The sequence below is a fragment of the Deinococcus radiopugnans ATCC 19172 genome, assembly GCF_006335125.1.
Taxonomy (GTDB): Bacteria; Deinococcota; Deinococci; order Deinococcales; family Deinococcaceae; genus Deinococcus; species Deinococcus radiopugnans.
In genome coordinates this window covers 1-55,218 of record NZ_VDMO01000012.1, presented here as the reverse complement: position 1 = coordinate 55,218, position 55,218 = coordinate 1, and the positions used below count along the sequence as shown (strand labels likewise).

The 55,218-nt window shown below is 63.9% G+C and carries 58 protein-coding genes and 2 pseudogenes (1 of these 60 only partly in view); 35 read left to right on the top strand and 25 right to left on the bottom strand.

Annotation, left to right across the window (positions count from 1 at the left end; genetic code table 11):
* The 4 genes from FHR04_RS12205 to FHR04_RS12190 form a co-directional block, all read right to left on the bottom strand.
* Positions 1-1,027 carry the 5' portion of a hypothetical protein gene (locus tag FHR04_RS12205; protein ID WP_139403687.1) on the bottom strand. 269 nt of this gene lie to the left of the window's left edge, so the window shows 1,027 of its 1,296 coding nt (coding positions 1-1,027); its start codon is at positions 1,025-1,027; its stop codon lies off the left edge, out of view.
* A 67-nt stretch (positions 1,028-1,094) separates the two neighbouring features.
* Complete coding sequence (locus FHR04_RS12200) at positions 1,095-3,152, bottom strand: WD40 repeat domain-containing protein (protein ID WP_170213942.1); 2,058 nt, start codon at positions 3,150-3,152, stop codon at positions 1,095-1,097.
* 103 nt (positions 3,153-3,255) lie between these two features.
* On the bottom strand, positions 3,256-4,365 hold the full coding sequence (locus FHR04_RS12195) for a WD40 repeat domain-containing protein (RefSeq protein ID WP_139403685.1): 1,110 nt from the start codon (positions 4,363-4,365) through the stop codon (positions 3,256-3,258).
* Positions 4,362-5,234 (bottom strand): hypothetical protein, encoded by an 873-nt coding sequence (locus tag FHR04_RS12190; RefSeq protein ID WP_139403684.1) that lies wholly within the window; start codon positions 5,232-5,234, stop codon positions 4,362-4,364. Before FHR04_RS12190 ends, FHR04_RS12195 begins: the two co-directional genes overlap by 4 nt.
* Positions 5,235-5,817: 583 nt before the next feature.
* On the opposite strand from FHR04_RS12190, the gene FHR04_RS12185 reads away from it, so the two are divergent.
* From FHR04_RS12185 to FHR04_RS12120, 15 genes are all read left to right on the top strand, one after another.
* On the top strand, positions 5,818-6,063 hold the full coding sequence (locus FHR04_RS12185) for an antitoxin VbhA family protein (RefSeq protein WP_139403683.1): 246 nt from the start codon (positions 5,818-5,820) through the stop codon (positions 6,061-6,063).
* A 46-nt stretch (positions 6,064-6,109) separates the two neighbouring features.
* Entirely contained in the window at positions 6,110-7,015 is a 906-nt protein-coding gene (locus tag FHR04_RS12180) for a Fic/DOC family protein (protein ID WP_139403682.1), read from the top strand.
* Between the two features lie 720 nt (positions 7,016-7,735).
* A complete protein-coding gene (locus tag FHR04_RS12175; RefSeq protein ID WP_139403681.1) occupies positions 7,736-8,227 on the top strand; it encodes a J domain-containing protein in 492 nt (163 codons plus the stop codon).
* Positions 8,228-8,424: 197 nt separating this feature from the next.
* A complete protein-coding gene (locus FHR04_RS12170) occupies positions 8,425-8,634 on the top strand; it encodes a hypothetical protein (protein ID WP_139403680.1) in 210 nt (69 codons plus the stop codon).
* 129 nt (positions 8,635-8,763) lie between these two features.
* Positions 8,764-9,276 (top strand): hypothetical protein, encoded by a 513-nt coding sequence (locus FHR04_RS12165; RefSeq protein WP_139403679.1) that lies wholly within the window; start codon positions 8,764-8,766, stop codon positions 9,274-9,276.
* Positions 9,277-9,328: 52 nt separating this feature from the next.
* A complete protein-coding gene (locus FHR04_RS12160) occupies positions 9,329-10,129 on the top strand; it encodes a DUF3846 domain-containing protein (protein WP_139403678.1) in 801 nt (266 codons plus the stop codon).
* A 202-nt stretch (positions 10,130-10,331) separates the two neighbouring features.
* Positions 10,332-10,943: a ParA family protein gene (locus FHR04_RS12155; RefSeq protein WP_139403676.1), complete on the top strand. Its 612-nt coding sequence runs from the start codon at positions 10,332-10,334 to the stop codon at positions 10,941-10,943.
* Entirely contained in the window at positions 10,936-11,196 is a 261-nt protein-coding gene (locus FHR04_RS12150; protein WP_139403674.1) for a hypothetical protein, read from the top strand. Before FHR04_RS12155 ends, FHR04_RS12150 begins: the two co-directional genes overlap by 8 nt.
* 107 nt (positions 11,197-11,303) lie before the next feature.
* The gene (locus FHR04_RS12145) at positions 11,304-12,260 is read left to right on the top strand and encodes a bifunctional DNA primase/polymerase (protein ID WP_139403672.1); all 957 of its coding nucleotides are present in this window, start codon (positions 11,304-11,306) and stop codon (positions 12,258-12,260) included.
* A 132-nt stretch (positions 12,261-12,392) separates the two neighbouring features.
* Positions 12,393-14,048, top strand: coding sequence for an IS1182 family transposase (locus FHR04_RS12140; RefSeq protein WP_139403670.1), 1,656 nt, complete (start codon positions 12,393-12,395; stop codon positions 14,046-14,048).
* Between the two features lie 188 nt (positions 14,049-14,236).
* Complete coding sequence (locus tag FHR04_RS21000) at positions 14,237-14,395, top strand: hypothetical protein (protein ID WP_170213941.1); 159 nt, start codon at positions 14,237-14,239, stop codon at positions 14,393-14,395.
* Positions 14,396-14,404: 9 nt separating this feature from the next.
* Positions 14,405-14,725 (top strand): thioredoxin family protein, encoded by a 321-nt coding sequence (locus FHR04_RS12135; RefSeq protein WP_139403668.1) that lies wholly within the window; start codon positions 14,405-14,407, stop codon positions 14,723-14,725.
* A 25-nt stretch (positions 14,726-14,750) separates the two neighbouring features.
* Positions 14,751-16,457, top strand: a complete 1,707-nt coding sequence (locus FHR04_RS12130; protein WP_139403666.1) for a tetratricopeptide repeat protein — start codon at positions 14,751-14,753, stop codon at positions 16,455-16,457.
* Positions 16,454-17,011, top strand: a complete 558-nt coding sequence (locus FHR04_RS12125; RefSeq protein ID WP_139403664.1) for a hypothetical protein — start codon at positions 16,454-16,456, stop codon at positions 17,009-17,011. The genes FHR04_RS12130 and FHR04_RS12125 overlap by 4 nt, the downstream gene beginning before the upstream one ends.
* 384 nt (positions 17,012-17,395) lie before the next feature.
* Positions 17,396-17,605: a hypothetical protein gene (locus tag FHR04_RS12120; RefSeq protein ID WP_139403663.1), complete on the top strand. Its 210-nt coding sequence runs from the start codon at positions 17,396-17,398 to the stop codon at positions 17,603-17,605.
* On the opposite strand, the gene FHR04_RS12115 is transcribed toward FHR04_RS12120, so the two are convergent.
* Positions 17,602-18,216, bottom strand: coding sequence for a hypothetical protein (locus FHR04_RS12115; RefSeq protein WP_139403660.1), 615 nt, complete (start codon positions 18,214-18,216; stop codon positions 17,602-17,604). The two genes, FHR04_RS12120 and FHR04_RS12115, sit on opposite strands and share 4 nt — an antisense overlap.
* 645 nt (positions 18,217-18,861) lie before the next feature.
* Here FHR04_RS12115 and FHR04_RS12110 point away from each other — a divergent pair.
* Entirely contained in the window at positions 18,862-20,115 is a 1,254-nt protein-coding gene (locus tag FHR04_RS12110) for a hypothetical protein (RefSeq protein ID WP_139403658.1), read from the top strand.
* A gap of 51 nt (positions 20,116-20,166) precedes the next feature.
* On the opposite strand, the gene FHR04_RS12105 is transcribed toward FHR04_RS12110, so the two are convergent.
* Entirely contained in the window at positions 20,167-21,474 is a 1,308-nt protein-coding gene (locus FHR04_RS12105) for a replication initiator protein A (protein ID WP_139403656.1), read from the bottom strand.
* Between the two features lie 1,041 nt (positions 21,475-22,515).
* Here FHR04_RS12105 and FHR04_RS12100 point away from each other — a divergent pair.
* Positions 22,516-22,992, top strand: a complete 477-nt coding sequence (locus tag FHR04_RS12100) for a hypothetical protein (protein ID WP_139403654.1) — start codon at positions 22,516-22,518, stop codon at positions 22,990-22,992.
* A gap of 183 nt (positions 22,993-23,175) precedes the next feature.
* Here the strand turns inward: FHR04_RS12100 and FHR04_RS20995 are convergent, their stop codons facing one another.
* Positions 23,176-23,352 (bottom strand): hypothetical protein, encoded by a 177-nt coding sequence (locus FHR04_RS20995; RefSeq protein ID WP_170213940.1) that lies wholly within the window; start codon positions 23,350-23,352, stop codon positions 23,176-23,178.
* A 252-nt stretch (positions 23,353-23,604) separates the two neighbouring features.
* Here FHR04_RS20995 and FHR04_RS12095 point away from each other — a divergent pair, with 252 nt between their 5' ends.
* Together FHR04_RS12095 and FHR04_RS12090 are read left to right on the top strand one after the other, a co-directional pair.
* Entirely contained in the window at positions 23,605-24,105 is a 501-nt protein-coding gene (locus tag FHR04_RS12095) for a hypothetical protein (protein WP_139403652.1), read from the top strand.
* Positions 24,106-24,138: 33 nt separating this feature from the next.
* A complete protein-coding gene (locus tag FHR04_RS12090) occupies positions 24,139-25,788 on the top strand; it encodes an MBL fold metallo-hydrolase (protein WP_139403650.1) in 1,650 nt (549 codons plus the stop codon).
* A gap of 58 nt (positions 25,789-25,846) precedes the next feature.
* Here the strand turns inward: FHR04_RS12090 and FHR04_RS12085 are convergent, their stop codons facing one another.
* Complete coding sequence (locus tag FHR04_RS12085) at positions 25,847-26,512, bottom strand: hypothetical protein (protein WP_139403649.1); 666 nt, start codon at positions 26,510-26,512, stop codon at positions 25,847-25,849.
* Positions 26,513-26,553: 41 nt separating this feature from the next.
* Here FHR04_RS12085 and FHR04_RS12080 point away from each other — a divergent pair, with 41 nt between their 5' ends.
* The 8 genes from FHR04_RS12080 (at position 26,554) to FHR04_RS12050 (ending at position 32,327) form a co-directional block, all read left to right on the top strand.
* Positions 26,554-27,441, top strand: a complete 888-nt coding sequence (locus FHR04_RS12080; RefSeq protein ID WP_139403647.1) for a hypothetical protein — start codon at positions 26,554-26,556, stop codon at positions 27,439-27,441.
* A gap of 362 nt (positions 27,442-27,803) precedes the next feature.
* Entirely contained in the window at positions 27,804-28,091 is a 288-nt protein-coding gene (locus FHR04_RS12075) for a transposase (RefSeq protein ID WP_139403645.1), read from the top strand.
* A complete protein-coding gene (locus FHR04_RS21425; RefSeq protein WP_249039101.1) occupies positions 28,088-28,519 on the top strand; it encodes an IS3 family transposase in 432 nt (143 codons plus the stop codon). Before FHR04_RS12075 ends, FHR04_RS21425 begins: the two co-directional genes overlap by 4 nt.
* Positions 28,520-28,963 carry an integrase core domain-containing protein gene (locus FHR04_RS21420; RefSeq protein WP_249039100.1) on the top strand — a complete coding sequence of 148 codons (444 nt, stop codon included), beginning with the start codon at positions 28,520-28,522 and terminating at the stop codon, positions 28,961-28,963. It abuts the gene before it with no gap.
* Between the two features lie 551 nt (positions 28,964-29,514).
* The gene (locus FHR04_RS12065) at positions 29,515-30,336 is read left to right on the top strand and encodes a PRC and DUF2382 domain-containing protein (RefSeq protein ID WP_139403643.1); all 822 of its coding nucleotides are present in this window, start codon (positions 29,515-29,517) and stop codon (positions 30,334-30,336) included.
* A gap of 61 nt (positions 30,337-30,397) precedes the next feature.
* On the top strand, positions 30,398-30,931 hold the full coding sequence (locus FHR04_RS12060; protein WP_139403641.1) for a YtxH domain-containing protein: 534 nt from the start codon (positions 30,398-30,400) through the stop codon (positions 30,929-30,931).
* An 8-nt stretch (positions 30,932-30,939) separates the two neighbouring features.
* Complete coding sequence (locus FHR04_RS12055) at positions 30,940-31,368, top strand: YsnF/AvaK domain-containing protein (protein ID WP_139403639.1); 429 nt, start codon at positions 30,940-30,942, stop codon at positions 31,366-31,368.
* Positions 31,369-31,397: 29 nt separating this feature from the next.
* On the top strand, positions 31,398-32,327 hold the full coding sequence (locus FHR04_RS12050; protein WP_139403637.1) for a hypothetical protein: 930 nt from the start codon (positions 31,398-31,400) through the stop codon (positions 32,325-32,327).
* A gap of 112 nt (positions 32,328-32,439) precedes the next feature.
* On the opposite strand, the gene FHR04_RS12045 is transcribed toward FHR04_RS12050, so the two are convergent.
* Positions 32,440-33,075 (bottom strand): YqhA family protein, encoded by a 636-nt coding sequence (locus tag FHR04_RS12045; protein WP_139403635.1) that lies wholly within the window; start codon positions 33,073-33,075, stop codon positions 32,440-32,442.
* Positions 33,076-33,356: 281 nt separating this feature from the next.
* On the bottom strand, positions 33,357-33,599 hold the full coding sequence (locus tag FHR04_RS12040) for a hypothetical protein (RefSeq protein ID WP_139403633.1): 243 nt from the start codon (positions 33,597-33,599) through the stop codon (positions 33,357-33,359).
* Between the two features lie 322 nt (positions 33,600-33,921).
* On the opposite strand from FHR04_RS12040, the gene FHR04_RS20990 reads away from it, so the two are divergent.
* Together FHR04_RS20990 and FHR04_RS12035 are read left to right on the top strand one after the other, a co-directional pair.
* Positions 33,922-34,059 carry a hypothetical protein gene (locus tag FHR04_RS20990; RefSeq protein WP_170213939.1) on the top strand — a complete coding sequence of 46 codons (138 nt, stop codon included), beginning with the start codon at positions 33,922-33,924 and terminating at the stop codon, positions 34,057-34,059.
* Positions 34,060-34,113: 54 nt separating this feature from the next.
* Entirely contained in the window at positions 34,114-35,970 is a 1,857-nt protein-coding gene (locus FHR04_RS12035) for a PRC-barrel domain-containing protein (RefSeq protein WP_139403632.1), read from the top strand.
* Positions 35,971-36,173: 203 nt separating this feature from the next.
* Here FHR04_RS12035 and FHR04_RS12030 read toward each other — a convergent pair whose 3' ends face one another.
* Complete coding sequence (locus FHR04_RS12030) at positions 36,174-36,428, bottom strand: hypothetical protein (RefSeq protein ID WP_139403630.1); 255 nt, start codon at positions 36,426-36,428, stop codon at positions 36,174-36,176.
* On the opposite strand from FHR04_RS12030, the pseudogene FHR04_RS21415 reads away from it, so the two are divergent.
* Positions 36,421-36,910, top strand: a pseudogene (locus FHR04_RS21415) (transposase family protein); the annotation flags it as partial. The gene FHR04_RS12030 and the pseudogene FHR04_RS21415 sit on opposite strands and share 8 nt — an antisense overlap.
* A gap of 71 nt (positions 36,911-36,981) precedes the next feature.
* Here FHR04_RS21415 and FHR04_RS12020 read toward each other — a convergent pair.
* Both FHR04_RS12020 and FHR04_RS12015 read right to left on the bottom strand, forming a co-directional pair.
* Entirely contained in the window at positions 36,982-37,674 is a 693-nt protein-coding gene (locus tag FHR04_RS12020) for a response regulator (RefSeq protein WP_139403628.1), read from the bottom strand.
* The gene (locus FHR04_RS12015) at positions 37,647-38,918 is read right to left on the bottom strand and encodes a sensor histidine kinase (protein ID WP_139403626.1); all 1,272 of its coding nucleotides are present in this window, start codon (positions 38,916-38,918) and stop codon (positions 37,647-37,649) included. The genes FHR04_RS12020 and FHR04_RS12015 overlap by 28 nt, the downstream gene beginning before the upstream one ends.
* A gap of 136 nt (positions 38,919-39,054) precedes the next feature.
* Here FHR04_RS12015 and FHR04_RS12010 point away from each other — a divergent pair, with 136 nt between their 5' ends.
* Complete coding sequence (locus FHR04_RS12010) at positions 39,055-39,519, top strand: hypothetical protein (RefSeq protein WP_139403624.1); 465 nt, start codon at positions 39,055-39,057, stop codon at positions 39,517-39,519.
* Positions 39,520-39,718: 199 nt separating this feature from the next.
* On the opposite strand, the gene FHR04_RS12005 is transcribed toward FHR04_RS12010, so the two are convergent.
* The 10 genes from FHR04_RS12005 to FHR04_RS11960 form a co-directional block, all read right to left on the bottom strand.
* Positions 39,719-41,935, bottom strand: coding sequence for a Tn3 family transposase (locus FHR04_RS12005; protein ID WP_170213938.1), 2,217 nt, complete (start codon positions 41,933-41,935; stop codon positions 39,719-39,721).
* Between the two features lie 23 nt (positions 41,936-41,958).
* A complete protein-coding gene (locus tag FHR04_RS12000) occupies positions 41,959-43,587 on the bottom strand; it encodes an ISL3 family transposase (protein ID WP_139403620.1) in 1,629 nt (542 codons plus the stop codon).
* A gap of 257 nt (positions 43,588-43,844) precedes the next feature.
* On the bottom strand, positions 43,845-44,453 hold the full coding sequence (locus FHR04_RS11995) for a DUF4158 domain-containing protein (RefSeq protein WP_139403618.1): 609 nt from the start codon (positions 44,451-44,453) through the stop codon (positions 43,845-43,847).
* Positions 44,454-44,574: 121 nt separating this feature from the next.
* Positions 44,575-45,813, bottom strand: a complete 1,239-nt coding sequence (locus FHR04_RS11990; RefSeq protein ID WP_139403616.1) for a S41 family peptidase — start codon at positions 45,811-45,813, stop codon at positions 44,575-44,577.
* A complete protein-coding gene (locus tag FHR04_RS11985) occupies positions 45,810-46,628 on the bottom strand; it encodes a hypothetical protein (RefSeq protein ID WP_139403614.1) in 819 nt (272 codons plus the stop codon). Before FHR04_RS11985 ends, FHR04_RS11990 begins: the two co-directional genes overlap by 4 nt.
* Before the next feature lie 75 nt (positions 46,629-46,703).
* Complete coding sequence (locus tag FHR04_RS11980; protein ID WP_139403612.1) at positions 46,704-47,327, bottom strand: helix-turn-helix domain-containing protein; 624 nt, start codon at positions 47,325-47,327, stop codon at positions 46,704-46,706.
* Positions 47,324-47,950 carry a hypothetical protein gene (locus FHR04_RS11975; protein WP_139403610.1) on the bottom strand — a complete coding sequence of 209 codons (627 nt, stop codon included), beginning with the start codon at positions 47,948-47,950 and terminating at the stop codon, positions 47,324-47,326. Before FHR04_RS11975 ends, FHR04_RS11980 begins: the two co-directional genes overlap by 4 nt.
* Positions 47,947-48,699, bottom strand: a complete 753-nt coding sequence (locus FHR04_RS11970) for a hypothetical protein (RefSeq protein WP_139403608.1) — start codon at positions 48,697-48,699, stop codon at positions 47,947-47,949. Before FHR04_RS11970 ends, FHR04_RS11975 begins: the two co-directional genes overlap by 4 nt.
* A 3-nt stretch (positions 48,700-48,702) precedes the next feature.
* Positions 48,703-49,245: a C39 family peptidase gene (locus FHR04_RS11965; protein WP_170213937.1), complete on the bottom strand. Its 543-nt coding sequence runs from the start codon at positions 49,243-49,245 to the stop codon at positions 48,703-48,705.
* Positions 49,246-49,613: 368 nt separating this feature from the next.
* Positions 49,614-50,093, bottom strand: a complete 480-nt coding sequence (locus FHR04_RS11960; protein WP_139403604.1) for a hypothetical protein — start codon at positions 50,091-50,093, stop codon at positions 49,614-49,616.
* Positions 50,094-50,247: 154 nt separating this feature from the next.
* Between FHR04_RS11960 and FHR04_RS11955 the strand changes: the two genes are divergently transcribed.
* From FHR04_RS11955 to FHR04_RS11945, 3 genes are all read left to right on the top strand, one after another.
* Positions 50,248-51,483 carry a sensor histidine kinase gene (locus FHR04_RS11955; RefSeq protein ID WP_139403602.1) on the top strand — a complete coding sequence of 412 codons (1,236 nt, stop codon included), beginning with the start codon at positions 50,248-50,250 and terminating at the stop codon, positions 51,481-51,483.
* Positions 51,450-52,130 carry a response regulator gene (locus FHR04_RS11950; RefSeq protein WP_139403601.1) on the top strand — a complete coding sequence of 227 codons (681 nt, stop codon included), beginning with the start codon at positions 51,450-51,452 and terminating at the stop codon, positions 52,128-52,130. The genes FHR04_RS11955 and FHR04_RS11950 overlap by 34 nt, the downstream gene beginning before the upstream one ends.
* Before the next feature lie 209 nt (positions 52,131-52,339).
* Positions 52,340-53,011, top strand: a complete 672-nt coding sequence (locus FHR04_RS11945; RefSeq protein ID WP_249039099.1) for a recombinase family protein — start codon at positions 52,340-52,342, stop codon at positions 53,009-53,011.
* 681 nt (positions 53,012-53,692) lie between these two features.
* On the opposite strand, the gene FHR04_RS11940 is transcribed toward FHR04_RS11945, so the two are convergent.
* Together FHR04_RS11940 and FHR04_RS11935 are read right to left on the bottom strand one after the other, a co-directional pair.
* Positions 53,693-54,805 carry a transposase gene (locus FHR04_RS11940; RefSeq protein ID WP_139403599.1) on the bottom strand — a complete coding sequence of 371 codons (1,113 nt, stop codon included), beginning with the start codon at positions 54,803-54,805 and terminating at the stop codon, positions 53,693-53,695.
* 57 nt (positions 54,806-54,862) lie between these two features.
* Positions 54,863-55,009 carry an META domain-containing protein gene (locus FHR04_RS11935; RefSeq protein ID WP_170213936.1) on the bottom strand — a complete coding sequence of 49 codons (147 nt, stop codon included), beginning with the start codon at positions 55,007-55,009 and terminating at the stop codon, positions 54,863-54,865.
* A 65-nt stretch (positions 55,010-55,074) separates the two neighbouring features.
* Here FHR04_RS11935 and FHR04_RS11930 point away from each other — a divergent pair.
* A pseudogene (locus tag FHR04_RS11930) lies at positions 55,075-55,218 on the top strand (IS5/IS1182 family transposase); the annotation flags it as partial.

Below are 55,218 nucleotides of genomic sequence, written 5' to 3'. Positions count from 1 at the left end.
CGGCATCGGCGCCGAGGTCGAGGTCAACCGGTTTGCCCGCCTGAATCGCCGGAAGCTGGACGCTGCCCACCAGCAGGCCGCTTTCCCGCACATCGACCAAACCGGTGGGCAGGGACTGTGACGACGTGAACTTGTAATGGCGGTTCGTCTGACCGGAGCGGTTCTGAGCATCGAAATACGACTGCACGCTGGCGTAGCGGATGAACGCGCTGACCTTGGGCTGGAGGAAGGGCAAGGTCAGCGATTCCCCGCGTCCGATGTTCAGGCCGCCGGGCAGGGCGTAGCCTTGCAGACCGCGCACTTCGCCAACGCTGCGGATCTGGTCGAGGGCCACGGGACTTGAAGCGGCTGACGTGAGGAGTCCCGCCCCTGTTCGCCCTGCTTGCGCTTCACTCACACTCACCGGCATGGGGAGTGGCGTAGGTTGGTACTGCTGCTGCACGCTGCCGCCGTAGAGGTCAACTTTTTGTGCGGTGAACACCTGGTCACTGAGATTGCTGATCTGGGCCAGCGCCGCCAGCGTTGCCGCCGTCCCATTCAGGTTGAGTTCATAGCGCGGCTTCCACGACAGGGCCTGCGTGCGGTAGATCAGCTTGGCGCCCTTGACCGTATCGAGGCCACTGAGTTTCAGAGAGACGCCCCCCTGCACCGGGGGCTTTTCGTTGAACGCCAGCTCACTGCGCCCGGCGTTGACATACCCGCCAGTGCTCAGCTTGAGCAGCAGGTCGTCGGCCCGCTCGAAGGTGGCCTGAACAGGGGGTTGACCGGCCTGCACCCAGGTCACGCTCTTGCCTTCCTGAGTCCGCAGCCAGTCCAGTTCAGCGGGTTGCAGCGAGAGGGCTGCCGGAGTTCCGCCGCTGACCGCGAAGCTGCCGGGCTGAATCCAGCGCCACTGACTGAAGGGGAAAGTCAGGTCAGGGGGCGCGGGTTGTTGCACTTCGGTAAAAGCTGGGTAGACCCGGAGGTCCGTGGCGAGCGCGGCGGAGGGCAGCAGGGTGAGCAGCAGAACAAACGTTTTCCGGTTCATGGGTGGCCTCAGTGGGATAGAGCAGGGCCAGCCTGACAGTTCAGGCTGACGGCTTTCTGCTCAGGCGTCACTTCGCCGCACGGATGCGCCACAATTGCACGCCCCTGTCCGGGCTGAGGGTCACCAGCGCCTGCCCCCGCTGCACGAAGCCCAGGGCGCTGGTCTTCTGATTCAGCGTCCCCAGCACCTCGCCGGTCAGGGCGCTGTGAAGCTTCGGCGGGTTCAGGGTCTGGTCGGGGTAGGTGAACCGCTGGCCGTCCGGGCTGAACAACAGCGGGCCGTTGTTATAGGGCAGCGCATCGAGAATGTCCGGCCAGGTCTTGAGTAGTTGGCCGCCGCCGCTCCAGACCCGCAAGCCGTTGCGAGCGAGGCTGACCACCCGCGTGCCGTCCGGACTGATTCCCATCGCCGGGCCGTTTTGCCAAAGTTTGCCCAAGGACGTGAGGACCTTCCCCGTCACCGCGTCCTTGACGGAGGTGGCTGGACGCCCGGCGTCGCCCGGCATGCTCAACACGCGCACCCGCTGGCCTACCCAGGACGCGCCGCGCACCCGCTCCACTGGGCAGGAGGGACCGACCAGGTTGCTGCGGTCAGGTGTGAACGGGGCGCAGGGTTTCGCCAGCACCGCGCCGTCGCTGACCCGCCGCACCTGATACCCGGGCACCGACCCGTCCTGGGTGCTGACGCCCAGCAGTTGCTCGCCGTCCGGGCTGAAGGTCACGGCCTCGCCGGGCAGCCCCGGCAGGGCACGCAGGGCCTGGCCTGTCTTCACGTCCCACAGATAGCCGGTGGTGTCGCTGGTATACGACTCCATGGTCATGCGAAATTTGCTGACCACACCGCCCGCCAGCGTCTTTCCATCGGGACTGAACGCCAGCGAGCGCGCGCCGATGTGTTCCCAGGCTTTCTTGGACGGCGAGACGAAGCCCCGCAACGTCCGCAGGGCGTTGCCTTTCGCGTCCGTCAGGCGCACCGTCGAGTCGCCCAGGTTGAGCGCGAAGGTTTGACCGTCGGGACTGACTGCTGCCACCTTCACCCGGCCAAAGGTTGCCTCTTCTGGCCCACTTTGCAGCTTCCAGCGCTTGGTGGTGCCGTCCTGGCTGGACGTCCAGACCGTGTTTCCGCTGGTCGCCAGGGAGGTGATTTGCCCGACATGCCCGCTGAAGCGCCGCACTTCCTGCAAGTCGGGCAACCTCAACTGCACCACCTTCATGCTGGAAGTGACCAGCAGGCCCTGAGCATCCGGCAGCAGCGTCATCGCCTGGACACCGCCCGGGAGCAAGGCCAACGCCAGCCGCCGACCACTCGCCACCTCCCAGCGTTTGACGGTGCCGTCGTTCGCGCCGGAAATCAGGCTGCCGTCGGGGGCAAACACGAGGCCCAGCACCTGCCCGCCGTGCGCGGTCTTGCCTGCCAGCGCCGCCTGCGTGGGCCGTTTTGAGATGGGGGGGTCAGTCAGGATAGTGGTGGCACCGTTGCTGTCCGGGCGGCGCAGCACGAGACCGCCGCCGAAGGACCCCGTAGCCAGGAGGTCACCTGCTGGATTCAACGTCAGGGCCGTGACCCGGCTGTAGAAGCCCTCCATGGGGTGTTCGTCCTTGCTGGAAGCGGATGGGGCGAACCCCTGCCAGTTCGCCGCGCCACCGGTGCTCTCCAACCGGGTCAGGTGAGGCGTCGCCCAGTTCTCCAGCGACGACAGGTAGACCGCTGAGCTGTCCGAACTGAAGATCGCGCCCGTGTAGGACGTTTTCGGCTCGGTCCTGGCCCAGCGTGGCTTGCCCGTCGCCGCGTCGTAAGCGCGGGCGGCCTGCCCGAGGTGCAGCAGCGTCTGACCGTCGGGGCTGAACACCAGCCTTTCACCGTAACTGTCGGGGGCCGGAACCCGCCACAGTTCCCGGCCGGTCTGTGCCTCGCGCACGACCAGACTGGATTTTCGGGTATCGGTGGAGTTGAGGTCCAGGACCGCCAACCGCCGGCCGTCCGCGCTCAGCGCCAGAGGGCCGGAGCCGAGATGGACCGGCTGCACCGTGCGGAGGAGATCGAAGCTGACTTTTGCCGGTGCAGCCTGGGCAGAGGCAGCGAGCAGCCCGAGCAGCAGGGTGGCGACAGGCGTACGTTTTGACATAGCGGCAGGGTAAGGCGTGGAGCAGAGAAGCGCACCCGTCAATAGGCGGAGGCGGCGGGCGTCCACAGACTGAACCATCAACAGGGGGAGGGTCACGAGGCAATCAGCCTCGTCCCAGATCAATCACCCTGGCCCGGCCAGGTTGACCCAGCGTGGCGACGAGCATCTGCCCCCACATCGGGCTGGCCCGCAGGGTCAGGTGCTGCTGCCCGGCCCCTTGCGGGAACACGTCGAGCGTCCGCAGGTGCCGCCCCTGCCGGGCCGCGTCATACGTCTGCACCTTGCCATCGCTGCGCGCCACGATCAGGAAGCCGCCTGGCGCGAAGGCCACGTCCGTCACCTGCACCCGCTCAGGCACCTTGACCTGGATCAGCCGCTTCCCCGTGCGGGTGTCCCACAGGGCCGCGCCCCGTCCATCCTCGGCCAGCGCCACATAGCGGTCATAGACCCTGGGCGTCTCGTCGAAGACATCGACCGAGGTCTGCCGGGCCAGACGCAGCACCTTCCCGGTCTTCCAGTCCCACTGCTGTACCTCGCTCCGGCAACTGAAGGTCGCCGTGGTTCCGAAAAGGGCCACGCCCGGCTGCGGATTCCGTAGACAGGTGGGAGGCAGCGTCTTCAGGGCCGCCACTCTGCGGGTCAGGATGCTGTTCCACACCTGAAGTTGCGGTCCCGCCTCTGTCACGGCGACCGCCACAACTTCCGGTGTAGCCTCATTGACAAAGACCGTCGCAGCCCGGCCCGGCTGCGCGCCCAGCAGCTTGCCGCTGCGGGCATCCCAGCGGCGCACCCCGGTCTCGTCGGCGGTCAGCAGGAAGCGGCCATCCGGGGTGAAGTTCGCATGAAAGTGGAATTCCGTTTCCCGGTTGCAGCTCAGCACTTCTTTGAAGTTCCCCTGGAGGTGGGTCACCGCTTTCCCCGCCGTAAAGTCCCAGACCACCACCCGGCAGGCCTCAAAGTCGAGCTGAAGGCCCAGGGTGCGCCCGGCCAGCGTGACGTGAACACTCCGGACCTTGCCGGACCCCACCTCAACCGTGCGGGGCGTGCCGGTCCGGGGAATCAGGGTCACGGCCCCGTCATCTGGAGAGGACACCACCGCCCGCTGATAGTCCACATGCTCAGCCAGTACGGGCGTGGACACCGTGACTGACCGGTTGAAGATCGGGGGAAAGAGGGCCGGTCCAGCCAGCAGCAGCAGGGAGAGCAGCTTCACCGGGTCGCCTGGGTCATCAGGGTGGCGCGGTAGGGCGACTCGCCCGTGACGATCAAGAGGCCCACCCGCTCCGTTCCGTTCTGGGTGAACGACCAGATGGTCGTCGTGGCCTGACCTGCGTCCGCCTGATTCACCAGCTTCCAGCCTGCCTGCCGCAGTTGCGCCGCGTAGTGCTCGACCAGGGCTTGGCGGTCCAGCTTCGTCTCGATGCGGGCGTTCTGGGTTACCCCATCGCTACTGTTACCTCCCCCCTGCGGCTGAACGACACTGTTCGCCGGAGCGGCCAGTTTGGGCAACACCAGGAAGGCCGGGGGCGCCGGGGGACGCGCCCCGATGTACTCCAACATGCGTTCGGTGTCGCCTCCCGCCTGTTTGCGGAGACTGACCTGAGTGACGTTCCCCACCACCCGCATGGTCACGTGGAGCAGCTCGGCCGGGGTCTTGCGGTACAGCGCCAGGTTGCCGACGGCATTGCCCGGCTGGAAGCCGCCCTGCTGCTCGTAAGGACCGTTCAGAAAGTCGGGGGCTTCCAGCCAGCCTACGCCCAGCGCCCTGGTGAAGTGCGCGGTGACCTGTGCTGGACTCAGGGCCGTGTCGAAATGCACGGCGGTGTTCGAGGGCGCCTCCCCCCGTTGAAAGGTGATGCTGATCGCGCCGATCACGCGGCTTCCGGCGGGCAGGGGCACACCGAACCCGGCAGGCACCTGGCCGACCAAGACCTCGGTGCGGCTGTCCGTACCCGGCCCGTCGGGATTGATGACCCGTTGCAGCAGCTCGCTGGCGGTGTCGGCAGACGGGGCGGGAGCCGTCTGAGCGTGGCCGAAGGTCAGGGTCAACACGCCCAGGAGGGTCAGCAGTTTGAGGGACATGCCTCAGCTTGTCGGCTGGGTTCTGACCCGGCGTGAGAGCGCTGTGAAGCCAGGCAGACCGGTACAACGGGCGTCATTCCACTCACGGAGAGGGTGGACGGCCTGCTGGGGGAGATCCAGCGGTTCCACGCCACCCGCTCGCAGGCCAGGGGACGGCCACAGGTGCTGGACATCGCCATCCTCGGCCGCGCGCAGCGGCAGCACGGAGAGCGAGCCTCTTGGCTGGAGGTGCACGCCGAGCAGTTCCGGCGCTGGCGGGCGCTGTCCCTGGCACCACCGCAGTGGGAGACCGTAGATCGGCGCTCGTGGGACGTTGAGGCTCCCCATCTGGTGGAGCAGGTCTTTGGCACTGGTGGAAGAGCTGCGCTTCGAGAGCGCCCACCGACGGCGGGAGAGAAGCGCGGCGGAGCCGGCGCCGGCCGAACCGAGCGGCGTGCCGACGAGGCACGATCTCTGACATTTGGCGCTTGATAACGCCTCCTTTAAACTCCTCAGGTCCGCTCGTGTCGAGACCTGACAAGAGGCCAAAAAGGCTCACAGCGACAGCTATTATGCTAGTATTAGCTCCTTACGGGAGGGCGAGATGACCACCATTCAAGACCAGATCCGCCGTGAGCTGGAGGCCAGGAGTGCCGCGTATGACCAGGCCCAAGCCGAGCGCAATCGGCGGGCCAGGGACGTTCACAGCGTCCGGCGTTCCCAGCAGATCGAGGGGGGCGACATCTCGCCCTACGCCCAGACGTTGAGCCAGCAGTACATCGACGGCACCCTTACCCCCGCCGAGATGCGCGCGAAGCTGCTGGAGCATTACGGCGTGACCGTGAAGTGACCCCGGCGTGACCAGGGGTCCAGCGTTTTTCTCCTACGACAACGGAGTGCCCAAAAACCGCCTCGGACTGGACGACGCCGAGGCGTTGTCGTTCATCGAACGCGACACCACATTCACCCGGATGCTGGAGATCAGGAACGGCACGGCGCCGGAGGCCACCCGCAGCGGGCGCTTTGACCTGGACCACCTGCGGGCGATCCACCAGCACATCTTTCAGGACATCTACGAGTGGGCCGGGACCACCCGCAATCAGCCGATGCAGATCGAAGGCCAGCAGGTTCAAGCCGCGCCCCTGATTCACAAGGATGATGGGCGGACGCCGGTGCCGTTCGTGCCAAGCAACCAGGTGGACCGCAGCTTGAAGGCCACCTTCCTTCAACTCCAGCAGCAAGATCACCTGCGGGGTCTCCCCCGCGCTGAATTCGCGGACCGGGCCGCGCTGGCCTTCTCTGAGATCAACAACGCCCATCCGTTCATGGAGGGCAATGGCCGCACCCAGCGCGAGTTCATGCTTCAGTTGGCCGGGCAGGCCGGTCATCCCCTGAACTTTGATGTGGTGAGCGCCGAGCGGATGAGCATCGTCAGCCTGGAGGCACGGATGGGCGATCTGTCCGGGATGCAGCGGCTGTTTCAGGAGATCAGCGATTCCCAGCGGGTGGCGGCGCTGGACAAGGCGCAGGGCTTTCTTGACCAGGAGCGGGTGAACTGGCAGGAAATGTACATCGCCACCGCCACGCCGGGCCGTGAGTACAGTGGTCCGGTGGCCCTGAGCAGCCCAGAGGTGGTGGTGATGCGGTCTGGAGGGGACGTGATCGTGGCGCAGACCCGAGATGTTGCCCTGGAGGAGGGGCCGCCGAGCGGGACGGTTCACTTCACGGCCACGGACTATGGTCCCCCTGACCAGGACGGTGAGGGCCAGGGACGCATACGCCAGATCGACTTGGACCTGTGATGGCAGTTGAGAGTGCCGAGGCCATCGCCTGACTAACTTATTTAAATAGAAAAATATTTAACTCGCTCAGCGCTGGATTTCTTTCTGATCGGGTGACCGGGTTGTCTTCAAGGAGGGGGGCGCACCCCCCTGACAAAAACCTAAAAGCGTGCTGGGGGCCGGGATGCGGGCTGATGGAACGCCGCCCGCTGCCCCCCAGCACAACGGTTTTTGTACCCCCCCTTGCGGACCTTGAGGTCATCCGTGAAGAAGGGCTGCTCAAGACCCAATGGAGCGCCTGACGGCGCACAGCCCCTCTGTTCCCTGCGGTCACGCCTGAAAGGCAGAGGTCCTCGCCGGACCGGCGTTCGCCAGAGAAAAAACGTCAGGGAGGGGCGCGACATTTTTTCTCTGGCCTGCGGCCTCCAGGGTGGCAAAGCGCGCAGAACGCTGTCAAACCCGGCCAGGGGGAGGCCGGGTTACGACGGGGCCGCCGAGAGCGGCCTCGCTTGACAGCAGCTTCAGCAAAGGAGTGGGGAGAAAGGTGCGGGGCGGCGCGGCGAGGGGGCGAGGGGGGCGCCAGGAGCCGCCAGGGGCGGCACACGCCCGCCCGAAGGGGCGGGGTGTGGGCGTCCAGGGGTAGGAGGGTAGTTTTCTCTATCCAGAGGGAGAAACACTTGACGTAGTACCGCAAATGCGGTACTATTGACCTACCCCGGACAGGGCAAAGGAGCGACGCACATGGACCATTTCCAGCACATCACCGACGCCGCCGAACTGAAAGCCGCTTACCGCCAGCTTTGCAAGCAGTACCACCCGGACAAGGGCGGCAGCACGCAGCAGATGCAGACCATCAACAACGCCTACGAAGCCGCCATGACGCGGATTCTGAACGCCAAGCCGGACGAGGAATACGGTGAGGACAAGTGGTACAAGAGCCGCGCCGAAGAGGCCGAGGTGGAGGCCAGGGTCAGGGCCGCCGTCGAGAAAATCGCGCACCTGGACAGACTCGACATTGAAATTGTCGGGGCGTGGGTCTGGGTGGGCGGCGACACCCGCGCCCACAAGGACGCGCTGAAGGCGGCCGATTACTGGTTCATGGGCAAGCGGAAAATGTGGGCGTTCAAGGGAAAATTCAGCCGGGGCCGCAGCAACACCAGCATGGAGGAACTACGCGAGAAGTACGGCAGCGAAAAGGTCTCTCCCCGTTCGCGCTCTTTGAAAGCCGTGTAAGACCTTTGGGGCTGGCCCGCGCGTCAGGCGGGCCGGCCCGCGACAGGGGGAATGATGCCATGCCCAACGACGCCCACCCCAGGTGCAGTTCTGAGCTCCAACACGCCGCCGCCACCATCAAAATGGTGCGCGTTCTGTACGCCCAGCGTCTCAGAGATGCCCAGCACGCTGCCCGTACTGGGAATCCCGCTGCTGCCGTGACCCTGACGCACCTGCGCACCACGCCCTGCGCGGTGCCGAACCCAGACCGCCGCAGCGACTGCGCGAGGCACGCCGCCCGCGCTGAAGCGTTGCACCGCGATTTGTCCACCCTTGACCTGGACGACGTGACGGCCAGCGCCAGACTCACCGCCGCCGCAAGTCAGGTTGACCTGTTTGCCATTTTGCAATTGACCGCTTCTTTCTGATCCTGTCCGGCGGTGGGGGCTGCACTCCGGCGCGGCGCCTTATCTGGCGTCTAGCATGCTGAAAAGCTTGACATAGTACCGCATTTGCGGTACTATGTTCTTACCCCGGACAGGGCAAGGAGGAACGAAATGCAAGACCGCAGCACCCCCCGCAACATTCGCCGCACCTGGAAAGTTGACGTCTACGGCACCTGGGGCGACGGCCCCAGCGCCACGGTGTATCTGGGTTCCCATACCGTGACCCTGTGCGCCGATGGGAGCGGCGCGAAGACCGCCGAAATCGACGGCGAGGCCCAGGGTGCTCTAAACCGCGTGGTGGGCTACCTCGCAGACCGCGACAACATCGTGACCCTGCTCAGCGAGGAGCGGCTGCCCGCCAGTCAGCCGTTGCCCGCCCCGGTGATCGGCAAGGCCCGCGCCTGTGCGCTCCACAAGATCATGGGTCTGGCCGGCCTTCCCCACGCCCAGCACTACGCGCTCAGCGCCGCCGCGCTGGGCGAGCCGTGGCCGCTGTCCACCCTCGCGGACCTGACGGAGGGAGAAGCGCAGACCGTCTGGGGCCACCTGTGCCGCCTGTACCCGAAAGCCCGCGAGGTGGCCGCGCAGCTTCAGCGCCGCCGCCCGGCCCAGGCTGCCGCCTAAGTTCTCCCCGTGGGGAGGGACAAGCCCTCCCCCGTTTCCCCAAGGAGTGCCCATGACCCCCACCCTGCGCGTGATTCACCCCGACGGACGGCAAGACGTGACCGAGATCGGCCCGGAGGCCGACACCCTGAACCTGCTCAGGGCGGCGGTGGGCGGCTGGATCGAGTACCTTCCGGCCCACTACCACGCCCTCAACAGCCATGAGGTGGTCATCAACGAGGAGGGTCTGATCCACAACCTGCCCCCCAACTGGATCGGCAGCCGCCTCATCGGACTGGACCTGACCCAGTATCCGCCGCTGCATGGCCCCATCGTGATTGTTCCGCATGACCCCGCCGATGGCCCCAGCCCTGCCAAGCAGCGTCAGCAGGCCACTTCTCCTGACGGTCTGGTCAACCTGTACGCCTGCGCCCTGGAAGGTGACCCGGCTGCCCTGACGGCCCTGGGGGTGAGTCGTCCCGAAGACATCACTGTGATCGACGCCCGCCCTCCTGTGCGTCATTTTCTGTATGCGCTTCACCCGGACGGACGCACCGAACGGCATGACCTGGAACCCATCGAGGAGGGCCGCCGTTGGATCGCCGAGCGGCTGGGCGCAGGGCAGCGCCTGCCGCCGCACGCCCAGCAGGTCACGGCCTACGCGGTGATTTCCAGCGTCGCTCCCCGTGACCCGTGCCCCAACGAGGTGGCCCGCGCCGCGCTGGGCCTGGCGGACACGCCCTGCGGCCCGGTGATCCTGATTCCCACTGGGACGGCAGACCCGTCCCAGGTACACCAGCGCCTGGACGAGGCCCTGAACGGTGCGGGAGAGGCGTGTGGAGAGCTTGGGCTGACCCTGGATTGGGCCACTTGAGGGACGCGTTCCAGAGTCGAAGCAGTTTGCATCCAAAACGTGCTCCGCTGTCCCTCGTCCCTCCCTGTTTACAGTCGGAGCTTGGAGTTGCGCGAAGGCGAGGGAGCTGGAGTTCCCATCCGAGCCGTGTTTTTTACTGCTACGGCTCCAAACACCATACAAAATAGTTTGCTAATTTAATATTAAAAGTGTAGAATAGTGTATGCCCAAAATCATTTCCATAGGCAATATGAAGGGCGGCGTGGGCAAGACGACCACGGCGATTCACCTGGCCCAGCAACTGGGCCGCAAAGGCCGCACCCTGCTCCTGGACGCCGATGACGAGCTGCAATGTTCCGCCGTGTGGCGGGAGGGCGACTTCGACGGCTGGACCTTCGAGGCCCAGCCCTACCGGGCGTACCAGCCCAGCGACGGGGCCGATTTCGAGTACGTGGTGATCGATACCAAGGGCAACGAGCAGGGGGGCGATCTGTTGAGCCTGGCCCAGCAAAGCGATCTGCTCCTGATTCCCACCAAGCCCGACGGTCTGAGCGCCACCGGTCTGATTCGTACCCTGACCCCCCTTGTTGAGGGTGGGATCAGCAATTATCAGGTGCTGATCGTCGCCAACATGGGCGGACGGGGCGAGGAGCTGCGCGACGCCCTGGCCGAGCAGGAGATTCCGGTGCTCACCACCATCGTGCGCCACAGCACCGCTGTGGGCGACGCTGCCGAGCGGCGGGTGCCGCTCGAAGCCCTCAAGGGCAACCGCTATGCCAAGCTGCTGGCCCTGGAGTACGCCAGCGCCGCGCGGGAGGTGCTGGCCCATGTCTGAAGCGCCCAAGAAACCGGCCCGCTTTGATCTGCGCGCGATTCGTCAGTCCAAGCCGGAAGCGGCAGCCCCCCCGCCGGAGCCGCTGCCCGAACCGGAAGAGAAGCTGGTGCAGTTCGGCAGCCACATGCTCGCCGGAACCAAGCGTCGCCTGAAGCAGGCCGCCGCCCGCGAGGGCCGCAAGCAGTACGAGACGTTGCACGACGCGGTGACGGAGTATCTAGCCCGCCATCATCCAGAACTGAGCGAGGATTGAGCGAAGCAGGCGGGACCACCCGCTTCTAAATAGAGACTATTTTATTAGCTAATTATTTTAATATTGACGGCATCAGAAGGTGCTTGAATCGGCCCAGGGAGGCTGAGATGCACGATAACGAACCTGAACTCATGCTTGAGCAGGCCAAGCGACTGGTGGCCCGGAAGATCAGCGTTATTCCCACTGGCGGCGGCCTCTCCCCGAAAGCCAAGCAGCCCCACCACCAGGCGCTGAAGGCCACCGGCCATTTCTCCCTGGACCGCGAGGGCCGGCGCCGCAGCTCCTGGAAAGCCCTGCAACGTCGGCTGCCCACCCTGGAAGAATTGGAGGCCTGGTACTTGCAGCACCGCGCGCGGGGGCTGGGGCTGGTTACTGGCGCGCTCAGCGGGTACGTCGCCATTGACGTTGACCCTGAAGGACTGGCGCTGGTTCAGAGTCTGGGCTGGCAGCCGCATGTCCTCACGCCCAGCGGCGGCATGCACTTCTACCTGAGACATCCGGGCTGGTACGTCCCGTCCAACGCTTCCAAGAACAAAGCCGCCCTTCCGCCCGGCGTGGACGTGCGGGGCGACGGCGGCTACTGCATGGCTCCGCCCAGTCGCAACCGGGCAGGACCGTACCGGCGCACCGCTGAGCGGCATGACCTGACCATTGACCAGGTGCCGCTTACGGTCCGCGTCGCGGGGGCCGAGTACCGCCTGCGCGAGGCTCTGGGACTGACCTCGCCAGGCCCGGCCACAGGTTCACCCCAGCCGTTCTCAGGGGCGCAGGTGGAGGAGGGTGGACGGGTGCCGGTGTGGCTGATGCTGGACCGGGCCGAGCGCTACGCCCCGGTCAGCCGGAACCGGGGAGCCTTCATGCTAGGCCTGTGGCTTCATGCCAATGGGTACACCGCCGAGGAGGCTGAAGCCTGCGCGGACGAGTACGCGCAGCGGGTCTATGCCACCAAGGCTTCTCCCTTTTCGGTGGGTGAGGCGGTCACGGCCATTCGCAGCGCTTACCGGTATCCTCGCAATCAGCCCTGGACACGCCGGGTCGGGGGGTGGGTCAGCGAGGAGGGGTAAGGACTGGTCCCACTTGGAGCTATTTGTGCCAACCCACTGTTGGGACGGTGGACCAAATCTGATACCGCTGGCTTACTCAGCCCCCGCTGGGCGACAGGGGTACTGTGGCTTTAGGAAGAGGGAGGTGGGTATATGAGCCTGAAGGACAGCCACCCCGGCCAGGTGCCGGAAGAGACCGCCCGCGTCGCCAAAGCTGTGTTCCGAAAGGGCCACCGCTACCTCACGCTCCGGGACACGTTCGGTGACTTGTTTGACAGCGACGATTTCAGAAGCCTCTTTCACTTAGAAGGCCGCCCCGCCATCGACCCCGCTCAACTCGCCCTGGTCACCCTCGTACAATTCGTGGAGAACCTCAGTGACGAACGTGCTGCCGATGCGGTCCGGGCGCGCATTGACCTCAAATATCTGTTGGCCCTGCCCCTCGATCATCCCGGCTTTGATGCCAGTGTCCTGTCGGAGTTCCGCACCCGGCTGATTGAAGGGCAAGGGGAACACCTGCTGTTCGAGCGGCTTCTCGAGCGGTTCCGCGCGCAGCAACTGCTGCGCGCTCGCGGCCAGCAACGGACCGATTCAACCCACGTGCTCGCTGCGGTCCGGGCCCTCAATCGTGTCAGTCTGGTCGGGGAAGCATTTCGGCACGCCCTGAACGTGCTGGCTATCGCTGCCCCCGAGTGGCTCGTCCAGCACGGCCAGAAAAACTGGGCACAGCGCTATGCCAGCCACTTCGACCTGACGGCCGAAGTGGCCGAACGCCAGCGAGCCAAGCGTGAAGCTCTGTTGCTGCAACTCGGTGCTGATGGGAAAGAGCTCCTGGAGGCCGTCCTGGCACAGGACGCGCCCCGCTGGCTGTGCGAATTACCTGCCATCCAGATTCTCTGGCGCGTCTGGCTTCAGAACTTCACGCCGACCGAGGTGGGAACCCTTCGTTGGCGAACGAACGACGAGATCCCCCCCAGCGCAATGTTCGTGGGCTCGCCTTACGATGCGGACGCCCGTTACAGCCAGAAACGCTCGACCTCCTGGGTCGGATACAAAGTCCACCTCACTGAGGCCTGTGACGACGATCTCCCGCTGCTGATCACGAACGTGGAGACGACCATTGCCAACACCCAGGACTTCGACGTCCTCGAAGATGTTCATGACCACTTGAAGGCCCGGCAACTGCTGCCAGGGGCGCATCTCGTGGATATGGGTTACCTGAGCGCGGGGTTGCTGGTGAGTGAGCGGCGCGACCACGATGTGAAGCTCATCGGTCCTGCCCGGCAGGACCAGCGCTGGCAAGCTTGGGCCGGGCAAGGCTTCGCCGCTGAGCACTTCAAGGTCGACTGGGAACGCCAGATGCTGACCTGCCCCGCGGGGCAGGTCAGCGCAAGCTGGACCAATGTACTGGATCAGCGACAGCGGGCTGTGGTCAAGGTCAAGTTCTCCATGACGGACTGCGGGAACTGCGCTTTGAAGATCCACTGCACCAAGTCATCAAGGCGAACGGTGACCCTTCAACAGCGCGAACGGCATGAGGCGCTGCTGGAATGGCGGGGGTGGACGCAGACCGGGGAATTCGCCGCGCTGTATGCCAGAAGGGCCGGAGTGGAGGGCACGATGTCGGTCGGTGTCCGGGTCGCGGGCATGCGACGGTCACGGTATTGCGGACTGGCGAAGACGCGCCTGCAACATCTCTGCACGGCCTCGGCACTGAATTTGCTGCGGGTTGCGGATCACTTGGACGGGCAGCCGCGCGCTCGGACCCGCGTGGCTGCTTTCCAGCGCGTCCTGGCACAGGTCGCCTGAGTAAGCCAGCGGTATCAAATCTAGGAAAGAGTCAGTATTGGCAATTGGAGGCGTTCGATAGGGATAGACATATGCTGTTAGGTTGACCGCCGGCTATTCTGTTACCAACAGAACGCCAACACTTGACCCACAGTTCCCCTAAACTGGTTACCATACAGCCCAGCACCGACAACGGTGTGGGGAGGAAAATGATGAAAGCGATCCTGAAGTTGAGCTTGGCGGTGTGGCTCTTGGGTGCCGGATTCCAGGGGGGCGCGCTGGCAGCGGCGCTCTCTGGCTCCACCACCGCGGGTGGCATCACCACCCAGGGCATCTCGGACTGGGACTGTGGCCGGATTTGTGATTGAGACGCAACCATGATCGAGCTGGGTGACGACAACTTTGAACCAATGATTCAACAGGGCCTGTGGGTGGTTGATTTCTGGTCACCCACCTGTGCCCCTTGCCGGGTGGTGTCACCCATTCTGGCCGACCTCGCGCGCGAGTGGCAAGGTGAAGTGCACTTCGCCTCAGTCAATGCGGACACTGAGCTGAGAACCCGCTTCGCTCAACAGATTTCCGGCCTGCCCAGTGTGGTGGTCTTCCAGGACGGGCGCCCGGTGGACTTGATTCTGGGTGCCCATCCTGCGCGGGTGTACCGGGACCGTATCGCAGGAGTCAGGAGTGTGCATCCCTGAGTCTTCATTTCAGGAAGCCGTGCCGGTGGGCGACGCCCTGCGCGACACCCGCTCTTGGTACGACTGGAAAACCCAGCAGGCGGCCCAGGGGCGGTCTTTGTTCGAGACGGCGGCCCTACTCAGCCCGGACCGTTCCCCCATTGCCCGGCTAAGGGCCGCCACCCTCCTCGAACGCGCCGGACACCTGACCCAGGCCATGGCCGACATCAAGGTCTGCCTGAAATCCGGGGACCGGGCCATCCGGGTTCACGCGCTTGCCCTGTTGATTTTCAGCGAACGTGAAAGCAGAAATCAGGAAGACCATCCCGGCGTTGACCAGATCGATCCGGCCATTCGTACCCTTGAGCCGCATCTCAATTACGGTGAGGGCGACGGTGAGGTGGATGACTTTTATATCGAAACGCAGGTGGTCCTGAAATACAATCTTTGCCGCCTGTATTTTGATCTCGGAAAGTACGATCTGGCCCTGGCCCACGCTGGGGAGGCCATTTATTTGAGCCTGCCCCTGGAGACCCCGCAGCTCACCTTTTCCGTGCGGATGAGCTATGCCCGGGCGGCCCTGCGGCTGGGACAGATCCAGGCGGCCCTGCGCGAATACCAAGTCATTAACACTGTGGCGCTGCCAGGCACCAACCTGTGGTTGTTCTCCGGTCTGAACGTCGCCAATATCCTGCTGATGCTGGGCGACCACGCCGAGGCCCTGACGCTTATTGATTTCATCCTGGGCAGTGACGCTGGGAATGTGCCGGCGCTGACCAGCCGGCAGTACATCCGCGCCCTGTCCGGCCTTTTGGCTCCCGAGGAGGCCATCCAACCCTGCCGTGATCTTCACCGTGACCAAATCAATGCGGGCCTTCAGGCCCTCATCGCGTTCGTCAATACCGGCCAGCGCGAGGGGTTAACGCGTGCCCTTGAGCTCTTCAAGCATCTGCAGGGTAATAATCCAACGTTCGACGGCGTGATCGGCTGGGCGCAGAGCGTGGCGCTGCTGAACCTGGGGCAGATCTACCTGTCGGCCCAACGCATCATGTTGCACCCGCCCAACTTTCCAGTGGTGGAAGCGCTGGTGCTCGGCATGAAGCTCGACATTGCTTTGCAGCCTGATGGCATTGATCTCGAACCTCCAGCCCAACTCTGCCAGCAGCTGCAGCAGCTCTTTCGCCGGGAACCCTCCAGGTCGGCCCGCCTGGGCTTGGCGGAAATCCTGACCTACTGGCACCCTAAAGCGGCGGCCTTTTGTGCCTTTTCACCGCATTCCGTGCCCGAACTGGTCGACGCCACCCTGCCGTCCGTGTTTGTGGACGGGCGGCCCATCCGGGTACATGGCCAGGCCATCGCCACTCGGCTTCCCTTCCTCCAGATGACCCTGGAAACGTTCGGCATCGACGCCGCGATGCCACGCGATCAATCCACCGAGCGGGAACGGATGGCCAGCGCGCTGACAGTGGGCTGGGGTGCGGGGACACGCCAGCTGCCTGTCATTCCCCCCGCCCTGCTGATCTTTCATTATGTGAGGGTCGCCGAGCAGGAGGGGGGACTGTGGCGGATGGCCGCGCGGGAGCTGGCCCGAACCCACGGCACCGTCCCCAAAACCTTCGGCGGTCATCTGCGTCAGGAGCGGACACTGTTGGCCGAACTGTTGGGACAGTTGCTGGACGAGCGCATCAACGTGAAAACATTCCAGCATCGGCTGGCAAAACGCAGAAGCCCTGCGGAGGGAGATTCACCATGACGACGGAGAACCGCGCTGCGCCCCTGGAAGTCTTGCAGTCCCTGCTGGCCGAGGCCACGCCCGCGGAGCGGCACTATCTCGAAGGCCAGGTCCTGAAGTATGCGCGGCGCGCTCAGTCTGGGGCAGATCAGGCGGGGGAACAGCCGCCGACATCAGCCGCCTTGAAGGCCTCGGCAGACCGGGGATACCAGGGCCTGTACTGGTACCGGTTCGAGTTGAACAAGCCTGACGTGGACCCTTACTGGACCACGTTCCTCACCCAACAGATCGACAGGTACGAGCGGCAACTGGGTCAGCTGGTCAGTGACCTCGCCGCTCAGGGCCTCGCGTACACCGCGCCCGCCTTCGATCCAGCGTCGTTGGCGCAGAGCGAACAGCTGGAGGCGACGCGCGATGAGCTGCGTGCCCTGCGGCAGCTTCAGACCATGACCATGGCTTGGCAGGAGCGGCATCCCAGTCATTCGGGGGCCGCGCAGTCGCTTCAGAAGCTGGAATGGCAGATCATAACGCTCGAAAGTCGCCTGGCGGGGCTGAGTGGTGAGGCGACCCGCTGAACACCACGCGGCTTGAGTTGCCCCTTCGCCGAGCGACTGAGAATGTTCCGACGTGCCGCCAAATGTTGGGCAACTGTTGGGCAACTGTTGGCGAAGTGTGATCCACCAGCCACCGCCCGCCCCGTATCCTGCCGTGCGTCCCCAGGGATGAGCGGCAGGAGGTGAACCTTGAGAGTTCAGACCAGCATTTTTTCTTCTCCCGAGCCTGAGCGGCGGAAACCGCAGGCGAATTCCCGCAACCCACGAAGACCCATCTCTCTCACAGACGAGAGCGTCCCTCCAGAGGACAGCCCCCCGAGTCCGGCAGATGACCGCGCGCGCGTCGATCAGCACCTGAGCGATGTTGCTCAGCTTGCGTTTCAGCTCAGTGCACTGCTCGACCGGATGGAGCGCGCCAATGCCCAGAGCCTGGAACGGAAAATGGTCTGGACCGCTGCCCGGCTGGATCAGGCGTATGACCGGGCTATCGCTGCCGGCGCCGCCGTGGGCGTCGGGTATCTCCTGTCCCTGGACAGCTCCACCTTTCTGGTGTGTCTGACCGAGCTGGGCGTTGAATGCAGCCCCCATACCCAGGAAACCGAACAGGTGGCCTAGATCACGCCAGTGGGCAGGGTTGCTTCCCGATGGGGCGTGGGCCGGGGCAAGCTGAACACCGCAAGCTCGCGCACGTCGATGGGCGGACTCCGGCGCGGGGGATCGTACAGAAACGCCGTCAATTCCTCAACGCCTTCAGGGGTCAGGTACGTGAACACCTGAATCTGGTCAAACGCCCCACCACCCACCAACTCCCGGTGCAGCCGACGCAGGGCGGCCAGCGTATACCCGTTGTGCTGCGCCAGGACCAGCACCTGTTTGCCCGGCGGTGTGAAGACCAGCGCCCGTTTGCGGACCGTCAGATCAATGGCGTATCCGGCGTCTTCCAGCCGCTGGCCGATGTCACGCAGGCAGACCGCGTTCATCAACCCGTCGTCTGTGGGCGTGAACGGCCCAGCCATGCCGGCCAACCGGCGGCCCGCAAACAGCAGGAACAGGATCTGGCCCAATGCTGTTTTGCGGCGGGCGCAAATGCGTTGCCGGAGGGCCTGGGTCACCAGTTCTTTCCCAAAAACGGCCTCGGTCTCAAACTGCAGCATTGCCCCGAAGCGGTTCATCTCCTTCGCCAGATCGGTGAAGGCCGCCGAACGAAACACCTTGATGACACTCATCTCTCGGACCCTTCTCTCAAAACCTTCAAATAGTGTCCAGCGTATCTTTTCGCCATCGTCGCAACTTTACCACCGCAGCGCCGGCACCCTCATCCGCCGCCCTCCAATGAGTAGTAACGTAAATATCCATATCACCGGACCGTGCTCCCATCGCTGCTCAACGGAGGCTCAACCCATGTGAACTGACGTCGACACGCACAATCCAATGAAAAACCCCGCCTGGCAGCGGAGTTCTTCAAGCCAACTTCCTCATTAAGCACAAGGGCCAGAAACACCCGCAGCTTAACGGAGAAGGCCCCCTTATTGCAAGTTGGGAGACGCCATGTCCGAACTGCCCCCGGATGGAGTGACATTCAGCGCAGCGGCCCGTCTGTCGATCACCACAGAACGCGCCGAGCCATCCGCTCAAGCTGCCGCCGTCGCCAACCCGCAAGCTGGTGCTCCTGAGCGCCGTGAACGGCGTGGAGCACTCGAGTCCACGGAGGTCCCAGCTCCTCTGGGCCACCCCCCACCGGCGTCCACTGCTGGACCACCCGCGCACAGCCGACCTCCACTTCAAAGCCTATCGGCCGCCCAACAAGAGATCGCTGATCATTGGAGCCCTGCGGGCCTGCCTGGCCTCTTACGGACCGTGGGCGGGCCGGCATGACGGCTCCCCGACTGACGCTGGAGCGTCTTGCCACAGAGGCCAGCCGGCGGGCGTTTCTGGAGGCCCAGAAGGCCGCGCTGCTGGCCGGGCAGCCTCAGGCTGCGCCGCGAGGTCCACCCACCTCTCTGACAACGCGCCTCCCAATTGACCCTATCGAGGCGCTGAAAGCCGTTGGCCTGTACCGCAAGAGCATCCGGGCCAAACCGGTGCTGAGCGGCTACACGCCCACCAAGACCTTCTGGCCGGTGATGTTCCCGTACAAAGCGGGGCAGCACCTGACCAAGCTGAGCCGCAGCGTGTCCCGCGACTGGCGCCTGATCCTGACCGGCATCAGCACCACCAGCCTGGCGGGAGGGAGGCTGACCAGCTCCCAGGGACTGAATCTGATCCGCATCATCGAGGAGCTGCGCAAGCACTGCTACCTCAAGGTGGGCGAGGACGGGCGGCCCCTCCAGTCCCGCGAACAGGTGGTGCAGCTGGTGGGCGGAAAGTTCTGTTTCGCGCGCGAATGCGGGATGAGCGAGGCCACCTTTTACCGGGCCTTGAAGCATCCCCTGGCCCATCTGTGGCTCAGAAGCCAGAAGGTGCAGCGCACCGACGGGGACACCGCCGCTCGCCGCAACGTCGCCACGCTGTTCAGCGTCAGTCTGTACGAGCCAGTGATCCCCGCAGACCTGGAGGCCGCCTTCTTCGCCGAGAGCGTGCAGCAGTCTCAGCCTGTTGTCGTGCCATGCGATGCTCATCCTGAAACGACAGCACGATCCATCCCTGACCCACAGCCAGGCGGATGGAGCAGACCCACGGCGACCCGAGGAGAAGCTTTCCCAGCGGGCGGCGCCAGAGCAGACCTGCTGCGCTGCCTGGATGGGGCGGCGTTGATTTCCCGCGCAGGGGAGCGGGAAACCCTGCCCCCCACCCTTGAGCCCCTGACAGACCGTCTGGAGGCGTGTGTCGACAGATTGCGAGACGCCAACCCGCAGCTGTGGGCATTCGCGGTGCAGATCGCCATCCACCACGATGACCCAGCCAGCCACGTGGTGGCCGCCATCGGGTTTTACAAGGCACTGGTCCACCTGGGGGTGGGGGCGGTGCAGCGCTGCATCCAGCGGGTTGAGAAGTGGCGGCTCGGGGGTCAGTCGATCCAGACCCCAGGCCGCTTGCTGATGCACCTGCTGAACAAGCAGGCGCGGGCCGCCACCGGGTTCAACATCCATGATCTGGGCACTGAGCCCGGGCGTGTGCTGGCCTGAGCCCAGGACGCCCCACGGCGGGTGCCTGGAACCAGGCGCGTGGACTGGCGGTCAGGGGGCCTCGCCTGTGGCGGCCCGGACCGCTTCGATCAAGTCGCCCTGACCTTTCGCGGCCGCGACCAGCTGCTCGATGGCGTCCTGCGGCAGGCTAGCGAGGCGCGCGACGGCGGCGGCGTGCGGCGCGCGGCCCAGCTTGACCTTGAGAATGTTCCGGATCATGCCCAGGGATTCGCTCTGGGTCAGGGGCAGGAGCACGGGCTGCGGTTCACCCCTGGCCTTGCCGCTGGTCCTGGACCGTGCGGCGGTGTCATTGCGCCCAGGACTCTGCGCCGCCACGTACTTTTCCGGGTTCCGAACGGCGTCCACGGTCGCGGCGCCGAGCGAGCGCGGCTTAAAGCCCTGGGCCAGGCGCGTCCGCATCGCCTGCACCACTTCACGAATCCGCTCCGGGTGCTCGGTGACCAGCGCTTCGGCCACTGGACGCGTCACTTTCATGTCGGTCAGCAACTTCACCAGTTCCGGATCAACCTCGCCCTCAAATTCGTACGTGATGCGGGTGCCCTCCCCCGATCCTTCATACGCGACGTCACGCAGGTATTTCGCCGCGATCAGGTGGGCGTGAGCGCCGTCCAGGGTGCGCTTGACGTTGTTGGACCGCTGCCCACTGAGGCCGGTGGCTTCCCGCCAGGCGGCCATAATCACGGGCAATTCGCGGGCCAGTGAGCCGTCATCGCCCACCCGGTGGGCCTGAAGCACCCGGTACAGACTGCGCGCGGTGGGCTGCTTGAGGTCGCCCAGCAGTTCGGCATCGAGAATCTGGTAGAACCCCTCGCGAATCGATTGCGCGAAGTGCCGCGAGAACGTGACCCGCAGCGGCGCGCCGGCCTCGATGGTGCCGCCTTCCCCACTGGCGCTGAGGCTGGTGTCTCGCACCGAGATGCGGTCAATCAGGCGGCTGGTCTCGGTGGTGCCGCGGGAGCGCCCTCCAGACTGCCGTGAGACCCGCATCAGCCAGCTCACGCCCTCCAGCCGCAGCAGGCTGTCGCGCAGCCTGCTGTAGGCGTTTCCACGGGTGCCCATGGGGGTCAGTTTGAGCAGCGCGTACGCCGTGCATTCCACCGTATCGTCGTCCGGGCACCCGGCCTCAAAAAACAGCGTCTGCAGGGCGAGCAGGACATCCGGGTCCACGCCGTGTGGACGGCCCCGCGCGGCAACGCCCTGAACGTAGAAGTCACGGTCCCCAATGCTGAAGGTGGTTTCCCAGCGCTGATCGTTGCCGCTCTCCCGGTTGAGGATGCTGAAGACGCCAGACCGGGCCAGGGTCAATTCGTTGATCAACGGTTCGTTGCCCTGCTGCATGATTGATGATTATAGTGATTTAAAAAGAGAAAAAAAGATTGATTGCATCATCAAGGGCAAAAACAGACCTGCGCTGGGCGCGGGTTTTTCTGCTTCCATGACTCAAAGCTAGCGTGGATTTTTCCCTGTTAGACTCAAAGGTAGCGTGCCTTTTGACTGGTTTTGCCTCAAAGGTAGCGTGGGTCTGACTCAAAGGTAGCGTGTCATTTGCGGGCCTGAAACTCAAAGGTAGCGAGAGGTCCAGGACAGTCGGAACTCAAAGGTAGCGTGCCCAACTGGGCGATTTTGCTCCAGGTGACTCAAAGCTAGCGTGGGTGGGTATTGTGCGTTGGGCACGTGAAAAAGTCGACTCTGACTCAAAGCTAGCGATAGGCGTGACTCAAAGGTAGCGAGAGGGTGGGGAGGGCTCCAGACAGCCTGGGAGGACAGGTCTCGCCTGCAGAAAGGGTGGGGTCAGAGGGAAGGGGGAGGGGAGGCGAGGTGGGTGCCTGTGGCTTGAAGGTTTGGAAGGATGTTCAGATCAAGGAGCAGCAATTCTCAGCATAACTGGCGTTAACAGACAAAGATCTCTGATCCATTTATGACGTTCTTTAAGGACGTTTTCTGCTGGTCAGCTTTTGCAGGCGCCTGGGCTGAGAGAAGATTGAGGGTGTGAAGTCGCAGGGAAGAGCCATCTTGTCTCTGTTGATTAACGCCAGATAATTGTAGGGGCGCATATGGCGTCATGTCCTCTTGGCCGGGCGCGGGAAGGGATCGAGTATTTTTCTCGTCTCAGGCTGCACCTCTCAAGGTGAGACGACTAAAGGAAGCTCAACCACTACCCAAGAACAAAGGGATTGTGGAAAACCCGCTAGGGATTCAGGAGCTTCCTTAGCGGAAAAGGCCAGGGATGACATGCTGCGCTGTCTGGATGGGGCGGCACTGATCACCCGCGCTGGCGCGCGAGGAACGCTTCCCCCCACCCTTGATTCAATGACCAACAGATCAGAGAGTTGTCTAGACAGATTACGGAATGCCAATCCTGAACTGTGGGAGTTCGCCGTGCAGATCGCCATTCACCACGACGATCCGGCCACGCACGCGGTGGCGGCCATCGGGTTTTACAAGGCTTTGGTCCACTTGGGAGTGAAGGAAGTGCGGCGCTGTATTCAGCGGCTGGAGAAGTGGCGGCTCAAGGGACAGAAGATCGAGACGCCAGGGCGATTGCTGATGCACCTGCTCAACGAGAAGGCCAGGACCGTGACCGAAGCGAAGGCGTACCATCACCGTTTCCCTTTGAGCATCATCGGCCACGCCCTGTCGCTGTCCCACCGCTGCCCACCCCGCGAGCGGGACGTACAGGAACGGCTGTTCGGGCCTGGCCTCCAGCTCAGTCACAACGTCCTGTGGCCGTGGGACCTGACGTTCGCTCCCCTCCTCACCAAAGAACGGCGTGGATGCGGACCCGCGAGAGGAGTGAAACAGTGGCGATGGCGGGCCAGAGACGAGCACGGCACCGTGCTCGATCTCGTGCTCTGACCACATCGGGATACGGAGGCCGCTCGGACCTTCCCGGCTGCTGGGTAAGTGCGCTGTCTTGGGGGTCAGGCAGACTGACAGGCTGTTGCGCCTCGCGGGCGAGCTCGCCGGTGATCGACGCGTCGCTGCCATCAGCATCGCCCCAGCGGGTGCGCTGGGGCGAGAGGGCCTACGGACACGTCACTACCGCTGTCGCCGTGCCGGCAGGGGGAGGCCTCGCTTCAGCTGCTCGGGGGTCAGCAGCTCATCGGGAAACAGTTCGCAGCCCCGGGCCAGTGTGGCCAGACGGCGGCGCTCTGTTTCGGGGTCCCGGCGTTCAGGGAAGAGGATTTCCAGCGCGCCGTGCTCGGTGATCTTCATCGGACCTCCGGGGACCATGCGAGCGCCGGGTGGGGAGCGGGCCCTGTGATCTGGGCCGGGATGCGGGCCGCGACTCCTTCGGGTGGGGCCCTTCTCGCCCCTGCCCGCTGAGCCGGGCGGCTGCCTGGGATGCGCCGACCAGCGCCCGTTCCTTGGGGGTGCGCGGAGAGACGTTGGGCTGCCGCGTCACCCGCTGCCCTCCCCGCCGTCCGGTCCTCCTATCCTCTGCTGGGCGGCTTTCTTCTCTTTTTCATGGCGTACGTCACTGTGGAAAGTGGGATCGGGGGCTGGGATGTCACACACCTGCAAGCCACCCTGGGCCTGGCCACGGGCACGGCGGCCCAGCTCTCGGCCCTGTTCTGGATCAGTTTCACCGTGGGACGGCTGATCTCCGCGCTACTGGCCCTGCGCGTCCCACTGGCCCGGCTGGTCACGGCGGCGTTGCTGCTGGCCGCAGGCAGCCTGACCCTGGCCACCGTGCCCTCCCTGGCCGTGGTGGCCTACGCCCTGACCGGATTGTTCCTGGCCCCGGTCTTCACCACCGGACTGGTGTGGATGACCCGCGCACTGCCAGGCGGCCAGGCCCCCACGCTCGTGTTCGCGGGGGCCTTCCTGGGGCCAGTGCTGGCCGCGCCGATGATCGGCACGCTGTGGGACGCCTTTGGGCCGACGGCCATTCCGCTGTCGTTGCTGGGCATCACGGTGCTGGCCCTGGCCCTACTGGCGGGCCTGCGCCTCAAACTGCGGACATGAAGTGGGAGCAAAACCCGGCCCACAATAGGCCTCATGAGTGATCTGCATTTCCTGGGCCTCGGCGGCACGGACGAGGTAGGAGCCAGCAGCTACCTGTATCTGCTGAAGGAAGGCCACCTGCTGATCGACGCCGGGGCGCGCCCCGGCTCCATCGGGGAGGCCGCCCTGCCCCAGCTCGGCCTCCTTACCGAACACCCGCCCACCGCAATGGTGCTGACCCACGCCCACCTCGATCACGTGGGTGCCCTGCCTGTGGTCATCCGACGCTTCCCGAAGCTCCCCATTTATTGCACCGAGGCCACCGCCCGTATCGCCACCCTCGTCCTGGGAGACACCCTCAAGGTCACCACCATGCAGGGCCAGCCGCTGTTCAGTGCGGGCGACATGAAGCGCACGCTGGAACGCCTGCGCCCGGTCCCGTACTTCACGCGCGTCAGTGATCACGGCTTCGCCTTCACGCTGTTCCCCAGTGGCCATCTCCTCGGCGCAGCCAGCGTCCTGATCGAGAGCGGGGGCCGCGCCGTGTTCCACACCGGGGACGTCAGCAACATCTCCACGCCCGTGGTGGACGCTGCTTGGCTGCCCGCCGCCGTGACGCCGGTGGACGCGGTGGTCTCGGAGAGCACCTACGGCGATACCCTGCTGCCCAGCCGCAAGGAGCAGGTGCGCGCCTTCGTCACGGCCATCGGAGAAACCCTGCGCGGTGGGGGCCGGGTGCTGATCCCGTCCTTTGCGCTGGGCCGCGCACAGGAGATCACCCAGATCCTGCAGACGGCCATGGCGGGCGGCCTGCTGCCGGCGGTGCCGATCCACCTGGACGGGCTGACGCGGGGCATCACCGAGGCCTACGAGGATATGCTGCCCCTCCTGCCCGAAGCATTGCAGAACCGCAGCAAGGTCAGCAAGCAGCGGCCGTTCCTGACCGGCACCGTCAACCTGGTCAAGGACAAACGTGAGCGCGAGGGCATCCTGGCCTCAGAGCGGCCTGCGGTGGTCATTGCCTCGTCGGGCATGCTGCACGCCGGGGCCAGCCCGCAGTACGCCCGCGCGTGGTTGCCGCACGCCGAGAACGCGCTGTTCGTGGTGGGCTACCAGGACGCCGAGAGCCCGGGGCGACGGCTCTTAGAACTGCAACAGGGTGGCGAGGTCATGCTGCCCGCCGCGAGGGGGGAGGGCTTTGAGCCGGTGTCGGCCTACTCGCGGGTGGAGCGCTTCTATCTGTCGGCCCATGCGGACCGGGGCGGACTGCTGGGGATGATCGCGCGCTACGCGCCGGGCAAGGTGATCCTGACGCACGGCGAGCTGCGGGCGCGAAGCAACCTGGCGGGGTACTTGAACAGCAAGCACGACGTCGGGTTGCCGACAGCCGGTGAACTGGTGCCGCTCAAGGACAGTGGGAAGCGCCGAGGATCATTCATAAATACGGCCCCGAAGAAGCTAGAGGCCATGAAAGAACGTCATGCCCGCACCACCGTGAAGGTGCGCTATGACCCCGAGACGCACGAGGTCCGCGTCGCTTTGCCGGAGACGCTCGACGGCGCACTGTTCGGGGAAGGCGACTACACCTTGGAGGTGCTGCGCGGCAAGACCAGCCGGGTCAAGCTGCGTGAGCATGACGCCGAGGCGCTGGAGGGTCAGCGGCAGGCCGAGGAAGACCGCGCCGCCGAGGAGACCGTGGCCTAGCCGGATGCGCTACTGTCTCCCACCGATCTCCTGCGCCTCAGTCAGGCGCAGGCCCCACTCAGGGCTGCTTTTTCACTGATGTGGGCAACACGACGCTGTAAGCGTCCGGCCCGAAATGTCCGCTGAGCTTCAAGAGCAGGACGGGGGCGGGGTGCTGGGCGTTCCATTTGTGCAGCTTGGAGGTGTCGCGGTAGGGGTCGAGGGCGAGTTGAAAGGCGTCCACGCTGCTGTAGAGCTTGAAACTCCTGACATCGTTGTCGATGCGGAAGTCGAGCCGCCCTGCTCTGGCCTGATTGATATTGCTCTTCAAGAGGATGTTGCCGTTAGCAAGCGGCTCGCCGCTTGGCGTCTTGAACAACCAGTCGCTGAAGGTGGGCATGATGAGGGCGTAAATTCCATCCGGCTCAAACGCGCCCGTGAAGGTCACCTCGCCGGTGTTGCCATTGGGTTCCAGACGCGTGAAAGCTGCGCCAGCGCTGAGCTGCGGCCCTGATTGCCACAGCGACTGAGCGTACAAGTCGTTGAGGACCCGCCAGTCCTGCGTTTCCAGGATAATCCGGGCCTGTCCAGCAGCGCACGCTCCAGAGAGAACCCGTTTCCTTTCCCTGGCCCCATGTCGTTTACAGCAGAACAGGGGTACCAAGCGGCCTATCACAGCCTGCGGCGGGCACGAAAGTGAGCCGAAAAGCGGCAGTGGATTGGGTAGGGTAAGCGTGGGCTTCACTGCTTGTGCATTACACCTAACCCATCCCCTTCGGAGGTTGCATGAACCGTCTCACGTCTTTGCTGGCCCTGCTCGCAGTTTCGACGACTTTTGCCCAACCCTCTCCGGTGCCCTCCCCTGCGGACCTCGCCCGGGAGCGCGAACTGACCCAGCGTGCCCTGGGCAGCGATTACGGGCCGAGCGGCATTCAGGTCAAGCTGCTCGTCGGCCAGCTGCCGCCCCAACCGCTCGGTCCCCTGCCTGGCCTGCCCTCAGGGCGCCTGGTGGGCAGCGTGATCCGGACCAGCAGCGGTCCCGAGTTGCCCAATTCACAGACCATCTTCTTCGACAGTTCAGCCTCGCCCGCTCAGGTGCGGGCGGGCCTGCAAAGCGCCCTCAAGACCCTGGGCTGGACCCCTTTCAAAGGCGATTTTGGGCCTTCCCAGGAGGGAGGGTTCCAATCGGCCGAGGACATGGGCTCTCTGGCGTACTACCGCCTGGAGCAACTGGTCAGCTTCAGCGCTTATATCGGGCGGGCAGGAGGGATGACCCAGGTGACGCTGAATCTCAACAAGAACCGGAACCTGCGCGAAGAGATTCAGTTCCGGGAGAGATCAGACGCGGGCTCTCGGAGCAATCTTCCGGTGCTGCGGCCGCCGGGCGGGACCACGGTTCAGCCGAGCGGTGGGGGTGGGGGCGGCGGCAGCTGGAGCAGCTTCGCCTCCGTCCAGTCCTCCCTGAACGCCGTGCAACTGCTGGACGCTTACGGCGTCCAGCTCAAGGCCGCCGGTTGGATCCCGCTAAACCGGAGCACGACGGGCAAGACGGTCACAAGCCTGTGGCGTTTTGTGGACCAGGACAAGAACACGTTGACCGGCGTGCTGACCCTGCAAGAGACCGCGCCTGGGCGGTACTCGGCGCAGCTGGCCAGTCTGGCCTTCAGGAACTGAGGGCTTGCTCAGGCGCCGCATGATGGACAGACCGGAGGGACGTGGATGAGCGCAGTGTCGGAGCTGTGGCCGGTCAATCTTCCCCGCCTGGGCACGGATCCGGTCGGGAAGTTCGTGGGGTTGTCGGAGCTGTCGCAACGGATTTACCTGACGGCCCTGCGAGAGGTTGCGGGAGGTGAAGGGGCGGAGGTAGGCGAGCTGCTGCACCAGTTGCGGACGGACCGGCGAAGCCGCCACTTGGTAGCCCGGCTAGAACGTTCTTGAGGGCTTGAGCCGACTTTGGGAAGGCCCGGTAGTGCTCCAGAAATCCCGACAGAAAGTCCCCAACCCGTTGAGAGGGTAGGGCACACTGGAGGGAACATATGGGAAAGCAACGGAAAACGTGGTCATCTGAAATCAAGGAACAGATTGTGCTCGCGGTCCTTCGCGGTGAACAGTCGGTGGCGGAACTCTCCCGTCAGCATGGCGTCGCTGAAAGCCTGATTCATAAGTGGCGCACGCAGTTCCTGGAGGCGGGCACGGCCCGCCTCCTTGGCGATCACATCGATCACGGCGTCAAAGCCCTCGAGCAGGAAAACGAGCGGCTGAAAAGTCTGCTGGGTGAGAAGGAGTTGTCCCTCTATATTGCAAAAAAAGCCCGGGGTCTTTGAGCGTTCCGCAGGCCCTCGCGCTCTACACCGAGGTGCTCCAAGACCAACCTCATGTCAGCCTGTCCAGCTTCGCCCGGGACGTCGACTTGCCGTACTGGAAGCTGCGTGACGCTCGGCGTCACGTGGAGCAGGAAAAAGCGCGTCAAGCGCGACAGACAGCCCATCGTAATCAGGTGCGGGACGTCGCGTTGGCGAATCCGACCTACGGCTATCGGCGCGTTCAGCGTCAACTGGCCAGGCAGCACGGTCAGGCTGCGCCTGGCCGTCATGAGGTTCGACGCTTGCTCCAGGAATTGGACTTGATTCCAGCCCAGCCGAAAAAAACACGGCGTCCGTCTGTGCCCATCCTGACGCCCCTTCTGTGGCCCGAGGGGCGCCGGGTTCAAATTGACGCCACCCGATTCAGTCTCACGGATGGCGCGGCCTGAGTGTATGTCGTGCTGGATGTAGGAAGCCGCGCCGTGCTGCACCTGGAAGTGGTTCGCAATCTCTCAGCAAGCAGCGCGGTTACCGCGCTGCAGACCGGACTACAGCTGCTCCATAGCCACGGGGTTAAAGAAAGCATTGTGGTGATGTCGGACGGAGGGTCAGATTTCACGTCGCAGGCGTTCCGGCAGGCCTGTGAGGAGGTGGGCTGTTGGATCAGGGCGAAAGTGTCGCAGCGCGGTGGAATGGGGATTCTGGAACGGGTCAACCGAAATCTGAAATACGAATGGATCTTCCGGCAGGAGGTGCGGTCCATCACCGAACTTCGCGTCCAGTGCGGTCAATTCCAGCATTGGTACAACACGCAGAGGTTGCACTCGGCTCTTGGGTATGCCTACCCCTGGGATAAACTGATCGCGTCGGCGAAGTCTCTCTTCGCCGCTTGACGGGATTCTTGGAGCACTACCCCCTCTCCCGCCATTCGCGCCACATTGTGGGAGGGGCGAAACGGAGAGTCGGGCTGTGTCCGCATTGATTTCCCCTTCCGGCTCATCTGGATTGCGGAGTGTGCTGAACTGAACGGCGAGCAGTGGGAGCGTGAGCGAGCGGTGATCCTGTCCACCGAGATGCAGGGCAGGGATTCAAAGGCCATAGGCATTAGCTGCTGATGGTTCGGGTGGACAGTACGCCCTGCCAGGCGGAACGTGCTCGTTCAGCCCCTGGATCTCACTTGAAAGCGTGACCCTGGGCGGCCTGTGGCCCTGTCACGGACCGCAGAACCCGATATTCCGTTCCACCGCCCCCGGGATCTCTGTCCTAAGGCCAGCGGTTTTCTCGTCCCGGACACGGGATGCCACCGAAGTTCAAGATTGAACTTTTCCTCAACGACAGGTTGTGCTGACCTAAAGCCCGGCTGAGCTGGGATCTCTTTCCAGCGCCCATAGTGAAGTAGTACATCCCAGCCTCCCCGACGGGAGGCTGTCTTCAGGAGACCTCCATGACCCAGATGAACCTCGTCCGCATGTCCGAACTTGACCATGACCACCAGCTCGATCTCTCCAGCACGGGGGTCTACAACCCCCGTGACAACGACGCGTACGGCGCAAACGGTGAGAAGATCGGCACCGTCCGCGACGCCCTGGTCCTGCCCACCACCGGCGAGATCCAGTACCTGATCGTGGACGTGGGCGGCTGGTTCTCCAGCAAGCAGGTACTGATCCCCGTAGGACAGGCCCGTTTTACCGAGGACGGCGCGTCCTTCGATGGCCTGACGAAAGATCAGGCCCGCAACCTCAGCGAGTACCACGACGGCCAGGTCTATGCTGCCGAGTCCCAGATGGCTGACGAGCGGGTGCTGCGCGCGCCCGACACCGATGAGGCCACCTACCGCCGGCAGGCTTTTACGACTCCGGACACCCTGAAGCTGCTCGAGGAGCGGCTGATGGTCAACAAGGAGCGTTTCGTCGCGGGCAGCGTCGAGGTGGGCAAGCGTGTCGAAACCCGCCAGGAACAGGTCAGCGTCGAACTCGAGCGCGAGGAAGTGGTCATCGAGCGCCACGCGGTGACCGACGCCCGTCCTGTGGAAGGTGCGGTCCTGGGAGCGGATTCGCAGACCCTGCACATTGATCTAGAAGCCGAGCGGGCCAACGTCAGCAAGCAGGCATTCGTGACTGAGGAAGTCACCGTGGGCAAGCGGGAAGTGACCGACAGCCAGACCGTGACTGAGACGGTGGGCAAGGAAGTGCTGGAAGTCACCAAGAGCGGCGACGTGCAGCTGGACAGTGACGGCAAGGCCGTGACGGACGGGCGCAAGGCCTGATCCGGTTCGATTTCATGGGCCGGGCGCAGCGCGTCCCGGCCCACTTTGTAGGAGAAACCACATGAGCATTCACGACACGATTGAAAATGTGAAGGACACGGTGCAGGGTGCAGGCACCCATCTGGAGCGCAAAGCTGCTCTGGAAACGGCCAAAGCGCTGACTAAACAGCAGGCGGCCACCCTGGCGGCGTTGACCAAACAGGGCGCTGAACTCCAAACCATCCGGCAGGAACTCGGAGAGATCCGCAAGCAGCGCTCGTCCAGTGGCTTCCCCTGGGGTCTGGTGCTGCTCGCAGGCGGCGTGTACGCCCTGTACCGCAGTAATCCGGGCGTGCGGGATCAGATCAACGGCCTGCTCAAGCGGGTTAGTCCTGGAATCGAGGGCAACTTGGCCCGTGCAGGCGACGCCGTGAAGGACATGGCCAGCGACGTACTGGGCGGGAACAGCCCGAAAGACGCCCTGGGGCGTCTGGGCGGCGAGGTTGGGCGCGCGGGCGAGAAGACTGTCGATCACGCCAAGGACGCCGTGAAGGATGTCAAGCGCGACGCCGAGTCGAAAGCGGATGAGCTGAAGCGCACTTCGGATCGGCACTGAGCGCCCGCATGAACGACGAGTTTCCCGTGCTCTCCGGTGAACCCACCGTCGTGGGTGAACTGCGTCTGCTTGAGGAACGCGCCGCGGTGCAGGTGGTGCGCGAGCAGGTCGGCGAGGTGAGTATCCGCAAAGTGCTGACCGAGCGGGAAATCACCCTGCCCGTCACCCTGACCACCGAGACCCTCGAGATCTCGGTGCGTGAAGGCACGGGCCGGGCCTTTCTGGGGGATCAGGCGCTGCTGCCCGGCCAGACCTACACGGTCACGCTGGCCGAGGAGCGTGCGGAAGTCCAGAAGACCGTGGTGCCGCTGTATGACGTCACCCTGACCAAACGGGGCCAGACGCATATCCACGAGGAAACCCTGACGCTGCGCCGTGAGGTGCTTGACGTGCAGGGCGATCCGGCCCTGATTCACGAGCTTGACGTTTCTGACTAAGCCTTTTTCTTTTTTCCTCAAGGAGTTCCATGACCCTGAATGCTGACGCCCTGTCCCACCGCCTGTCCTGGCGCGGTGTGGTTGCTGGACTCGTGGTGGGCCTCGTGTCCACCTTCACCATCATCGCCCTGGGCACCGTCATTACGGCGCTGACGGGCCTGACCCTCTCGGGCGTCGGCATCGCCGCCGCCATCTGGACGGGCATTGCGGCGCTGGTAGGGGCGTACCTGGCTGGACTGACTGCCGTACGGTCTGCTGCGCCCGCCACCCGCAACGAGGACGGCATCGCCGCTATGACCCATGATGACGCCACGTTGACGGGGCTGGTGGTTGGCAGCCTGCTGATCTTGCTGACCACCGTGTTTGCCGTGAACAGCGCCTCCCGCCTGGTGGGCACCGCCACCAATGTGCTGGGGACCGTGGCCGGAACGACGGCCACGGCCGCGGGTGCAGCTGGGGCAGCCGGTGCGCAGGTGCCCGGCATCCAGAACTTCTTCAACACCATCACGCCGGCCGACGTTGAAGGACTGATCGCTGACAACACCGATCTCAACCAGGCGCAGGTCAGCGCCACCGCGAACGTGGTAACCGGCATCGTGCGCCGCGCCAGCAACGATCTGGGCGACGTGGACCTGGCCAATATCGGCGACTTCGCCCAGGCCCGCGTGGATTCGATCAAGAAGGCGCTGAGTGGCCCGCAGTTCGTGACCCGTCTGGAGCGCCAGGGGCTGAGCAACGCCCAGGCCACCGAGGTGCAGAGCGAGATCAATCAGTCGGTGGACCGCATTCAGCAGCAGGCCGATCAGGCCGTCAAGAGTGCCGAGTCGGCGGCGCGCACGGCGGCGAGCACGGCGGGCTGGGGCTGGTTGCTGGCCGCGGGTCTGACCTTGCTGGCGAGCATCTTTGGGGCCAGGAGTGCGGCGACGCACCGCGCGATTGCCCGCACGCCGATTCGTTAACCCAGAGGTCAACGCAGCGGCCCGACATGACGTCGGGCCGCTTTCTGGTGGAGAGAGGTGGGGTCTGTTGGGATGTGGAGCGCTGGGGCAGCCGTGTCATTGGCCCTTCCCCTCATCCCCTGGACTGCGTTTTTCCCTCGATCTCCTGCTCGGTGATCTCATGCTCGACTGTGTCTTCTTCGAACATCTCCTTCTTGGCCCGCGCCACAGTGTCCGGATTCTTGGCCTGCTGCGCTTCCTTGGCCGCGTGGCTGTGACGCTGGAAGAAGACCAGGGCCAGGACCACAGCGGCCAGCGCGCCGCCAAACTGCAGGGTGTCCAGGGGGTTGTCCCAGCGCACAAAATGTTCTAGGAAGGTCACGGCCAGGATCACGATCACCACGCTGACGATCTTGTCCTCGAGGTCACTCAGGGTTTCCACACCCAGTGAAACGGTCAGGTTCAGGGGCGCGATAAACAGGCTGTAGAGCCCGACGCCGATAATGTAGAACACCACCGCCTTGAGCATGGTGGCGACGATCTCCAGAAAAGCGATGGTCAGTGGCGTGGCCTCAAACTTGCCGTCTGAAACGGCAAGAATCGCAGACCAGATGCCGGTGCCGGCCTGAATCACGCCGATTAGGAACAGCGCGACGGCCACCAGCATCACCGAGACCACCGCCAGCAGGACGATGAAACGCGACTGGCCGATGGCCCGGCTGAAGGGGGTGAGGGGGCGCTCGTCGCTGGGGGTGGGGCGTACAGTCATGACTCTCCTCGGAAGACGCCCACGGGCAGGCATGGGGCGTGCGGAGCAGTGTAGGGATCGGCAGCGGCAGCCCGTTAGGGCCGCCACTTCACCAAGCCCTGAACGTCATCGTTCACCGGGCGTGGCGTCAGAGCTCTTCCCTGCTCAGCTGCGCGGCCCGCTAGCGGGCGTGCTCCGCCAGCTCCTGCCGTCGGGATGAGTCTGGGGATTTTCATGGGGGACTGCGCTCGGCGGAGCGTCTGGTTGCTCCCAGCGGGTGAGGTGCTGGAGGCCCGCCAGGCTCAGGCGAGACTGACGTGGAAACCCAGCCGGGTCAATTCGTCCACCCAGCACTTCCTGGCCCAGGCCATGCGCTCCGGGTCCGCATGATTGAGCACCACCGTTAGGCCCGTGCCGGACACGGGATGAGGGGTTGGCCCGTACGTCGCGGTCACATCCTGAAAGCCGGCCTGAACCACTGCCTCAACAATCGCTTCGAGCTGTTCCGCAGTGGGAACCTCCTGGACCAGGATGGAATGGGGCATCTGGTCAGGAGAGGACACGGGAAATTGTGAACGTGAGGCTGGAGCCAGGGGAGTCCTCAGCTCAGCAAAGGCCCCTCATCGTGTGGGGCGATGCCTGGCGGCCTGACGTGGTACGCCTTGGCTGGTATGCCCGCAGCCAGCAGATCATCGAAGGCATCCTCGTGACCTCTGCATCTAATGGTCACACGGCCTGATGATTCAGAGCAGGCCAGCCTTTTCAATCCATTCTCTGAAGATTACGCCAAGGTTCAGCAAAGCTCCACCGCAGCCTTTAATTTCCCACGGTCAGACCAATCACTCTAAATTTTGGGGTGGAGGCAACATGACCCGACTTAAAGGCACTGGTGGGGGCGGGGGCGGCACCTGGCTGCTGATCCTGCTGATCATCATCGTTCTCTTCCTGCTGGCGTACTTCCTATACCTCAAACCGCAGGGCATCCTCAATCTGGGCTTTATCTAAAGCGCCCGGCGGTTCCTCCTTCTCCGTTTTCAACCTCTTCTTGGAGCGTAACCCGTGATTAAAGGCAAAGACATTCTGGGACGGCACATCGTCACCCTCGACTCCGGCCAGCGCATCGACAGCGTGCACGACCTGATCTTCGATCACCAGGCCAATGAGGTCCTCGGCCTGCTGGTCGACGAGGGCGGCTGGTTCCGCGCCGCCAAAGTCGTGCCCTTCGAGATGATCCGCGCCATCGGCGAGGACGCCATTATGATCGACTCGGCGGACCAGGTCACCACCACTCGTGACGATGGCCGGCTGGCCGATGTGCTGGACAGCAAGATCAGCCTGATCGGCATGGCGCTGCTGACCACCGACGGTCAGGACCTGGGCAAGATCGCCGACGTGTACTTCGACGAGACGACCGGCAAGGTGGAAGGCTACGAGACCACCGGCGGCCTGTTCTCGGACCTGAGCAATGGGCGAACCTTTGTGCCTGCCCCCGATGCTGTGCAGATCGGGACGGACACCGCCATGGTGCCATTGTCCGTGGCGGCCGCCATGCAAGAACAGGAGCCGGGCGGCCTCAAGGGGGCCTTGAGCAGCGCCGGTGACTCGCTCAAGGGCGTCTACGAGAACATCGCCGACGCCACCAAGGAACGCCAGAAGGAATACGCCATCGGCAAGACGGCGGGCGGCGACCTCACCCTGGACGACGGCACCGTCATCGTGAGCAAGGGTGAGACCATCACTGCTGAGCAGGCGGAGCAAGCTGAAGAGAACGGCAAATTGACGGCCCTGGCCACAGCAGCGACGGGCGGAGCGATCTCCGACGCCTACGGCAACATTGCCGACGCGTCCAGGGAACGCCAGAAAGAGTACGTGGTGGGGAAGGAGGCTGGGGGTGACTTGCTGGCCGAGGATGGCTCCACCATCGTGACCAAGGGCCAGATCATCACCGCCGAGCAGGCCGAGCGCGCCGAGCGGGATGGCAAGCTGGGGGCGCTGGCCACCAGTGCCACCGGGGGCGTGATCGTGGCCACCTACGGTGACGCCAGGGACCGCGTGCAGGGCAGCTTCGAGGACTTGCGCGGGGCCACGGCCGAGCGCCAGAAAGCTTACGTGGTGGGCAAAACAGCCAGCCAGGACGTGATCACCGACGCGGGCGAAACGATTGTTTACAAAGGTGGCGTGATCACCGAGTACCAGGCGGATTACGCCGAACAGACCGGCAAGCTGGGCGCCCTGACCGCCGCGGCGCTCGCGGGCAGCGTCCAGAGTGCGCGGGCAGGAGACCGTGTGGATCCGGGCAGCCCCGAGGCCGCCATTGGCCGCCGCGCGAAGAGCGAGGTGCGTGGTCCGGGCGGCAGCTTGGTGGCCGCGCAGGGCCAGATCGTCACAGCGGCCATCGTGGAACGTGCTCAGCATCTGGGCGTCGCGGACCAGTTGCTGGCCGCCACTGGCGTGCGCCAGACCCAGTCTGGCGGCACCGACACCCGCGCCGCCCTGGCCGGAGGGCTGGAGAACGTGTCGAGTGGGGCCAGCACCCTGCTGGACCGCGCCAAGGGCTGGATTGGTGAGCGCCGGGAGGATGCCGGGGCAGCCCTGGAGGAGCGTCAGAAGGCCGCCCACGAGCAGAAGATCAAGGACGCCCTGGGCCGCCCGGTCAACCGTGTGATCCTGGCGCCCGACGACAGCATCATCCTGAATCTGGGCGAGATCGTGACCCACAAGGCCGTGGAGCTGGCCACCCAGGGTGACGTGCTGGACATCCTGTTGGACAGCGTGAGCAAGGAGACGCCGGACATCAACCCGCTGGACAGCCGGCCCGACGAGCACGGCAAGGGCGCGCTGGAGAGCCAGCCAGACCTGACACAGCACACTGTCGCTGACGGGACGACCTCCACCGATCCCAAGCCACAGAGCTAAAGACGCCTGCCTCTGACCCCCTTCATGCAGGGGGCTTTTTGCATTCCATACCTCTGGCCCTCCGACTCTCGGCTGTCAGTTTTGGGTGTACCTCAGCCTGACATAAGTGGCGGAAAGGGAGTTGGGATTGTTCTGACGGCCCCTGCGCTCTGCCACACTGGAATGGATGCCAGATACCATTTTCGTCACCACCGGTCCCTACCTCACCCGCGAGGGCAATCAACTTCACCCTCTGTACCGGACATCTTCGAGTTGAGGTTGTGGTGGACGGGAAATCCCTCAACGTGTGAAGGGTCGCGAATCGGCACGACAATCGGCGGTGTTTTGGGTGTGTGATGACTCCAAAACCCGCCGATCTCCAGCGTACCGAACTGACCCACCACTTCAAAGCCTGCGTCCCTTTCCTGCGCCACGACACGCTGCAGCGTGCCCTGGGACATCGTCTTCGCGATGGTCACGGCCAGGAGCGTCAATCAAAGTGACCTGTGCGCCCACCTCCCCGGAATCAGCTCGATCGAGGCGAAGAGACGTCGGGTGGAACGAGGCTGCCGGGATCCCCAACTGACCGAACCAGTCTTTCTGGCGTTTCTGCTGGCCTTGCTGCCCCCCGGAAAACTGCTGCTCAGCATGGACCGCACCTTCTTGGGCAGAACGGACGCCCATGAGGACGCCTGCCCGCACCTGGGAACGTGGGGATTCACCGCTGAACCTCCTGGTCCTTGGAGTCGTCCTTCACGGATATACGGTGCCTCTCGTCTGGACCGCTCTGGATCACGACGGGAACAGCGGCACAGTCAGGCGAATCCAGCTGGTCTCCAGGCTCTTGAAGGCCCTTCCAGCGGGACGCTGGAAGGGCCTGGTCGCCGACCGGGAATTCATCGGCGGCGAGTGGTTCCGCTTCCTGAGACGGAAGGGGATCAAGCGGGCCATCCGTATCCGGGCTTAACCTAGCGAAGGCCGAAATTTTGTCCAACTCGCATGAGCAGCTTATGAGTTATGGGGCCATTCCAGCTACAGCAGTCCCAGCTCCTGCGCCCGCAGCACCGCTTCAGTTCGGTTGCCCACGCTCAGTTTTGCCAGGATGTTGCTGACGTGGACTTTGACGGTGCCCTCGCTGATGCCCATGTGGCTCCCGATCCGTTTGTTCGGGTGACCGGCGGCCAGGCCCCGCAACACCTCCTGCTCCCGCTCGGTCAGCGGCGCGGCAGCCGTGGCTGGAGCAGGCACCCGCAGTTGCCGGGCCAGCGCCTGGGCCACGCGGGGATGAATGGCCCCCTCGCCCCGGTGAACCCGCCACAGGGCGTCCAGAATCTCCTCGATCTGTGCGCTCTTGAACAGGTACCCCGCCGCCCCCGCGTTCAAGCCGCCCGTCATGTCCTCCACCTCTTCAAAAGTGGTCAGCAGCACGACGGGTGGGCCGCTCCGGCGGCGCAATTCCCCGGTGGCCTGAACGCCGCCCATCACCGGCATCCGCACGTCCATCAGCACCACGTCGGGTTTCAATTCCTCCGCGAGATGCAGGGCTTCCAGCCCGTTCTCGGCCTGGCCTACCACTTCCACATCGTCTTCCAGTGCCAGCAGCGAGGCCAGACCCTGACGCACGAGCGGCTGATCGTCCACCACCAGGACGCGCAGCGGGGACTGGCCCGCCTGGGCTGTATCTACCGGGGCCGCGTCTACAGGGACAGGGGGAGCGTCAGACATACCTCGAACACCTCCTCTGCGCGGGTGGCCTGCACCGTGCCGCCCAGCCCTTCAAATCGTGAGCGCAGGCCGTCAAGGCCCAGCCCGCCCCGGCGCGGGGGCAGCCGGTTTTCCGCCCCGCCGGCGCGTGCGGGGGACAGTCTGTTGCGGACGGAGAGGTGCAACCATGCCCCTTCACGGTACAGCCTGGCGGTGGCGGCCTGCTCCGGCGCGTGTTTGAGGGCGTTGGTCAGCGTCTCCTGAAGGCCCCGGTACAGGGCGAGGCGATGCGCGGACGGCAGTTCGGGTTCCTCGCCCTCCAGCGTCAGGTCAACCGGGGCAGGCCAGGTCTGCGCCAGATCCCGCAGCGCCTGATACAGCGTGCCGTCCAGTTGCGGCACCTGAAGGGTGGAAACCACGTCCTGAAGCTGCTCTAGGGCCTCGCCGCTGCGCGCCATCACGTTGTCCAGCGCCCCGGCCACCTGCGGATCGAGGCCGCCGGCTTTTTGCTGGAGCTTGCGGGCGCGCTGGGCGTCCAGGCGCAGGGCCGTCAACTGGTGTCCCAGCGTGTCGTGCAATTCGCGTGAGAGGTGGGCGCGTTCCTCCAGCGAGGCGTGTTGCAACTCCAGCGTCCGGTAGCTGCGCAACTCCTGATACGCCCGCCGTAGATCGGCCCGTTGCTGCGCACCCCAGAGCGTCAGTTCAAAAGCCGCGTAGGTGAATCCAGCCTGGGTCAGCGTGACAACGGCCAGCCCAAACAGGCCGAGCCACTGCTGGGCGCCGTTCAGATTGCCCAATGGGGGAATCAGGAAATAGATCAGCAGGCTGCTGAGGAACAGGGCGGCGAACAGCCACAGGGTCTGGCGCAGGCTCAGCCAGTAGCGGGCCACGATGGGCGTGACCATCAGGGCCGCCGCCGGACGGTCTGCCCAGACCACCAGCACTGAAAAGGCCAGCGTGCCCAGTACCAGCAGCACCTGTTCGGCGCGGCTGCGCTCACCGGGGCGGATGGCCCACAGCACCGCTGCGAACCACAGCAGGGCCACAGCCACACGCAGCACCGCTGCCGCTGGACTGAGCAGGGGCAGCGATCCTATGTCGTCCGGATTAATAACCAGGCTGCGCAGAAGCGTGACCAGGATGCCCAGCCCGGTAAAGATGACGATGGGCGTGATGCGGGGGCGACTCAGAAAGGCCCGCACGTCCATGCGGTCCAGGAATGCCGGCACCGAGGTGGAACGGTGACGGGAGGAAGGGGAAGGCATGACAGAACAGTTTAGAGCTGCATAGAGCACGGCGCATCTGCCAAAGACCTATATCGAAAGTCGTATGTCTTTTGGGAGATGGCAGACGAGGAGGGGGCTGGTTAAACTGCCCCCGTTAAGCGGGGAAATCAGAGTGGTGAAAAATTTAGTCAAAATAGATCACGAGCTGCTGAGCGGCTATTTAACCTACTCGGAAGATTCTGAAGGGAACGCAAAATTTGATTGTGATGGTCATTTATTAAGCGTTTTTAGTTCAAAGAAAGCTGTAGAGGAATATTTTCAACTAAAAGCTTGGGAGTGCGTAATATCTCACGTAGTTATTAATGACTGCTTGCAGGATCTATCCAAATCGCACCATGCTATGGAGAAAGAGGTGAGAGATCATCTTCTGGATGTTTATAACTTCCTTGACGATGTAGCCTCTAGCATCAATGCTGAGATAGAGTTTCAAGAGAAGGATGATGCTCTAAACCTTTTAAATGATTATATTCAGATTTCAGTCAATAAAAATAGATATAAGATTATTTCCAGACTTATAGAAAATATAAATATGTTTATCATGGACATGGCTCAAGAATACAATCTTATCGAGGAAGATTAGATCCAATATGAGACTAATAATTTGTCTCAATTATAAGCTGCAAGTTCCAAAAATGACTTGTAAAGAGTAGTTTTTATATGATAATTTGGATATAATCTTCAATCAGGAGTAAAAATGGTCTTTCTAAAATTCTTATTGGGGATACGACAAGATTCAGGAATTTTAGTACGCTAAGAAAAAAAGTCGTCCAGAACGTGCTCTACTCGCGTAACGCTCGGTAGGCTCCCTCTACGGGCACCCCTTCGGGGTGCCACACGTAGTCGCCGGTCAGCCCGATGTGCTCCCACGACAGCGGCGATACGTGCGCCAGCAGTTCATCGGGCACGTCCACGCCCTCAGCGCGCAGGGCTTCCACCGCGCGCCCCAGATACACGGTGTTCCAAACGGTGATAGCAGTCGTCACGAGATTGAGGCCACTGGCGCGGTTGCTTTGCGCCTCGAACGACTGATCCCGAATCTCACCGCTGCGGTGAAAGGCCACTGCTCTCCTGAGCGCGTGCAGGGCCTCCCCCTTGTTCAAGCCCGCCAGCACCCGGCGGCGCAATTCCGGGTCACGCAGCCATTCCAGCGTGAATAGTGTCCGCTGGACGCGGCCCAGCTCACGCAGGGCCAGCGCCAGGCCATTCTGGCGCGGGTACGAGGCGAGCTTGGAGAGCATCAACGAAGCCGTCACCGTGCCCGCCTTGATTGAGGCCGTGAGCCGCCGCAACTCGTCCCAGTGCTCACGGATCAGCCGCAGGTTGAGCCGCTGGGCCACCAGCGGCTCCAGCAGCCCGTAGGCTGTCCCCACCTCGGGCGTGTACAGCCGGGTTTCTCCCAGGTCCCGAATTCTGGGGGCGAAGCGGAAGCCCAGGAGGTGACAGAGGGCGAAGACCTGCTCGGTATACCCAGCGGTATCGGTGTAGTGCTCCTTGATTTTCAGCTCCGACAGGTGGTACAGCAACCCGTCCAGCACATGCAGCGCATCACGCACATTGGCGGTGATGACCTTGGTGTGGAAGGGCGCGTACTGGTCGCTGACATGGGTGTAGAACAGGATGCCCGGCTCGCGGCCATACTTCGCATTCAGATGTCCGAAGGTCTTGCCCCGCCCACCTGTCGGGAAGCGTTGCCCGTCGGAACTGCTCGTCGTGCCGTCCCCCCACAGAGCGGCCAGGGGTAGTTTGGACTGAAAGTTGACCAGCTCGGCGAGACCCGCCGCGTAGGAGTCAGGGCGGAGGAACCAGTCCGCGAGGTACATCAAGCGGCGCGCGGTCATGCCGGGGTCCGGGGAGGCCTCGGCCATCTTGGTCAATCCCAGGTTCAGCCCGTCAGCCAGGATCGCGGTCAGCAGATGGTCGTGACGTTCCACCTCCTTCCCGCTGTGCAGATTCAGGAACGCCCCCGTGAAGCGGGTACAGGCGTTGACTTCCAGCAGCAAGTCGGTGATCTTCACGCGCGGCAACCGCGCGCTCAGCCTGCGCCCTATAGGCTCCACCTCGTCGGGGACGGCCCGCGTGACCTTCCCGATCCTGAGCCTGCCGCGTTGCACCGACACGGAGGACAGCTCGCCCCTGGCGAGCAGGTCGGCCACCTCTCGCAACTGCTCCGTGAGCCTGGGTTCTGTAGCCGCCCAGAAAGCGTCAAACGTCTCGGGCAGGTCCAGGGACAGCTCGGAGAGGCGTTTCTGCCAAGTCTCTTGCGGCAGGAGGTAGGCGTCGAGGTCCTTGTATTTCCGGCTCCCGGTGACCCAGACATCCCCGGCTCGCAACGCGAGCCGCAATTCGTCCAGCACGCACAGCTCGTAGGCCCGGCGGTCTACTTTCCCGTTCCTGAACACCTGCCCGGCCCACTTCTGCCGGACAAAGCCGATAGGGACGTGTTGCGGCAGGGTGCGCTTGCCCGAGGCGTACATCTCGCGCAGGAGGTTCAACGCCTCGATCACAGGGGCTGCCTTGCCCTCGGCCTGGAAGGTCAAGGCCGCCAGCAGCCGGGGGGCGTAGCTTCGCACCTTGGCGTAGCCCTTCATGGCGTGGTGCAGCGGATCAAGTTGTTCAGTACTCACCACTTCCTTCTCCCGCACCGTCTCCACGAGCTGTTGCCAGTTCACGACCGCCTCAATGGCCTGATAGGGGTCGGCCCCCTGCTCCCGCGCGGCGACCACCGCCGCGCACACGGACTTGAAGGTGCCGAACTGCTCGACGAGCGGCGGTCCCTGCTGCCCGAAGACCTCCGCCGCGGCCCGCTCGCCTTCCCGCAGCAGCGACACCATCACGCGGTCGTGCATATCGAGGACGGCATCGGTCAAGGTCTCGGAAAGATCGAGCAGCCGGGCCATCAGCGTGGCCCGGCGCCGCCGGGGTTCAAAGTCCGCGAGGTGCGAGGCACTCAGTCGCCGGGTGCATACGCTGGTGTAATCCGGCCAGCGGCGGGTCACCCGCAGCTTCCGTGCTGGGGGTGTCAAGCCAACAGAACTCGGCACTTCAGCAGATCGAGATTCGCCCGGCCGTACATCTGCCGCTTGATCAGCTTCAGCCGATGAACCTGGCCTTCCGTCTGTCCATTGCTCCACGGGGATTCAATCGCCCCACAGATCGCCGCGAAATCCTTCTTGAAACTGCGCCCCAGTCGTTGGATCTCTGCCATGCTGCTGTCCAGCGCCGTCTGGATCCAGCTCGCCAGCAGGGCCGAGCCTGACGTGGGGGCCTGCCGAAGCAGCGACGTGAGCTGCTGGATCAGGGCATACGTCGCCTGACCCTGTGGCCAGCGGTCCACCAGGAGGCTGCGCCTCCTGGTCATCTCCGGGGTCAAACGGTCTGGGTCCAGGGTGAACAGCCAGGACACCTCGCGGACCCCGAGCCGCTTTTCCCGCACTGGGGTCAGGCCCGGTTGATCCGCTGTCGCTGGTGGTTCGTGGCCCTCGCGCAGCCACGTCACGTACGCTGACACACCGCTGAATGCACCCTCATAGCCCTGCTGAACCAGCGCGTCGAAAATCTGCGTGACCGTCCACTCCCGCTGTGCCATGCTCGCCCGGATCAACGGTGCATACCGGGTCAGGCTGCTAGGCGGGGTCTGCCGTCTTGGAAAGCCTTCACGCCTCAGCCACTCGGTCACCGTACTCCGGGCCAGCCCCACCTCTCGGGCAATCGCACTGAAGGTATGTCCTGCGGCGAACAGCCTGGCCACCTGTTCATATCGCTGAGCCCGTTCTGCCCGCCGGGCCACGACGATCCGTAATCGTCCCCGGGTTGTCGTGCGACGCGGCTGGGCCGCTGGCCTTGCCAGCGGCCTCTCGGGCAGGGAGACCAACGACGTCGGTACAGGATTGGGAGATTCACGCAGCTGGTCCCGGTGGTGTCGCAACCAGGTCTCCACGGCCTCGCGGATGTTTCCGAATAGATGGAAACGGTCCGCGATCTGCTGAGCGTCCGGCGCGCCGGACGCGGCCCCACGCGCGTAATCCCCCGAGCGGTCCCGGCTGATCACCTCGACACCGGGATGGTCCTGGAGCCATTGTGCCAGTGTCGCTGCTTCACGGTCCGGCAGCAGGTCCACCACCTGATGGCGCTCCAGGTCAATCAGGATCGTGCCGTACGTCTTCCGGCGGCGGAAGCAGAAGTCATCGACGCCCAGGACTCTGGGCGTGGTGAAGGAGGGCAAGGGAAGACGACGAAGCAGCCGGAGCAGGGTGTCCGCACTCGTGACTTCCCCCAAAAGCTGAAGCAGTCGGTGGCCCCCTTCTCCGCCAACCCGCAGGGCAATCTGGCTCTGACGCTGGGCCAGCCGACAGGTGCGCTGGGCATGCGGTTCGAGCCAGTCGGGCCAGCGCTCCGCGAAGGTCACACAGTCGCAGGCCGGGTTCAGGCAGCGGAAGCGACGCGTGTGAACGAGCAGCGTCACGGGGCGTTGTCCGAGGGCGAGATCCTGCGGCCGACGAACGTAGTGGCTGTGAACATGGGCACTCAGGTGCTGACAGTGGGGACAGGGGCGGTGGGAGGATTGATCCTGCACCCGCAGGATCAGGTGTTCGCCGTCCTGAACGGATTCCAGCAACTGCCACGCGTCGGGGAGAAAGGAAAAGTCCATCCCTCAGTATTCGGCTTGGGCCGCCCCCAGCACGGAAGCTGCGGGTGACCCGGCGGGTGCCGGATTAGCCAGCATATGCACCGGGCTTCCTCTGCCAGATGCTCCAGGCGACTCTGTGGCAGGAAAGCCTGGAGGTTGTCCTGAACGGGAAAGGTCCGCACAAAGGTCAGCTTGTCCAGCAAGGTCAGGATGTGTTTGGGCTTGGGTGCGCCCACAGGCCGCGCCAGCCACGCAAAGCGCGAGACTGGTTCATCGCCCTAGGGCGACAACAGGGCGTCCACCCGGTCGGCGAGGTCGCCCCCCAGGGGCAGATTGAGCACGCCGTAGGTGTGCTGATCGGCGCGGACACGGGCGGAACGAACCAGGCGTTCGAGGACGCTGAAGCGCGGCACCAGGAGGTGCCGCCGCCGCACCTCATCCATCAAGGCACTCATCAGGGCGAAGGGCTGGTCAGTGACGACGGCGACCGTCACCAGCCAGTCGCGCAGCTCCGCGCCCTGGTGCCTGGAGAGCTCGCTATATCCCAGCCGCTGGCACAGGGCCGCAAAGTGCTCGCGCCTTGTGGGGTCGCGGGCCGCGTACTGGGTGTAACAGGCCGGGTCTACCCGCAGTTGCTCAGCGAGGAACGCGAGCACTTCCCCTGGCGGTGTCTCACCGGGGCGCAGGGCGCGCCCCAGGTGCCGCAGCACAGTGAGCTGCACAGCGAAGCCCAGCTTGTTGAAATCTCGCCGCCGCTCTCGCACGAGCCGCAGATCGGCGGCGTCGAGCAGGTAGTACCGGGAGAGAATACGTTCATCCGTCTGCGGGAAACGGGTAAATTGCTCGCGCTGAGCCGCCGTGAACAGAGGGGAAGGGTGGGCCATCATCCCGCTTTCAGGTCCAGCGTCAGAGAAGTTCCCATCCGTGGCAGACCGCTGCCGCTGGACACGCAGAACCCATTGTGGACCTCTCTGGGAAGACCCGCCCAGAGAGGTGACGGGGCCTGTGCTATCTGTTCAGCAGCGTGGCGGCCTGCTCCACGACGCTGTCCCGGCCAGTGCGGGTGAGTCCGGCGAGGTCCACACTGGCCCCCACCTGCGGCGTGATGCGGGTTCCCAGCGGCTGCTCTCCAGCGTCCAACATCCGGGCGAAGGTCAGTTGCAACCCCGAGCCATCGGTCAGGGGGATGAAGCGGGTCGCAGTGTCGCCCACTCCGGCGGTGGCCTCCCCGATCACCTGGGTCGAGGGGCGTCCCAGCAGGGTCCGGGTGAGGAACTCGGCGGAACTGGCCGTGTCCCCGTCTACCAGCACCACCAGCGGTCCCGTGTACCGGGCCGGAGTCTTGATCCTCGGCTGTTCCTGCGCCTTGCCGTTCACCAGGTACCGGCCCGCGCCGTATCCGATCTTCGCCGCATCGACACGGGTCTTCAAGAAGAGGGGCGTGGGGTCGGTGAACGCCCCGGCGCTCAGCAGGAACTCCTCGACACGTCCACCGCTGTTCCAGCGCAGGTCCAAGATGACCCCCTTCGTTCCCGCCGCCTGTACTTTCCGCAGGGCGTCGTGGACCTGCTGCCCCACGCCCGGCGTGTTGAAATGCCTCAGACGTAACACCGCCAGACCATCTGGCCGCAGGCTCAGGCTGACCGGCGTGACCTGGAGGGGCGCTGCCGTGAGCACCGTGCTCATCGTCTTGCCCTGTCGCGTCCCCTCAAAGCGGGCGGGTGTGCCCCGGGCCGACGCCCGGCCGAGGGCCGCCTGTCCGGCCTGACCGTCCAGCGCCACGCCATTCACCCGCCGCAGCACGTCCCCGGCCTTCCACCCGGCCCGCTCGGCGGCGGAGCCGGGCAGCACCTCCAGCACCACGCGCCCACCCGCGCCCAGGGCCTCGGTGACGGCCCCGAAGGTCCGGCGCTGCCCCTGTTCGCCCAGGAGGAGCTTGCCGACCTCCTCCAACTGGGACGGCGTGTAGAAGTTGGTGTGCGCGTCTTTCAGGTCGCCTAGCAACTGCTCGATCAGCCCGTAAGCTTGCTCCGCCGCACACTCGGGCTTGCCGCCGCAGAGCTTCTGCACCTCTGGCAGGTATTTGCGGCGCAGGTCGCTGGCCCGCACATCAGACGGCCCGCTGTAGAAGGAAGCGAGTTGGTAGACCACCTCGTCGAACAGGTCCTGGGCGGTGACGGTGGGCGCCGGGGCCGCCTGCACGCTGGGGGTCAGCGCGAGGGCCAGAACCAGGGCTGCCCTCTTCACTCCGGGACCTTGAAGGTGTCGGCGGGCAGCGTCACGTTGATCCTGGTCTCCAGGTCCTTGATGACGTAGAGGAGAGTGCCGTTCGGCGCGAAGCCCAGCGTCATCCCTGGAACCTGCATCCCGCCGATGGCCTGGAAGTTGCCATAGACCGAGATGACTTCGCCCAGGCCCTCAATCGGATACCGCTCGGCCACGATCAGTCCCTGTGAGTTCAGCAGGTAGGTTGCCTTCACGCCTTTGGTCACGACTTCCAGCACGGTGCCCTTGATTTCGCGGCCTTCCACCTTGAGCCAGGTCTGCTCGCCCAGATTCTTCACCGATTCGCGGCCCTGGTTGCCCTGCCGCAGGCCAGGAGCACCGTAGAAGAAGGAGTCGGTCAGGCTCTTGGCCTCTTGACGGGGCAGCGGGACCGTGCCTGACTGGGGCGTGGACACGAACGCGCCCTGGGACGTGAGGAACTGCTCGTTGATGACCTGCCCGCCCTGGGAGGTGGTCAGCCGCGCCCAGCCGTTCACGTAGTCCACGCTGGCGGTGATGGGCAGCACCAGCACCGGCTGGCCCTGGGCGTCCACGAAGGTCATCTCGGACCGCTGCTGCGTGGTGCGGAGTCCCCGGAGCGCCTCGCCGCCGTTGGCCTTCAGCGCCTTGTCCAGCAGGACGCGGCCAGCCTGGGCCTGAGTCTGGGCAGGCTGCACAGCGGGGACAGCGGGACGGGCGACGGGCGGCGCACCTGCTCCCCCGGCCTGCACGGCACCGGAAAGCAGCAGGGCGGAGAGGGTAGCGGCGGACAGCCATTGACGGGTGAGCATCTTCATCCCCTGACGCTACCGGGCGGTGCCCGCCCTGCCTATGCACCAACGGCCTATATCGAAAGACATAGGCCGCGAGGTTCAGGGAGCTAGACGCGGTGAGCCATGACGGGCCAGACGCTCCAGCTTCGCCAGTTTGTTCCGGTCCAGCAGGACAAAGCGTGCGCCCACGGACAGGACACCCAGGCCCAGCGCCCAAGACAACGCCCAGAGGGGGAACTCTTCAGCCCGCACCATCAGCACAATGAACACCAGCGGCGCCGTCCATGCGCCGCTGGGCGAGAGCGCCAGCCACCAGCGCGGGGGCAGATGCGGGCGTGCCCAGAGCAGCGAGAGCGAGATCAGCAGGCCACAGGTAGGGATCAGGGCGTTCCAGGCCGTCACCTGTCCCTTTTTCGAATGCTCGATCAGCAGGGACAACCCCAGCAGGATGAGAGAACCGAACAGCACCCACCAGGGACTCTCGGTCAACTGGTTTCGCAACGAGGCCTCCTCGTCCAGCCGCACAAATCGCCTGGATAACGCCGCTGCCGTTTCCTCCGCGTCCCCCAGCCGGGCCACGATCTCGGCGTTGCTGAGGCCCTCCTCGCGCCAGCGGGCCACCTTCGCCCGGAAGGGTGCCTGCGCTTCCTCCCGCTCGAAGGGAGCCAGGTGGCGGGTGACGTAGGTCAGCCAGTGTTCCGGGCCGGTGAAGAGCCGCTTCAAGGCATCTCCCGAAGCCCTGTGCTCACCTTCGGTCGGTGCTCCAGTTTCCGCCGGGCTGGGGCGAAGACATAAGCCAGGCCGGAAACCAACAGGGCCAGGGCGAAGGGAATGGCCGCCTCCACCGGATTCGTCTCGTGGTGCCGGATGGTAGAGGTCAGGAGGAGCAACGGGAAGAGCAGCGCGAATTGCCCGGTCCCCAGGGAAGCCCAGACCCAGGGGGAGACTCGCCCGCGCAGCCATAGCAGGGCCGTTGTCACTACTGCGCCGTAGGCCACGACCAGCAGATTCCAGGGGGACAGGCTGCGGTGTTCCCAGAACTCGAACCCCAGGGAAAGGGCGAGGACGGCCAGGCAGGCCAGGGTCACGCGCCAGGGATTCCAGCCCATCAGGGGGCGAAGCCGGGCCTCCTCCTCGCGGGTCAGGTACTGGGCCTCCAGGCCGCGAGCGGCCAGTCCAGCGTCCCCCAGTTCCCGCAGGATGTCCGCGTCAGACAGGCCCTCCTCACGCCACCCGGCGACGCGGGCACGGGCACCGGCCAGCGCCCTGTCCTTTTCGCAAGGAGCCAGGTGGGCCGACACGTAGCCGAGCCACTGTTCCGGGGCTTTGAGCAGAGGGGGGTTCAAGGCCGGTACAGGTAGGTCACGCTCAGACCGGTGGTCGTGCGGCCCCCGGTGATGTTCAGGGTCGTGCGGGCTTGAAGGCTGTTCTGCTCGTCGAGCTTGTACGCCCCGCCCAGTCCCAACGTGGTCGAGGGAACGGTCAGGATGCCGAAGGTCAGGCTCTGGATGGCGTCGGCCCGCAGCGTCACGGCCTCGTTCACCACGAAGCCCACGCCCGCCCCGACGCTGACGGCTGGTGCGCCTTCTGAGCGCCAGGTCGCCGCCAGCGTGCCGTCCAGAATCACCGGGTCGCGCAACAGCGAGGCAGACGTGCTGCCCGTGACAGCCCAGCCGTCTCCAGCCAGTGGCAGGTTCACGTCCAGACCCAGCGCCGGAGCGTATCGCCCCTCGAAGGTGTACTGTGCGCCCACATTCAGGCCGCTCCAGCTCAAGTTAGACGCCGCGGCCACCGTCTCCCCGTTCAGGGTCCGGGTCCGCGCCGCGCCGAGGCCCGTGGACGCCGTGACAGCCAAGCGGTCGGTGACGTTGTAGGTTGCCGTGATGCCCAACCCGCCCGCGAGGCTGGAAGTCAGGCCCTCCGGTGTCTGTCGGAGGTCGGGGGCGTATCCAGCACTGATGCTGAAACTGGCGCTGCTCGCGCCCGTCCGGGGCCGCTGGAGGGGGTCGATGGGTTGCAGGTTCTGAGCGCCTGCTCCAGTGAAACTGACGAGCGAGGCCAGCAGGCCTACTCGCCACATGCTGTTCTTGAACACGATTTAAGCTCCTGTTTTCAGACGTTCGCTTCGTTCGCGGTACTTGCTGAGTTGCTGCCTCACCTGTACGCGGGCCTGAACGGCTTCCGCTTCGGAGGGCTGCGGCATCAGGACAATGCCGTTCCAGGCGTTGAGGAAGTTGGCGATGGGCTGCGACCGCACGCCCCAACTGGGATCGGCCAGCAGCACGTTCTGGTCATCCACTGCCAGCACCAAGTAGTAGTGCCCCTTCGGATAGACGACGTTCGCCACGACGGGCAGGCCCGCTTCCATCACGCCGCGCAGTTGCTCCAGCGTGAGCTTGTAGCCTGCCGAGGAGACGCTCTCGGTGGTCAGGGCGTTCCTGAGCGAGAGCAGGGTGAGGCCCTCTACGACTTCCTTGCCCCGTGCCTGCATGTCGGCTACGGAACGCTCGGTTAAGGTCTGTTCGGCGACAGGGCGTCCGTAGTAGTGGGTGAGCAGGGTGGCGAGGGCGGCGGGACCACAGGTGAAGTCGGTGGTCTGGCCGACGACGGACTGGTAGCGGAGTTCTCGGAAACCTATCATCGTCGCCTGGGAGATAGCGTTTAAAGCGAAAATGCTTAATGCCAGACAGATCAACCAATACCTCATCCGACCCCCTCAAGAAAAATTCATCCATATAGTCTTCTGGCGGCACTAAATTAAGAAAAACACAGCAGCAATGCCATAAGCTACTTTTTATTTATTAATCTGGGAATTATAAAAATAACTAGCACTATCCACATTGACTCCCACTTAAGCCCTATAACAAAGTGGGCCAATAGGGCGATGACTATAAATAGTGCGGTCTGGACTATTAAATTCTTCAATTTGCCTCCTCGTCCGACAGAAGGTACTAAGTGACTACACTTACCTTAGTAGGTAATCACTTAGCACCCTGAACTTATGTAAGCCTACTTGCCTTTGAATGCTGCACCAACGGTAGTGCCAGCAGCAATTGCTACCTTAATCGTGGTGCTTACGGCCAATGCACTACTGATTGGCGAAAAAGCGCCTGTGATGGCTCCTCCCGCTGCCGCCTTTGCAACATCGGTCCAGTTCGTCTTCTCGCCGCCTGCTGCTTGCTCAGCCATCGAGCCTAATGCACCTGCAACGCCCCCAGTTACCGCACCTACAGCATTTGCCACGAATTCACCAGTCACCTCGTCCAGCTCTTCATCGCTGAGCGCCTGGGGCAAGCTGGACTTGGCGAAGATGGCGGGCGTGCTAGTCAGCGCCGCGCCGGTGTAGCTCACGCGGAAGTCCTGGGCAGGAGTCGCCAGAGCCTTATTGGTCTGCACCCGGAATTCCTGGGTGGGAGCAGCCTGTACAGCGGCAGCGCCAGCAGTGGGGACGAGGATCAGGGCGGACAAGAGCAGTGCTTTCGTTTTCATACGTGTAGCAGCCTACTCAGCAGTCTCCCATCTGCCATCTCCCAGAAGACATACTCGGCCTATATCTTTCGACATACGTCCCCGGCAGACGCACGGCCTCATCCTTCGCCCTAAACTGCTCTGTCATGCCGCCCCTCCACCTCCCAGGATCACCATGACGGTACGCGCCTACCTGAACCGCCCGAAGGTCCAGGCGTTTCTCCAGCGTCCCCGCGTGACCCCCATCGTGCTGTTCGCGGGGCTGGGCATCCTGGTCACCTTCCTCCGCAGCCTGGTCCTCAATCCGACGGAAACGGCCACACTCCCTCTGCTGGATGCCGGGAGTGTGTTGCTGCGCCTGGTGGTGGCAGTGCTGTGGTTCGCGGCGGTGCTGTGGGCCATCCGGCCCGGTGAACGTGGGCGGGCAGAGCAGGCCCTGCTGATCCTGGGCACGCTGGCGTTCTCCATCCTGGCGGTCTGGGTGGACCGCCCGGCGGCGGTGTTGATGGTCACGCCCATCGTGGCGCGTTACTGGTTGACCCTGCGCCAGTCCCTCGGCCTGTTCACGGCCCTGTTCATCGGGAGCCTGCTGATCTATACCCTGATCCCCCCACTGCCTAGCCTCGCTAGTCCGAAGGAATGGTTCGGTCTGCTGGGTCTGGTGGTCGTCACGTTGACCCAGGGCGGCTTTACCTACGCGGCATTCGAGTTCATGCTCCAGAACGAGGAGAAACAGGCGGCCCTGCGCCGGACCTACCGCGAGCTGCACGCCTACCGGTCGCTGGAGTTGCAGCACGCGGCCCTGGAGGAGCGCGCCCACCTCTCGCGGGAACTGCACGACTCGCTGGGGCATCAACTGACCGCCCTGCGGCTGGAGGCCCAGCGCGTCCGCAAGCTCCAGCAGAGGGCGGGCGGCGCCGATCCTCAGATCACGGTGTCCCTCGACAACGTGATGGCGCGCAGCGGCGAGGCCTTGGAGCAGCTTCAGGAGGTGGTGTCCACCCTGAAGGTGCCGCAACTCGACGGCACGTTGTACCAGGCCCTGCGTGACCTGATTCAGACCTGGCCTGTCCCAGTCCACCTGACCCTGGAAGGGCAGGAACCCGCCTTGCCGTCCTCGCACAAGCTCGCCATGTACCGGGGGTTGCAGGAAGCCCTGACGAACGCCCACAAGCACGCGCCCGATCAGCCTGTTGCCGCCCAACTGTCCCACGACGGGCGGCAACTCCGGCTCTCCATCCGCAATCCCCTTTGCCCGGCCCACCCTGGCTGGACAGAACACCGACGCGGGGGCGCGGGGCTGGCCGGGTTGCGTTCGCGCCTGGAGGCGTTGGGCGGTTCGCTTCAGGTGACTCAAGACGAGGAGGTCTTCGAGGTATGTCTGACCCTGCCCCTCCCCACCCGGGCGTGACGCCGCTGCGGGTCCTGATCGTGGATGACCAGCCCCTCGTGCGGCAGGGTCTGGCCTCGCTGCTCGACCTGGAAGACGACGTTCAGGTGCTGGCCCAGGCCGAGAACGGACGACAGGCTCTGCACCTCGCGGACGAACTGCGTCCCGACGTGGTGCTGATGGACGTGCGGATGCCGGTGATGGACGGCATTCAGGCGACGGCAGAGTTCCGCCGGAGGAATGGTCCCCCGGTGGTGCTGCTGACCACCTTCGAGGAGGTGGAGGACATGACGGGCGGCCTGAATGCCGGGGCGGCGGGCTACCTGTTCAAGAGTGCGGAGATCGACGAGATTCTGGAGGCGCTGTGGCGCGTCCACCGGGGCGAGAAGGTCATCCATCCCCGCGTCGCGCAGGCACTCGCGCAGCAGTTGCGGGTGCCTGCCCGCCTGGAACCCAGCGGCCTCCTGACCGAGCGCGAGGTGCAGGTGATCCGGGCACTGGCTGCCGGACAGCCCAACAAACGCATCGGGCAGCAGATGGGCATCAGCGAGGGGACCGTGAAGGTCCACGTCAGCAACATCCTGGCGAAGCTGGGCGCGGGCAACCGCACCGAGGCGGTGCGCCGGGCGATGGAGTTGGGGCTGCTGAGGGACGAGACCGGAGGCTGAACCAGCGGAAGCGCACAGCGCATCTTGGCTGCTGATGGACCGTTCGCCAGGTGAAGACCAAAGACGAACGGCGGATGATGTTGATGATGCCTCCGTCAGCGAAACTGACGGAGGGCCACAAAATGGGGCGGGCACACCTGAGACGCATTCTGACCCGCAGGTCAGCGTGTCCCAGTTGAACAGTCCTTCAGAGGGGACAGCTCACGGGCATGATGAACACGAACAAAAACGGCTCTGGATTTCAGGAGGTTCAAATGGGACAGCGCGCCGCCATCTACTGCCGGGTCTCGACAGGTGATCAATCCTGTGACCGCCAGGAACGGGACCTGCGGGCGTTCGCCGAGCGCGGCGGGTACGAGGTCATGGGCGTGTTCAAGGAGACGGCTTCCGGGAGCAAGGACCTGCGGGCTCAGCGGGGCAAGGTGGTCGCGCTGGCGCGTGACCGTCACATCCAGGTGGTGCTCGTCACGGAACTCACCCGCTGGGGACGCTCGACGACCGACCTGCTGCACAGCCTGCGCGAACTGGAAGCGTGCGGCGTCTCGGTCATCGCACAGACGGGATTGCAGTTTGATCTGACTTCGCCGCAGGGCAAGCTGTTCGCGTCACTGATGGCGGCGCTGGCAGAGTTCGAGCGGGACCTGCTGCGGGAACGGGTGAAATCGGGGATCGCGGCGGCGCGGGAGCGCGGCGTGCAATTCGGTCGTCAGCCGGGACAACGGGTCAAAGCCGAACGGTACACCGCGCGAGTGCTGTGGCTGCGCGCTGAGGGGCGGTCGTATCGGGAGATTGCCCGCGAGCTGCGTCTGAGCAAGAACACCGTCATGGACATTGTGAAACGCGCTGCCCCAGCGGCGACCGGGGAGGACGAGGCGGCTTAGCGTACTAAAGTTGCTGGATCTTGTAGTCACCCCTACGGGGGTTGCATCCAAAGCTGCTACTGCGATTAATGCAATCACATCTGGCGTTTTGGGTGGTGCTATCGCAAGTGGAACTTCTCGCCCCTAAAGTAAGTTTCAAGCTTTAAGAATAGTCCAGGCACATACTGTCATCACCAATATTAATAGTATATAGCCTGGACTATCGGGTAGAAAAAATATGACTAAAGGTTATAATCTTAGAGAGTATCTGAAAACTAGCATTATATTCTCGGCCATATTATCAGTTTTTCTAAGCATTAACAGTTTACGAGAACTGAGGCTAGCTCCTTTTATCGCTACTTTTTTTGCATGTTTTGTATTTCATTTCTATATACGTAGTATAGCAATGAGATCTGCTCTTTATACTAAGAAAAGTAAAGCTGATCTAGCTGTCTTACTTCTACCAGTATTAATCTGGATAACTGTGTATTTTCCTATAGCAGTAATACTTATATATCCTAAGAATAATATTGTTACCACTTTGATTTTTATGTTTTCTACTTTTGCTATTATGATTGCGATTACTATATTTGATGCTATCAAAAGCGGCGGCGAAGCTACGAAAGACGTAATTGAATCTTTAAAGCGTGTTATCAGGCTCTAATACAGAATATAAGTGTACCTCAACTGACATCTTGCAGTTTAAGTCTGGAGGGCAGGAAGTGCGTGCTGGAAGGCATCAAGAGCGTCGAGTTCCAGTTGGAGCGCCTGACGACGCACTTCAGGGACAAACGAGAACCGTACGGTTCTCGCCAGATCGCCCCAGTCCGGCCACGATCCCGGCCCGCTCACGGGCACGTCGAGGTTCTGAAGATGACAGAGCAGAAAAGCCATGCCTGACAAGCACCACCAGCGGAGCACACCTTGTTTGCTGTGTTGCGCGAAACGTTCGAGCCCAAAACGCCCTTTGACCGTTTTGAAAAAGGCCTCGATCCTCCAGCGACGCTTTCCCAACCGTGCCAGGTACTTACCGCCCAGGTCGAGGTTCGACATCACGAAGCGTTGCTCTGGCTCCTTGTTCCGGTACAGCCACACCCAGGAGACGCACATCGTGTGGTCAAGCCCAAGGGGCTTGACCCGGCTGCCCCGCACCATCAAATCACGCATCTGGCGGCCATCTTCCAGCTTGCGAGTGCAACGCACGCCTACCACGATGTCTAGTCCCCGGCCCAGCACGCCGTGGATGAACTCGGCACTCTCGAATCCACCATCCGCGTGTAGACGGGGACGCCGTGTTCCAGCGAGCAGGACAGCAGGAACGGTGCGGAGCAGCTTCAAGGCGAGCTGCGCGGGGGAAGGGGTTCCCTTCCCCCGCCACACCTGGAAGGCCCACGGGAGACGCAACGCTCCACAGCACAGGTACAGCACCACCAGGTGAACGCCATGGACGCCGTGGTAGGTGTGGACCCAATCGGCAAGTTCGCTGAACTTGCCCGTCTTTTCCAGGCTGGTGAGGTCCACCAGCAGTTCCAGTCGGGGGCGCTGAGAAGGCTGTTGTGCCCACATGTCCTGCAACGCCTGAAGGGCGTGCTGACGCATCACCCGGCAAAGCTGCCGGGTGTTCCAGGCCGCATGGTTGAAGAAGCGACTAATGGACGAGGGTGATTTGACCGTTGCCCGTTCCGGCAGAGGTCTGCCGGAACCATCCAGCAGCAGGTCGAGGAAGACCTCGAACGATTCGCGGTGCTGCTTGCGAGAGAAGCAGGGCAGGATGTCAAAATAGAGTCGTCTGGAACGCTGTCCTTTTGGGTTCACACCCCACTATGGGGCCAAAAGTGCGTTCCAGACGTCCTTTTTAAAAACTGCAAGATATCAGTCAGGGCAGAGCTTCTGGGTGACCCCGATGGGGCCAAGTTTCAGGGTGCCGCCCATCTGAAGGGTGTTGCCAAAGAGGCCGGAGGTGCTGAAGACATTGCACCCGGCAGACCCGGACACCTGCGTGCCCTCGGCGGTGGACATGCTAGAGGCTGGCGGACAGGCCATCCAAAATTGCGTGAGGGAATCTGCTGAGTCCAGAATGCGGTATGACGCGCCGAGCCTACCCCAGCGATGTCGATGACGAGACGTATCATTTCCTGCTGCCGTATCTGGCCCTGAGTCCAGAACACGCCCCACAGCGGAAGTATCCGCTCCGAGACGTGTTGAATGCCTTGTTGTGGATGAGCCGC

Bases quoted from the DNA above. Each gene is read 5' to 3' on its own strand.
- FHR04_RS12200 (WP_170213942.1), bottom strand. From the start codon at position 3,152: ATGTCAAAACGTACGCCTGTCGCCACCCTGCTGCTCGGGCTGCTCGCT.
- FHR04_RS12190 (WP_139403684.1), bottom strand. From the start codon at position 5,234: ATGTCCCTCAAACTGCTGACCCTCCTGGGCGTGTTGACCCTGACCTTC.
- FHR04_RS12185 (WP_139403683.1), top strand. From the start codon at position 5,818: ATGACCACCATTCAAGACCAGATCCGCCGTGAGCTGGAGGCCAGGAGT.
- FHR04_RS12175 (WP_139403681.1), top strand. From the start codon at position 7,736: ATGGACCATTTCCAGCACATCACCGACGCCGCCGAACTGAAAGCCGCT.
- FHR04_RS12165 (WP_139403679.1), top strand. From the start codon at position 8,764: ATGCAAGACCGCAGCACCCCCCGCAACATTCGCCGCACCTGGAAAGTT.
- FHR04_RS12160 (WP_139403678.1), top strand. From the start codon at position 9,329: ATGACCCCCACCCTGCGCGTGATTCACCCCGACGGACGGCAAGACGTG.
- FHR04_RS12155 (WP_139403676.1), top strand. From the start codon at position 10,332: ATGCCCAAAATCATTTCCATAGGCAATATGAAGGGCGGCGTGGGCAAG.
- FHR04_RS12150 (WP_139403674.1), top strand. From the start codon at position 10,936: ATGTCTGAAGCGCCCAAGAAACCGGCCCGCTTTGATCTGCGCGCGATT.
- FHR04_RS12145 (WP_139403672.1), top strand. From the start codon at position 11,304: ATGCACGATAACGAACCTGAACTCATGCTTGAGCAGGCCAAGCGACTG.
- FHR04_RS12140 (WP_139403670.1), top strand. From the start codon at position 12,393: ATGAGCCTGAAGGACAGCCACCCCGGCCAGGTGCCGGAAGAGACCGCC.
- FHR04_RS21000 (WP_170213941.1), top strand. From the start codon at position 14,237: ATGATGAAAGCGATCCTGAAGTTGAGCTTGGCGGTGTGGCTCTTGGGT.
- FHR04_RS12135 (WP_139403668.1), top strand. From the start codon at position 14,405: ATGATCGAGCTGGGTGACGACAACTTTGAACCAATGATTCAACAGGGC.
- FHR04_RS12125 (WP_139403664.1), top strand. From the start codon at position 16,454: ATGACGACGGAGAACCGCGCTGCGCCCCTGGAAGTCTTGCAGTCCCTG.
- FHR04_RS12120 (WP_139403663.1), top strand. From the start codon at position 17,396: ATGGAGCGCGCCAATGCCCAGAGCCTGGAACGGAAAATGGTCTGGACC.
- FHR04_RS12115 (WP_139403660.1), bottom strand. From the start codon at position 18,216: ATGAGTGTCATCAAGGTGTTTCGTTCGGCGGCCTTCACCGATCTGGCG.
- FHR04_RS12110 (WP_139403658.1), top strand. From the start codon at position 18,862: ATGACGGCTCCCCGACTGACGCTGGAGCGTCTTGCCACAGAGGCCAGC.
- FHR04_RS12105 (WP_139403656.1), bottom strand. From the start codon at position 21,474: ATGCAGCAGGGCAACGAACCGTTGATCAACGAATTGACCCTGGCCCGG.
- FHR04_RS20995 (WP_170213940.1), bottom strand. From the start codon at position 23,352: ATGAAGATCACCGAGCACGGCGCGCTGGAAATCCTCTTCCCTGAACGC.
- FHR04_RS12095 (WP_139403652.1), top strand. From the start codon at position 23,605: ATGGCGTACGTCACTGTGGAAAGTGGGATCGGGGGCTGGGATGTCACA.
- FHR04_RS12090 (WP_139403650.1), top strand. From the start codon at position 24,139: ATGAGTGATCTGCATTTCCTGGGCCTCGGCGGCACGGACGAGGTAGGA.
- FHR04_RS12080 (WP_139403647.1), top strand. From the start codon at position 26,554: ATGAACCGTCTCACGTCTTTGCTGGCCCTGCTCGCAGTTTCGACGACT.
- FHR04_RS12075 (WP_139403645.1), top strand. From the start codon at position 27,804: ATGGGAAAGCAACGGAAAACGTGGTCATCTGAAATCAAGGAACAGATT.
- FHR04_RS12065 (WP_139403643.1), top strand. From the start codon at position 29,515: ATGACCCAGATGAACCTCGTCCGCATGTCCGAACTTGACCATGACCAC.
- FHR04_RS12060 (WP_139403641.1), top strand. From the start codon at position 30,398: ATGAGCATTCACGACACGATTGAAAATGTGAAGGACACGGTGCAGGGT.
- FHR04_RS12055 (WP_139403639.1), top strand. From the start codon at position 30,940: ATGAACGACGAGTTTCCCGTGCTCTCCGGTGAACCCACCGTCGTGGGT.
- FHR04_RS12050 (WP_139403637.1), top strand. From the start codon at position 31,398: ATGACCCTGAATGCTGACGCCCTGTCCCACCGCCTGTCCTGGCGCGGT.
- FHR04_RS12045 (WP_139403635.1), bottom strand. From the start codon at position 33,075: ATGACTGTACGCCCCACCCCCAGCGACGAGCGCCCCCTCACCCCCTTC.
- FHR04_RS12040 (WP_139403633.1), bottom strand. From the start codon at position 33,599: ATGCCCCATTCCATCCTGGTCCAGGAGGTTCCCACTGCGGAACAGCTC.
- FHR04_RS20990 (WP_170213939.1), top strand. From the start codon at position 33,922: ATGACCCGACTTAAAGGCACTGGTGGGGGCGGGGGCGGCACCTGGCTG.
- FHR04_RS12020 (WP_139403628.1), bottom strand. From the start codon at position 37,674: ATGTCTGACGCTCCCCCTGTCCCTGTAGACGCGGCCCCGGTAGATACA.
- FHR04_RS12015 (WP_139403626.1), bottom strand. From the start codon at position 38,918: ATGCCTTCCCCTTCCTCCCGTCACCGTTCCACCTCGGTGCCGGCATTC.
- FHR04_RS12000 (WP_139403620.1), bottom strand. From the start codon at position 43,587: ATGGACTTTTCCTTTCTCCCCGACGCGTGGCAGTTGCTGGAATCCGTT.
- FHR04_RS11995 (WP_139403618.1), bottom strand. From the start codon at position 44,453: ATGATGGCCCACCCTTCCCCTCTGTTCACGGCGGCTCAGCGCGAGCAA.
- FHR04_RS11985 (WP_139403614.1), bottom strand. From the start codon at position 46,628: ATGAAGATGCTCACCCGTCAATGGCTGTCCGCCGCTACCCTCTCCGCC.
- FHR04_RS11965 (WP_170213937.1), bottom strand. From the start codon at position 49,245: ATGATAGGTTTCCGAGAACTCCGCTACCAGTCCGTCGTCGGCCAGACC.
- FHR04_RS11960 (WP_139403604.1), bottom strand. From the start codon at position 50,093: ATGAAAACGAAAGCACTGCTCTTGTCCGCCCTGATCCTCGTCCCCACT.
- FHR04_RS11955 (WP_139403602.1), top strand. From the start codon at position 50,248: ATGACGGTACGCGCCTACCTGAACCGCCCGAAGGTCCAGGCGTTTCTC.
- FHR04_RS11950 (WP_139403601.1), top strand. From the start codon at position 51,450: ATGTCTGACCCTGCCCCTCCCCACCCGGGCGTGACGCCGCTGCGGGTC.
- FHR04_RS11945 (WP_249039099.1), top strand. From the start codon at position 52,340: ATGATGAACACGAACAAAAACGGCTCTGGATTTCAGGAGGTTCAAATG.
- FHR04_RS11935 (WP_170213936.1), bottom strand. From the start codon at position 55,009: ATGTCCACCGCCGAGGGCACGCAGGTGTCCGGGTCTGCCGGGTGCAAT.